At 49.7% G+C, this 57,671-nt stretch carries 52 protein-coding genes (1 of these 52 running past the window's edge); 25 read left to right on the forward strand and 27 right to left on the reverse strand.

From position 1 onward, the window contains the following. Nucleotides 1-221: 221 nt before the first annotated feature. Nucleotides 222-1,523, reverse strand: a complete 1,302-nt coding sequence (gene tyrS, locus AB4875_RS00005; protein WP_368373973.1) for a tyrosine--tRNA ligase — start codon at nt 1,521-1,523, stop codon at nt 222-224. 244 nt (nt 1,524-1,767) lie between these two features. Here tyrS and AB4875_RS00010 point away from each other — a divergent pair, with 244 nt between their 5' ends. Together AB4875_RS00010 and AB4875_RS00015 are read left to right on the forward strand one after the other, a co-directional pair. Then, nucleotides 1,768-3,111, forward strand: coding sequence for a peptidoglycan DD-metalloendopeptidase family protein (locus AB4875_RS00010; protein WP_368373974.1), 1,344 nt, complete (start codon nt 1,768-1,770; stop codon nt 3,109-3,111). Beyond that, nucleotides 3,111-4,232: an anhydro-N-acetylmuramic acid kinase gene (locus AB4875_RS00015; protein ID WP_368373975.1), complete on the forward strand. Its 1,122-nt coding sequence runs from the start codon at nt 3,111-3,113 to the stop codon at nt 4,230-4,232. Before AB4875_RS00010 ends, AB4875_RS00015 begins: the two co-directional genes overlap by 1 nt. Nucleotides 4,233-4,235: 3 nt before the next feature. Here AB4875_RS00015 and AB4875_RS00020 read toward each other — a convergent pair whose 3' ends face one another. From AB4875_RS00020 to AB4875_RS00035, 4 genes are all read right to left on the reverse strand, one after another. Further along, nucleotides 4,236-4,940 carry an OmpW/AlkL family protein gene (locus AB4875_RS00020; RefSeq protein WP_368373976.1) on the reverse strand — a complete coding sequence of 235 codons (705 nt, stop codon included), beginning with the start codon at nt 4,938-4,940 and terminating at the stop codon, nt 4,236-4,238. A 141-nt stretch (nt 4,941-5,081) separates the two neighbouring features. Next, nucleotides 5,082-5,435, reverse strand: a complete 354-nt coding sequence (gene erpA, locus AB4875_RS00025) for an iron-sulfur cluster insertion protein ErpA (protein ID WP_368373977.1) — start codon at nt 5,433-5,435, stop codon at nt 5,082-5,084. 111 nt (nt 5,436-5,546) lie between these two features. Beyond that, complete coding sequence (argC, locus tag AB4875_RS00030) at nt 5,547-6,587, reverse strand: N-acetyl-gamma-glutamyl-phosphate reductase (protein WP_368373978.1); 1,041 nt, start codon at nt 6,585-6,587, stop codon at nt 5,547-5,549. 25 nt (nt 6,588-6,612) lie between these two features. Beyond that, complete coding sequence (locus AB4875_RS00035; protein WP_368373979.1) at nt 6,613-8,025, reverse strand: chloride channel protein; 1,413 nt, start codon at nt 8,023-8,025, stop codon at nt 6,613-6,615. A gap of 239 nt (nt 8,026-8,264) precedes the next feature. Between AB4875_RS00035 and hemJ the strand changes: the two genes are divergently transcribed. The 5 genes from hemJ to AB4875_RS00060 all read left to right on the forward strand — a co-directional run bounded on the left by hemJ (nt 8,265) and on the right by AB4875_RS00060 (nt 12,712). After that, entirely contained in the window at nt 8,265-8,684 is a 420-nt protein-coding gene (gene hemJ, locus AB4875_RS00040; RefSeq protein ID WP_438273511.1) for a protoporphyrinogen oxidase HemJ, read from the forward strand. Nucleotides 8,685-8,768: 84 nt separating this feature from the next. Further along, entirely contained in the window at nt 8,769-10,052 is a 1,284-nt protein-coding gene (gene hemL, locus AB4875_RS00045; RefSeq protein ID WP_368373980.1) for a glutamate-1-semialdehyde 2,1-aminomutase, read from the forward strand. 9 nt (nt 10,053-10,061) lie between these two features. Then, the gene (hemB, locus tag AB4875_RS00050) at nt 10,062-11,072 is read left to right on the forward strand and encodes a porphobilinogen synthase (RefSeq protein ID WP_368373981.1); all 1,011 of its coding nucleotides are present in this window, start codon (nt 10,062-10,064) and stop codon (nt 11,070-11,072) included. A 67-nt stretch (nt 11,073-11,139) separates the two neighbouring features. Further along, nucleotides 11,140-11,877, forward strand: a complete 738-nt coding sequence (locus AB4875_RS00055) for a TIGR04219 family outer membrane beta-barrel protein (RefSeq protein ID WP_368373982.1) — start codon at nt 11,140-11,142, stop codon at nt 11,875-11,877. A 112-nt stretch (nt 11,878-11,989) separates the two neighbouring features. Continuing rightward, nucleotides 11,990-12,712, forward strand: a complete 723-nt coding sequence (locus tag AB4875_RS00060; RefSeq protein ID WP_368373983.1) for a hypothetical protein — start codon at nt 11,990-11,992, stop codon at nt 12,710-12,712. Here the strand turns inward: AB4875_RS00060 and AB4875_RS00065 are convergent. Next, a complete protein-coding gene (locus AB4875_RS00065) occupies nt 12,695-13,291 on the reverse strand; it encodes an NUDIX hydrolase (RefSeq protein ID WP_368373984.1) in 597 nt (198 codons plus the stop codon). The genes AB4875_RS00060 and AB4875_RS00065 overlap by 18 nt on opposite strands. Before the next feature lie 137 nt (nt 13,292-13,428). On the opposite strand from AB4875_RS00065, the gene AB4875_RS00070 reads away from it, so the two are divergent. Then, on the forward strand, nt 13,429-13,857 hold the full coding sequence (locus AB4875_RS00070) for a group III truncated hemoglobin (protein ID WP_368373985.1): 429 nt from the start codon (nt 13,429-13,431) through the stop codon (nt 13,855-13,857). Nucleotides 13,858-13,892: 35 nt separating this feature from the next. Here the strand turns inward: AB4875_RS00070 and AB4875_RS00075 are convergent, their stop codons facing one another. Next, nucleotides 13,893-15,050, reverse strand: a complete 1,158-nt coding sequence (locus tag AB4875_RS00075; RefSeq protein WP_368377035.1) for a pyridoxal phosphate-dependent aminotransferase — start codon at nt 15,048-15,050, stop codon at nt 13,893-13,895. Between the two features lie 208 nt (nt 15,051-15,258). Between AB4875_RS00075 and dksA the strand changes: the two genes are divergently transcribed. From dksA to acs, 11 genes are all read left to right on the forward strand, one after another. Then, entirely contained in the window at nt 15,259-15,696 is a 438-nt protein-coding gene (gene dksA / locus AB4875_RS00080; RefSeq protein ID WP_368373986.1) for an RNA polymerase-binding protein DksA, read from the forward strand. Nucleotides 15,697-15,737: 41 nt separating this feature from the next. Continuing rightward, nucleotides 15,738-16,607 carry a tRNA glutamyl-Q(34) synthetase GluQRS gene (gluQRS, locus tag AB4875_RS00085; protein WP_368373987.1) on the forward strand — a complete coding sequence of 290 codons (870 nt, stop codon included), beginning with the start codon at nt 15,738-15,740 and terminating at the stop codon, nt 16,605-16,607. 287 nt (nt 16,608-16,894) lie between these two features. Continuing rightward, nucleotides 16,895-19,807: an ATP-binding protein gene (locus AB4875_RS00090; protein ID WP_368373988.1), complete on the forward strand. Its 2,913-nt coding sequence runs from the start codon at nt 16,895-16,897 to the stop codon at nt 19,805-19,807. A gap of 78 nt (nt 19,808-19,885) precedes the next feature. Further along, complete coding sequence (locus AB4875_RS00095) at nt 19,886-21,322, forward strand: sigma-54-dependent transcriptional regulator (RefSeq protein WP_368373989.1); 1,437 nt, start codon at nt 19,886-19,888, stop codon at nt 21,320-21,322. 414 nt (nt 21,323-21,736) lie between these two features. Then, nucleotides 21,737-23,128, forward strand: coding sequence for a polynucleotide adenylyltransferase PcnB (gene pcnB, locus AB4875_RS00100; RefSeq protein ID WP_368373990.1), 1,392 nt, complete (start codon nt 21,737-21,739; stop codon nt 23,126-23,128). Next, a complete protein-coding gene (gene folK, locus AB4875_RS00105) occupies nt 23,125-23,640 on the forward strand; it encodes a 2-amino-4-hydroxy-6-hydroxymethyldihydropteridine diphosphokinase (protein WP_368373991.1) in 516 nt (171 codons plus the stop codon). Before pcnB ends, folK begins: the two co-directional genes overlap by 4 nt. Beyond that, the gene (locus AB4875_RS00110) at nt 23,618-24,298 is read left to right on the forward strand and encodes a deoxynucleoside kinase (RefSeq protein ID WP_368373992.1); all 681 of its coding nucleotides are present in this window, start codon (nt 23,618-23,620) and stop codon (nt 24,296-24,298) included. The genes folK and AB4875_RS00110 overlap by 23 nt, the downstream gene beginning before the upstream one ends. An 18-nt stretch (nt 24,299-24,316) precedes the next feature. Next, the gene (gene panB, locus AB4875_RS00115; RefSeq protein WP_368373993.1) at nt 24,317-25,108 is read left to right on the forward strand and encodes a 3-methyl-2-oxobutanoate hydroxymethyltransferase; all 792 of its coding nucleotides are present in this window, start codon (nt 24,317-24,319) and stop codon (nt 25,106-25,108) included. 264 nt (nt 25,109-25,372) lie between these two features. Continuing rightward, the gene (panC, locus tag AB4875_RS00120; RefSeq protein ID WP_368373994.1) at nt 25,373-26,257 is read left to right on the forward strand and encodes a pantoate--beta-alanine ligase; all 885 of its coding nucleotides are present in this window, start codon (nt 25,373-25,375) and stop codon (nt 26,255-26,257) included. A 32-nt stretch (nt 26,258-26,289) separates the two neighbouring features. Continuing rightward, nucleotides 26,290-26,670, forward strand: coding sequence for an aspartate 1-decarboxylase (gene panD, locus AB4875_RS00125; protein ID WP_103684416.1), 381 nt, complete (start codon nt 26,290-26,292; stop codon nt 26,668-26,670). 238 nt (nt 26,671-26,908) lie between these two features. Then, a complete protein-coding gene (gene acs / locus AB4875_RS00130) occupies nt 26,909-28,846 on the forward strand; it encodes an acetate--CoA ligase (protein ID WP_368373995.1) in 1,938 nt (645 codons plus the stop codon). A gap of 189 nt (nt 28,847-29,035) precedes the next feature. Here the strand turns inward: acs and AB4875_RS00135 are convergent, their stop codons facing one another. The 8 genes from AB4875_RS00135 to AB4875_RS00170 form a co-directional block, all read right to left on the reverse strand. Continuing rightward, nucleotides 29,036-29,797, reverse strand: coding sequence for a pteridine reductase (locus AB4875_RS00135; RefSeq protein ID WP_368373996.1), 762 nt, complete (start codon nt 29,795-29,797; stop codon nt 29,036-29,038). Beyond that, nucleotides 29,794-30,048, reverse strand: coding sequence for a hypothetical protein (locus tag AB4875_RS00140; protein ID WP_368373997.1), 255 nt, complete (start codon nt 30,046-30,048; stop codon nt 29,794-29,796). Before AB4875_RS00140 ends, AB4875_RS00135 begins: the two co-directional genes overlap by 4 nt. Nucleotides 30,049-30,192: 144 nt before the next feature. Next, nucleotides 30,193-30,963 (reverse strand): glucose 1-dehydrogenase, encoded by a 771-nt coding sequence (locus AB4875_RS00145; RefSeq protein ID WP_368373998.1) that lies wholly within the window; start codon nt 30,961-30,963, stop codon nt 30,193-30,195. A 12-nt stretch (nt 30,964-30,975) separates the two neighbouring features. Next, on the reverse strand, nt 30,976-31,797 hold the full coding sequence (locus AB4875_RS00150; protein ID WP_368373999.1) for an SDR family NAD(P)-dependent oxidoreductase: 822 nt from the start codon (nt 31,795-31,797) through the stop codon (nt 30,976-30,978). A gap of 46 nt (nt 31,798-31,843) precedes the next feature. Further along, entirely contained in the window at nt 31,844-32,836 is a 993-nt protein-coding gene (locus AB4875_RS00155) for an MDR family oxidoreductase (protein WP_368374000.1), read from the reverse strand. A 208-nt stretch (nt 32,837-33,044) separates the two neighbouring features. Beyond that, nucleotides 33,045-34,649, reverse strand: coding sequence for an AMP-binding protein (locus tag AB4875_RS00160; protein WP_368374001.1), 1,605 nt, complete (start codon nt 34,647-34,649; stop codon nt 33,045-33,047). 13 nt (nt 34,650-34,662) lie between these two features. Continuing rightward, the gene (locus AB4875_RS00165; protein WP_368374002.1) at nt 34,663-35,898 is read right to left on the reverse strand and encodes a thiolase family protein; all 1,236 of its coding nucleotides are present in this window, start codon (nt 35,896-35,898) and stop codon (nt 34,663-34,665) included. 15 nt (nt 35,899-35,913) lie between these two features. Further along, the gene (locus AB4875_RS00170) at nt 35,914-37,242 is read right to left on the reverse strand and encodes an acyl-CoA dehydrogenase family protein (protein WP_368374003.1); all 1,329 of its coding nucleotides are present in this window, start codon (nt 37,240-37,242) and stop codon (nt 35,914-35,916) included. Nucleotides 37,243-37,391: 149 nt separating this feature from the next. Between AB4875_RS00170 and AB4875_RS00175 the strand changes: the two genes are divergently transcribed. Next, entirely contained in the window at nt 37,392-38,477 is a 1,086-nt protein-coding gene (locus AB4875_RS00175) for an AraC family transcriptional regulator (protein ID WP_368374004.1), read from the forward strand. Here the strand turns inward: AB4875_RS00175 and AB4875_RS00180 are convergent. Continuing rightward, nucleotides 38,414-39,421, reverse strand: a complete 1,008-nt coding sequence (locus tag AB4875_RS00180) for an AraC family transcriptional regulator (protein ID WP_368374005.1) — start codon at nt 39,419-39,421, stop codon at nt 38,414-38,416. The genes AB4875_RS00175 and AB4875_RS00180 overlap by 64 nt on opposite strands. Nucleotides 39,422-39,588: 167 nt before the next feature. Here AB4875_RS00180 and AB4875_RS00185 point away from each other — a divergent pair, with 167 nt between their 5' ends. Beyond that, nucleotides 39,589-40,704 (forward strand): saccharopine dehydrogenase family protein, encoded by a 1,116-nt coding sequence (locus AB4875_RS00185; protein ID WP_368374006.1) that lies wholly within the window; start codon nt 39,589-39,591, stop codon nt 40,702-40,704. Between the two features lie 115 nt (nt 40,705-40,819). On the opposite strand, the gene AB4875_RS00190 is transcribed toward AB4875_RS00185, so the two are convergent. Continuing rightward, complete coding sequence (locus AB4875_RS00190) at nt 40,820-41,203, reverse strand: hypothetical protein (RefSeq protein WP_368374007.1); 384 nt, start codon at nt 41,201-41,203, stop codon at nt 40,820-40,822. 567 nt (nt 41,204-41,770) lie between these two features. Between AB4875_RS00190 and AB4875_RS00195 the strand changes: the two genes are divergently transcribed. From AB4875_RS00195 to AB4875_RS00205, 3 genes are all read left to right on the forward strand, one after another. Then, complete coding sequence (locus AB4875_RS00195; RefSeq protein ID WP_368374008.1) at nt 41,771-43,366, forward strand: ABC-F family ATPase; 1,596 nt, start codon at nt 41,771-41,773, stop codon at nt 43,364-43,366. 126 nt (nt 43,367-43,492) lie between these two features. Beyond that, nucleotides 43,493-44,362 carry an HDOD domain-containing protein gene (locus tag AB4875_RS00200; RefSeq protein WP_368374009.1) on the forward strand — a complete coding sequence of 290 codons (870 nt, stop codon included), beginning with the start codon at nt 43,493-43,495 and terminating at the stop codon, nt 44,360-44,362. A gap of 92 nt (nt 44,363-44,454) precedes the next feature. Further along, nucleotides 44,455-45,450: a hypothetical protein gene (locus AB4875_RS00205; RefSeq protein WP_368374010.1), complete on the forward strand. Its 996-nt coding sequence runs from the start codon at nt 44,455-44,457 to the stop codon at nt 45,448-45,450. A 159-nt stretch (nt 45,451-45,609) separates the two neighbouring features. Here AB4875_RS00205 and AB4875_RS00210 read toward each other — a convergent pair whose 3' ends face one another. The 10 genes from AB4875_RS00210 to AB4875_RS00255 form a co-directional block, all read right to left on the reverse strand. Then, the gene (locus tag AB4875_RS00210; RefSeq protein WP_368374011.1) at nt 45,610-48,072 is read right to left on the reverse strand and encodes a c-type cytochrome; all 2,463 of its coding nucleotides are present in this window, start codon (nt 48,070-48,072) and stop codon (nt 45,610-45,612) included. A gap of 490 nt (nt 48,073-48,562) precedes the next feature. Next, nucleotides 48,563-48,808 (reverse strand): hypothetical protein, encoded by a 246-nt coding sequence (locus AB4875_RS00215; protein WP_368374012.1) that lies wholly within the window; start codon nt 48,806-48,808, stop codon nt 48,563-48,565. Further along, a complete protein-coding gene (locus tag AB4875_RS00220) occupies nt 48,771-49,307 on the reverse strand; it encodes an excalibur calcium-binding domain-containing protein (protein ID WP_368374013.1) in 537 nt (178 codons plus the stop codon). The genes AB4875_RS00215 and AB4875_RS00220 overlap by 38 nt, the downstream gene beginning before the upstream one ends. A 383-nt stretch (nt 49,308-49,690) precedes the next feature. After that, nucleotides 49,691-50,491: a TIGR02391 family protein gene (locus tag AB4875_RS00225; RefSeq protein ID WP_368374014.1), complete on the reverse strand. Its 801-nt coding sequence runs from the start codon at nt 50,489-50,491 to the stop codon at nt 49,691-49,693. A 102-nt stretch (nt 50,492-50,593) separates the two neighbouring features. Further along, complete coding sequence (locus AB4875_RS00230; RefSeq protein WP_368374015.1) at nt 50,594-51,055, reverse strand: hypothetical protein; 462 nt, start codon at nt 51,053-51,055, stop codon at nt 50,594-50,596. A 535-nt stretch (nt 51,056-51,590) separates the two neighbouring features. After that, on the reverse strand, nt 51,591-52,499 hold the full coding sequence (locus AB4875_RS00235) for an FAD:protein FMN transferase (RefSeq protein WP_368374016.1): 909 nt from the start codon (nt 52,497-52,499) through the stop codon (nt 51,591-51,593). Between the two features lie 63 nt (nt 52,500-52,562). Beyond that, entirely contained in the window at nt 52,563-53,762 is a 1,200-nt protein-coding gene (locus AB4875_RS00240; RefSeq protein ID WP_368374017.1) for a DUF3570 domain-containing protein, read from the reverse strand. 11 nt (nt 53,763-53,773) lie between these two features. Continuing rightward, the gene (locus tag AB4875_RS00245) at nt 53,774-53,986 is read right to left on the reverse strand and encodes a DUF4266 domain-containing protein (protein ID WP_368374018.1); all 213 of its coding nucleotides are present in this window, start codon (nt 53,984-53,986) and stop codon (nt 53,774-53,776) included. 1 nt (nt 53,987) lies between these two features. Beyond that, nucleotides 53,988-54,491 (reverse strand): TlpA family protein disulfide reductase, encoded by a 504-nt coding sequence (locus AB4875_RS00250; protein ID WP_368374019.1) that lies wholly within the window; start codon nt 54,489-54,491, stop codon nt 53,988-53,990. A 227-nt stretch (nt 54,492-54,718) separates the two neighbouring features. Beyond that, on the reverse strand, nt 54,719-54,985 hold the full coding sequence (locus AB4875_RS00255) for an HD-GYP domain-containing protein (protein ID WP_368374020.1): 267 nt from the start codon (nt 54,983-54,985) through the stop codon (nt 54,719-54,721). 301 nt (nt 54,986-55,286) lie between these two features. Here AB4875_RS00255 and AB4875_RS00260 point away from each other — a divergent pair, with 301 nt between their 5' ends. Beyond that, nucleotides 55,287-57,671 carry the 5' portion of a cyclic nucleotide-binding domain-containing protein gene (locus AB4875_RS00260; protein WP_368374021.1) on the forward strand. The gene runs 228 nt beyond the window's last position, so the window shows 2,385 of its 2,613 coding nt (coding positions 1-2,385); the start codon lies at nt 55,287-55,289; the stop codon falls past the right edge of the window.

Raw genomic sequence — 57,671 nt, forward strand, 5'->3', positions numbered from 1 at the left:
AGTAGTTTTTTAAACTTTCTCACCACCTCAACCGCGTTAAATACTTGCTGCCTCCACCTCGGTGAAGTCCGCGTTTGCGGTTGAGGAGGCGCATTATAGAGATACTAGGAGGGGAGTCAACACACTTTCAAAAAGAATTTTCAAAAGCTTTGGCCGCGTACAAAAACCGCTCACTTAGGTTAACTATCAACCACTTAACGGTGATTAATTAAGCATGTTGACTACTTAACAACCACCAGCTGATATTTCTTTTTACCCACCTTTACCAAGTAGTACTCGCCAAACAATGCCCTCGCTGCAGAAAACACCTCCGGCACGCTCATATTCTCAGCAATACCTATTGAAACACCGTTTATAAGAACCGCATTACGGCCCAGAGCATCCTTTATTTGCTTGCCAACACCCATCCCCATGTCAGCAAGCAGCTGGGTTAATGGCTTGTCGTTTAATTCCTCGCGATTCAAATTTGCCGTCGGCAAGCCATCCAACTGCAATTGCTGAAGATCACCTGCCGATAACTCCGCCAATTCACCAGAGAATAATGCATCGGTTATACGGCGCGCCCCTGCCAACTGATCGACCCCGTGAATCAGCCGCGTCATCTCCTCCGCAAGAATACGCTGAGCAGCGGGACGCCCCACCTCACGATCTTCAACCTCTATGGCATCGATATCGGCAAGCGATAAAAACGTAAAGTAACGAAGAAACTTATACGCATCGGCATCGGCGGTACCCAGCCAGAACTGATAAAAGGCATAGGGAGAGGTTTTGGTCGGATCAAGCCAAATGGTGCCCGACTCAGTTTTACCAAACTTGGTGCCATCCGCCTTAGTGACCAGCGGCATGGTTAAGCCGTGAACCGCAGCACCGTGCTGGCGACGGGTTAGATCCACCCCCGCAATGATATTGCCCCACTGGTCAGAACCACCCAACTGCAGCGTACAGTCATACCTTTTATACAGCTCGGAAAAATCCAAGCCCTGCAACAAGGAATAGCTAAACTCGGTAAACGAAATACCTGCCCCCTCTCTATTAATGCGCTGCTTCACCGATTCCTTGGCAACCATGGTATTAACAGAGAAGTGCTTACCAACATCCCGCAAGAACTCCAGCGCCGACATAGGGCCAAACCAGTCCAGATTATTGGCAACCTCAGCAGAGTTCTCGCCACAGTCAAAATCAATAAACCGTGACACTTGCAGCTTTAAACGATCAACCCAGTCAGCAACAACATCAGGCGTATTTAATTGGCGCTCCTGCGCTTTGAAGCTTGGGTCACCAATAAGCCCCGTCGCACCGCCAACCAGCGCTATAGGTTTGTGCCCTGCCTGTTGAAAACGACGCAGCGCTAACAGCGGGACAAGATGGCCAATATGAAGACTGTCAGCAGTGGGATCAAAACCACAATACAGCGTGCGCGACCGCTCAGAGAGATACTCGGCCAAGCCGTGCTCGCCGGTCATTTGCGCAACAAGCCCTCTCGCCTCTAATTCAGGGAGTAAATCTGAGTTTACAGCTGTCATAAATCGACCTTCATACTATATAAGACGCGCAAACCATTCCGCGAACATGATTTGCATAATTAGGAAAATACTGAAGAGCCGGCAAGATACAACAACCAACAACAAATGCAAACTGCGAAAAGCTGACAGACGGCCGCACTCAAACTAGAATCTACTTTAAGTTTCGGTTTTTACGGGCTTCAAGCGCGCAACACATTTGCTATACTGCACAAAAAACTCTCCACAGGCATGTAGTACTAGACCTATGCAAAACTGGATTCCCAAAAGACACGCCGTTACCAAGTCCGACAACGGCAAGTTCCCGCGACGCCATTTAGCGCTTGCCGCTTCGACACTTATCGCCCTGGGATTATCTCTATTACTACTTCCCGGTGAAAACGCTGAAGCCAAGCGCACCGCCATCCCGCTGAACTTGGAGCTTAGTCCAACTCGAGCGGCAAGTATTCCAGCGGATTCAGTGGCGATAGAAGAAACAGAAAAACCTTGGATAGAGGTACAAGTAAAATCAGGCGACTCACTGTCCACTATATTTAGTCGCGCCAATCTCACGCCACAAGATCTACACGAACTACTGACCACCGCCCCCAAAGCTAAAGCACTCAACAAAATTCGACCCGGGCAAAAACTTGCATTTCAAATAGACGATAGCGGCGAGCTCGAAGCAATGAGCTATCAACTAGACAAACTCAATAGCCTCGTTTTTGAACGCGGCGTAACCGGCTTCGGCACCACCGAACTCGCCGAGACGCCAGAAATTCGCCAACGCGTCGCCAGCGCGACTATCACCTCATCACTATATAAAGCAGCGCAAGACGCAGGCGTAAACCAAAGTATCATCATGGAGCTTGCGAATATTTTTGGTGGGGTATTAGACTTTGTATACGACGTCCGCAAAGACGACTACTTCATTGTTATATATGAAGAGCTTTACCTACATGGCGAGAACTTAGGCAGCGGACAAATACTCGCGGCGCAATATTTCAATCAAGGTCGCTCCTTTGAGGCCTATCGCTACGTCAATACTCGCGGCGAAATCGACTATTTCTCGGAAAGTGGCGAAAGTATGCGCAAGGCTTTTTTACGAGCACCACTGGACTTCACCCGCATAAGCTCTGGCTTTAATCCGCGCCGCCTGCATCCCGTCTTTAAAACCGTGCGGCCGCATCGCGGCATCGACTACGCCGCACCTCGAGGCACACCTGTCTACGCCGCCGGCGATGGCCGTGTGGCAGCGGCCGGCTACTCAAAAGCCAATGGCAACTATGTCTTCATCAAACACGGTGAAGCCTATATGACCAAGTACCTGCATTTACATAAACGCGCAGTATCCAAGGGCGAGCGAGTTCGCCAGCGTGAAACTATTGGCTGGGTAGGATCGACCGGCTATGCTACCGGACCACATCTTCACTATGAGTTTTTGGTCAATGGCGTGCACCGCAATCCTGCGACAATCGTGACCAAATTACCGCCACCAACCAAGGTGAATAGCGGCGAAATGCCAACCTTCGAAAACCAAATATCTGGGATGCAACTACAGCTTAGAACCTACGCTGCGCAACGAAATTACACCAATATTGACGCGGGCTAATGGAATCACGCTATATAGGCTTGATGTCAGGCACTAGCCTCGATGGTATCGACGCAGCACTCATTCGCGTCGATGCCGATAACACCGTCCATTTCGAACACAGTATTTCAGCACCGCTTTCCCCAAAACTAAGAAGCGACATCCTTCAGCTTTGCGGAACAAGTCACGAAGAAATAGAACTGCTGGGCAGGACTGATAGGGAGATTGGCCGCGTTTTTGCCAACGCTGCGCTTCAATTGTGCGAAAGCGCCAAACTCAAGCCCGCCGATATAACCGCAATAGGCAGCCACGGCCAAACCGTGCGCCATCGCCCACCAAATACCGACCGCCATCACGAGCACGCATTCACCCTGCAAATTGGTGACCCCAACACCATCTCAGAGCTTAGCGGCATTACCACGATTGCGGACTTTCGACGTCGCGACATCGCGGCGGCGGGACAGGGCGCACCTCTGGTACCCGCATTTCATGCAGCGGCATTTAGAAGCGAAGCCGAGGACCGGGTTATTCTCAACATTGGCGGTATGGCGAATATTAGCCTAGTTAAACAAAATGGCGGCGTAGAAGGTTTTGATACTGGGCCAGGCAATGTCCTAATGGATAGCTGGATAAACGCCCGTATGCAGCGCGACTTTGATCGCGATGGCGACTGGGCGGCCAGCGGAAGGATCAACACCGCACTTTTGCAGCATTTTTTACAGGCACCGTACTACAGCCAGACTGGGCCCAAAAGCACCGGCCGCGAGCAATTTAATATGCTCACCATTGAGGAGTCATTAGCGTATTTCCCGCCAATAGCGCCTGCGGACGTGCAAGCGACATTGCTAGAACTTACCGCTCGCACAATTTGTGACGCAATAGAAAATGCCAGCACAGATCTGGCGCCCGTTTTTATCTGCGGCGGCGGTAGCGCCAATCTAGCCCTTCGCTCACGCATCTCCACCCTGCTCAGCAAGCGGGTGGTGTCGGACACCAACCAACTTGGTATTCCGCCAGATTGGGTTGAAGCCGTTGCCTTCGCATGGCTTGCCAAGCAAACCCTAAATCACTTGCCAGGCAATGTCCCCGCCGTCACCGGCGCGAACGGACCACGCATACTCGGCGCCATTTATTTAGCTTAGCACTCAGAACTTCATACCGACGCTGACGGTATACACCCATGGGTCGACCTCAATACTGCTAGTCAGCCTGTCACCACTGTCGAAGCGAATTTCCGCATCCGTATCAATATCTATCCAGCGCGCCGATGCATTTATCAACCAGCTTTCATCGATGTGATAATCCACCCCCGCTTGAAACGAGAGACCAATCGAGTCTTCTAGGTCTATTTTCCCACCGGTCAAACCCAGACCTGCAAAGGTAGTTTTAGCTTGGGGCGTTAACTCTTCATCAAAGATAAGCGTGTAATTTAAGCCAGCACCAACATAAGGCTGAAAACCGGAGATCGGAGTGAAGTGGTAAATACCGCTAAGTGTCGGCGGCAAGTGCTTAAAATCAGCAACATCAACGCCCTGAATCGCGCCCTTACCGGTAGCCGTATGCTCAAAAGGCGTTGCCGCAAGCAGCTCTATTCCCCAGTGACTATCCAGCAAATACTCTACTGTTATACCAAGCTGGGTATCGTTGGTAATACCCAGCGAGGAAGTTTGTCCGCCCAACACGAGCACTGAGCCATTCAGCTTAATATTGTCGCCATCTTCCCTAGGCTCTGTTGTGCTTGCACCCAAACGCACTACCCACTGACCCGGCTGATAAGCCATTTCGGATGCAGATAAAGAAGGGGCAATAACAGCAGCGGCAATGGCCGCGACCAAATAGATTTTTTTCATTTTTGAAGCCTCCACAGTAAAATTCTGTGGAGGCATTAAAACGGAAGATACAGCCGGGACATTTGATTTGAATCAGAAAATAACGGGGCAGGCGGACCAATCAAATAAAAACTGATCCAGCGCAATAAACCAAACTAAAAATTAAACCGAAAAAGATGAGCCACAGCCGCAGGTAGTGCTGGCATTGGGATTGCTGACCACAAAGCGCGAACCCTCAAGACCTTCAGTGTAATCGACCTGAGCACCGTCAATATATTGATAACTCAGAGGGTCAACTAGCACCGTGACGCCATCGCGCTGGACTAATGTGTCATCTTCCTCCGCAATTTCATCAAAGGTAAATCCATACTGAAACCCCGAGCAGCCGCCACCAGTGACAAACACACGCAATTTCAGATCGTCATTGGCCTCAGACTCAACGAGATTTTTAACCTTGGTCACGGCCTTATCAGTCAACGTAAGTACTGACGGCGTGAATTGTTCAACCGCAGACATATATCACCTCATTACTACATAGATGCAAACTTGCATCGCAATTGATGCAATTATCGGCTTTTCCGACTAAAACAGTCAAGTATTTCCCGAGCAGCCATTAAGGCCCGATCCTTAAGGCAGCAACGGCAAGCCTTGCAAACCCATCGTTTCTGGCAAACCAAACATCAGGTTCATATTTTGGATGGCCTGACCAGACGCCCCTTTCACCAAATTATCGATCACCGACAATACCACCACGGTGTCTCTATTCTGCGGCCGATAAATCGCCAAGCGACACGTATTCGCACCGCGTACTGAGCGAGTTTGCGGCAAACTTCCCAAGGGCATAACATCGACAAATGGTGCGTCGGCGTAGCGTTTTTCAAACATAAACTGCAGCTCATCTAAGGGTACCGCGGGATCCAGCAACTCTGAATACATCGTCGCGTGAATACCCCGCACCTGCGGCAATAAATGTGGCGTAAACGTCAGATTGACCGGACCACCAGCCGCTAAAGCCAATTCCTGTTCAATCTCTGGCAGATGACGATGCCCTGCAACACCGTAGGCCTTGAAGCTCTCAGACAATTCGGCATACAAGTTGTCAATCTTTGCCTGCCGACCCGCACCACTAACTCCTGAGGCGCCACTGGCGATCAAGCGTTTTGGGTCGATCAGCTTTTGTTCGAGCAGCGGAATCAAGCCAAGCTCAATGGCCGTGGGGTAGCACCCCGGACACGCTATCAACTTAGCGTCGCGAATCTTATCGGCATTGCGCTCGGGCAGGCCATATACTGCCGTGGCAAGCACATCAGGACAAACGTGTTCTTCGTTGTACCACTTAGACCATAGCTTCGCATCGCTAATTCTAAAATCCGCTGACAAATCTATAATCCGGGTTCCCGCCGCCAATAACTCTGGCACCATATTCATGGCAACATTATGCGGGGTAGCAAAAAACACCACATCACAACTTGCCAACGCCTTCACATCTGGCGAGGTAAAACGTAAATCCACCGCCCCGCGCAAACTCGGAAACAACTCATCAACCGCAACGCCATCCTCAGCGCGCGACGTAATCATTGCCACCTCCGCCTCGGCATGGGTAGACAATAACCGTAGCAATTCTGCGCCGGTATAACCGGTACCACCTACTATTCCAACTTTTAACACCCGAATATTCCTCCCTTAACGCTGTTCATTTTTTCTGCTCGACGACGGCGCCATCTGTTGCAGCCGCCGACGCTAACTCTTCTTTTTCACGGAGCAAGTGATCCCAACCCCGAACTAAATCTCTGGCTAACACATGGTATACAGGCTCAGCCATCACCAATTTCGATACCGCCGCCCCGACAAGCGCGCTAACCATAAGCGCGGGCAGTATATCGTGATTATTGCCCGTCAACTCCAGCACAATAACAAATGCCGTTATCGGCCGCTGAACCACGCCGGCAAAATAACTCGCCATACCCACCAAAATTAAGGATACCGCGGGCACTTGGGGAAACACCGGCCCCATCGCCGAGCCCAACTCGGCACCTGCCGCCAAACTCGGCGAGAAAATACCGCCAGGAATACCACTAAAATAGGTTAGCAGAGTCGCCAATATTTTACCCCCGGCTGTCAGCCAACTGCCCTCAGACTCACCAGCCAGCAATGCCCTTGCTTCCCCATAACCGCTACCCATGGTCAAACCGTCAGACAGTATTGCCATACAAGCCAAAAAGATCCCAATAATAAACGCGACTCGCAGGGGCCTCTTCGATACCAGCGGCGCAACGGCTCGATTGCCTTGAACCAAAAACAAACTAAACAGGCCGCCCAGTAAGCCACAGGCCGCGCTCACGCCTATTATATAAGGGTAATCTGCAAGCGGCATTGCGGTCACATCTGGAACACCAAAGTAACTGTAGTGCCCAGCGAATGCCAATACGACCACCCCCGAGAGGATAATCGCCATAATAAATGTCCCGGTGGTTCGCGCTTCCATCGATTGCTGCAACTCTTCGATAGCAAACACAATACCCGCAAGAGGGGCGTTAAAGGCCGCAGACACACCGGCAGCACCACCCGCCACAATCAAACTACTTTCCACTTGGCGCTGCTTCAACTTGGCCCATGTGCCAAATTTATACATGATCGCAGCCCCAACATGAACGCTGGGCCCCTCTCGCCCGACTGTTGCGCCAACTAGCAAACCTGCACAGGTTAGCAGCACTTTCAACACCGCCACCCGCAAAGACAAAAATGGCGCGCGCAACCAATGATAACTCTGCTTATGCGCCAACAACACCTGCGGAATACCGCTGCCTCGGGCGGCTTTACCCCCAAAATTCATCACCCATACAATGGCCATCAGTCCAAAAGGAGTAATCAATAGAAAGGCATAGGGGTAGCGATCGAAGACATGCTCGGTTACCGAAAAGCTTTCTTCAGACAGCCATGCAAAGCCCTGAATAACCAAACCAACCGTCAATGCACCGAACCAGAAAACGCCACGTGTCTTCCAGTCTTCGACTGTACCTAGCTGGCGGCGTGTATGGCGATTACCCAATACCCACCAAAGACGAAGTCTTCGGGCAGTCTGGGTGCGCTTTGTCTTGGGGATCATGTAATAAAGGGCCTGTGTGCAGGCGGCAGAACTTAATAAGAATGCGCCAAATAAAAATTAGTACGGCGGGCCGCAATTGACCGGTAGATATTGTATGCTAATTCACCGACAACACCCAGTGTCCCGGAATGTGACTCCGCCCAAATACGGCAAAATGCAGCCCCAACATTGGGCTTAAGCAAGGGTATTGAATCTATTATTGCCGCAATGCCCAGTATCACCAATTTAGGAACATCATCATGCTCTGGCTAAAAGCCTTTCATCTCATCACAATTATTTGCTGGTTTGCCGGTATTTTTTATCTACCTAGGCTATTTGTCTACCATGCAATGGCCGAAGACCAAGCCACACGCAATCACCTTAAAATCATGGAGCGTAAACTTTATCGCTTTGTAAGCCCATTTGCCGTGCTAACGATCGTATTTGGTATTTTGCTAATTGCACAAAACCCCAGCTACTATATCCACGCAGGCTGGCTGCAGCTCAAATTGCTTTTTGTTATCGCCCTAATTGCATACCATCTGCATTGCGGCCATTTAGTCAAAAAATTTGCCAATGACCAAAATCAACGTGGCCATGTATTTTATCGCTGGTTCAACGAGGCTCCTGTCATCGCCTTATTTGCAATTGTACTATTAGCCGTACTCAAACCCTTTTAAATGCCAAGCGACACCCGCACTGGCGATATTTAACCCAGCACGCAATAATACCCCCTTACCTTTTTGACTATTAAGATGCCTTCTATGACTAGCTCCGAGCAATTATTTGAAACCGCCCGCCACCGCATCCCGGGCGGGGTCAACAGCCCAGTGCGCGCCTTCAAAGCCGTCGGTGGCACGCCAATATTTATCGACCGCGCATCTGGGCCCTACCTCTATGATGTAGAGGGCAAGAGATACATTGATTACGTATTGTCTTGGGGACCAATGTTGCTAGGACACGCCCACCCGGACGTTATTGCCACCGTCACTGCGCAACTGCAAAAGGGCCTCAGCTTTGGCGCGCCAACAGAAATTGAAACTCAGCTAGCCGAGAAGATCTGCAGCATCATGCCCGGAATGGACATGGTTCGTATGGTTAACTCCGGCACAGAAGCCACCATGAGCGCCATTCGCCTTGCCCGCGGATATACAAAACGCGATAAAATTATTAAGTTTGAAGGTTGCTACCACGGTCACTCAGACTCACTACTCATTAAGGCCGGCTCAGGAGCGCTCACTATGGGCGTACCAAGCTCGCCCGGTGTACCCGCAGCACTTGCCGAGCACACCGTTACCCTAAATTACAACGACATTGAAGGCGTGCGCGCCGCCTTTGCCGAATACGGTGAACAGGTTGCCTGTATTATTGTGGAACCCGTCGCTGGCAATATGAATTGCGTACCGCCAATACCCGGCTTTCTTGAATGCTTAAGAGAGTGCTGTGACCAAAGCGGTGCGGTATTAATTATTGACGAAGTCATGACCGGCTTCCGCCTAGGCCTGCAAGGTGCACAAGGCTATTACGGCGTTACTGCAGATCTTACCTGTCTTGGCAAAGTAATCGGTGGCGGCATGCCGGTAGCTGCATTCGGCGGCAAACGCGACATTATGGAATACATCGCGCCAAGCGGGCCGGTTTATCAAGCAGGTACGCTTTCTGGTAACCCCATTGCCATGGCTGCCGGCCTATGCATGATGAAACACATTGAAAAAGACGGCTTTTACGACCCAGTTTTCCGCGCCACCGACATGTTGGTAAAAGGTTTAGTGGAGAGAGCAACGGCGGCTGGCATTCCCATGACCAGCAACCACGTTGGCAGCATGTTTGGGGTGTTTTTTACCGAAGCAAAACACATTACCAACTACCAGCAAGTCATGGCCTGCGACACAGAACGCTTCAATCGCTTTTTCCACGGCATGTTAAAGGGCGGCGTCTATCTTGCCCCCGCATCCTATGAGGCCGGCTTTATGTCTGCCGCGCATAGCGACGCCGTTATTGAAGAAACACTGGATATTGCGGAACACGTTTTTAAGACTTTGGGCTGAGAAAACACCATGACAATATCACTAACACGGGGCGCGTTCCCCAACACCCGACTGCGGCGTATGCGGGCACAAGACTTTTCAAGACGTTTAATGCGTGAAAATCAACTCAGCGTCAATGATCTGATCTATCCCATGTTTGTCTGCGAAGGCCACAACCAGCGCGAAAGAATCGGCTCTATGCCAGGTATCGAGCGCTTGAGCATTGACCTGCTGGCAAAGGAGGCAAAATTACTTGCGTCCCTGGGCATCCCCGCCATCGCATTATTTCCCGTAGTTGGCGCAGAGAAAAAATCGCTGCTCGCCGAAGAAGCTTACAACCCCAATGGCCTTGCTCAAAATGCAATCAAAGCCATTAAAGATGCCGCCCCCGAGCTTGGCGTCATTACTGATGTGGCACTAGACCCTTACACCACGCATGGCCAAGACGGCATCATTGACGATAAGGGCTATGTGTTAAATGATCGCACTAGCGAAATACTGTGCCTACAAGCCAAGGCCCAAGCCGATGCTGGCGCTGACATTGTGGCTCCCTCAGACATGATGGACGGCCGCATTGGCGCAATACGCCAAACCTTGGAAAGCGCAGGTCATATCAATACCTGTATTCTTAGTTACGCCGCTAAATATGCCTCGGCGTATTACGGTCCCTTTCGCGACGCCGTTGGCTCAGCGGGAAATTTAGGCGGCGGCAACAAATACACTTATCAGATGGATCCCGCCAATAGCAACGAAGCGCTGCACGAGTGCGCGCTGGACCTTGCTGAAGGCGCCGATATGATTATGGTCAAGCCCGGCATGCCTTACCTTGATATTGTGCGCCGCGTAAAAGACGAGCTTGCCGTGCCCACCTATGCCTATCAGGTGAGCGGGGAATACGCTATGCACTGCGCGGCATTTGAAAATGGCTGGCTGGACAAAGATGCCGTAATGGCTGAATCTTTAATGGCCTTTAAACGAGCTGGAGCCGATGGCATCCTGAGCTACTTTGCCAAAGACATGGCAATATTACTGAATAACTAGTATTTACGCTGTCATAGAGACCGCTTATTGTTACGTTAAATAAAATTTAATACACAGGGAACCTAACATGCAAAAACGACTAATAGCCTTGGCCATACTTGCAGCAAGCGCGTCTGTTGCCACTCAGGCTGATATTGTCGGTGCCACCGCCGGTGCCTATATCTGGAAGCAAAGCTGGGATGGCAATGTTAAAGCAGGCTCAGACAGCATCGATATGAATGATGATCTTGGCTATGACGATGAAACCGGCAAGAGCTTTTTCGTCGCCCTAGAACACCCTGTACCGCTACTGCCGAATATTCGCCTACAGCGCACCGATCTCGACATCTCCGAGACAAACCAGCTGTCGCGTACCTTCACATTTGACGGTACCGTCTACACCTCAACTGACACCGTAGACTCAACCACAGACCTAAGCCACACTGACGCCACCCTGTACTACGAAATTTTGGATAACTGGGTAAACCTAGACGTGGGCATAACAGTACGAGCTTTCGACGGCGAAGTTCGCTTATCAACCACAGGGCGCGAAGGTTCCGTCGACATTGATGTCCCTGTTCCTATGGCCTACGTCAACGCACGTTTTGACCTTCCGCTGACAGGCTTGTATGCCTCAGCACTGGCTAACGTGATCTCCTATGGTGACAATAGCATCAGCGATATCACCTTAGGGCTAGGCTACGAGTTCGGCATTGTTGGCCTTGAATTGGGCTACCGCAACTTCGATGTCGATCTTGAAGATGACGACGAAGAAGCGAAAGTCACTGTAGATGGTTACTTTTTAGGTGTAGTAATAGACATTTAAGACCCGCCAAAAAGAAGATCTCAAAAAAAGGCGCAATTTATTGCGCCTTTTTTGTTTAAAATTGGTCTACTCATTTACTACTAGTATTATTGCCCAGAAAGCACTCACGAACATGACAAGCACTATTTTAAAAACGCTCCCCCTCATTGGCGGTCTCATGCTTAGCCCCATCGCCTCGGCCTGCGAATGCCTGTGGGAAGGCCCGTTTAAATCGGTCTACGCGAATACAGACCTCGTTGTGTATGGCGAAGTACGCGCCAGCCAAGGCAATGGCTTCGACTTAGTCGTTGATACTATTTTTCAGGGCAGCGAATATCGGGAAGAAATTCGAATCTGGGGCAAAAAAGATGATTTATGTCGCCCGGAGGTAAGCGAATTTACCCCGGGCAGTCAGTGGATTATGGCACTTAAACGCATCGACAATCCCCCCGCGGATGCCTTCAACCCTTTTAAAGCAAATATCAGCTTTGGCCGCCAAGATGACTTCAGCCTCTCCAGCTGCGGTGTTTATTGGCTTCCGGTAAAACAACAGCGAGTTTCAGGAAACATTCTCGATGGCTCGCGCTGGCAATACCTCGACACCAAAAAGACGCCGGTCATCATACCGGTGTTTGAAGCGTGGATTAAAAACATACTGCCTGACGAAGCCATCGCAGAAGCAGTAAAACCGCAAACTCGCGCGCGCCAATTGCTAAACCAAACAAAAATTCATCTTTGGGAGGAGCGGCGCAATCCCCTGCCCAGCGCCGATACCATGGACTTTCGCCCGCCAAGCAGGCTAGAAAACATCAAGCTACCGACTAACGCAGATAATGATTCAAACGAGGCTGAGTAACTCGTCCAACATCTTTAACGACATTCCCCATATACGGCGTTTTCCGAAAAAATAGCATGGCAGTGTTATTGTCAGCTTGCCACTGCCCCACTCCATCGTCTGACGCTCCTCTGGATCCATTAAAAAGCTTAATGGGATCCACACTGCCTCAGCGACCTCATGATTTGCCTCAATACTTACCGCCGTATGCAATCTGAACGCATAGGGTGTCACTACCATGGGCTGTCGACCAGAATGGGGGCGACTCACAATGTCCGACAAGCGACCAATACAATGGCCGGCCTTTTCTAAATAGATACCGGTTTCTTCCTCGGTCTCACGTATTGCCGTGCGCAGGCCAGTAATATCCCCTCTATCCATTCTGCCGCCGGGAAATGCCATGTGGCCAGACCAAGGATCACCCTCTCGATCAGCTCTTTTTATCATTAGAACTTCAATTTGGTCATTCAGCTCGCGCAGAATGATTGCAACCGCGGAGCGCTTCACCCAGCGCCGCCACCATCGTTGCCGAGGCTTAAATTTACCTAGGCGCTCAATAATATGCAGGAGCGCCACCTCTTCTACCGTTTTACCTCTCAATACCAACCCCTTCAGCCCACGCTAACACCGTATCGACACGCTAGTGCTAACATAAACACGCTAAAAATTATTAATATACTAGCACCGCAAGTCATTAGCTTGACGACAATCCCACCCAAACGGCAAAAAGGAAGTTTATGCAGCCAACAAAAACCGATATTGCAAATCGCCACGACCTTGAACTATTACTCAGAGGTTTTTACCAAGATGTCTTAACAGACCCTATCATCGGTTTTTACTTTAGTGACGTCATACCCTTTTCGCTGGAACATCACCTGCCGCATGTTATAGATTTTTGGGAGCAACTACTTTTTGGCCGAGCCACCTATCAAGGCCAGCTGTTTGAACGCCACCAAAATATCCACCGGCAAGCCAAGCTTAGCCCTCATCATTTCCTCCGCTGGCTGCACTTACTAAACACTAATATCGATCGCTATTTTGAAGGCCCATACTGTACAAAAATGAAGGGCCGAGCCAAGCGCATCGCAGACGCTATGGCCTCGGCTCTGGAACAAAAAACACCCAGCAATACCGCGCTATACGGTGTCCAGTTTTTTACACCCTAAGGCCTAGGCGCTAAGCCTATAGAACCCCAAGCCAGCTAGCCCAAAACGCTACGCAGCCGCGCCACCCCCTCCTCTAAACGCGCAAGCCCAGTGGTATAAGCAAAGCGAACGTGCTGATCCGCCTGATAGCGGCCAAAGTCCTCGCCGGGCGTAATGGCAATGCCATGATTTTCCAGCAGGTCTAAACAAAACTGCTGACTATTAGTCTTAAACCGCTGAATTCCCGCATACAAATACAAGGCGCCATCCGGGCAGTGCGGTATCTCAAACCCTAGGTCCCGCAGCGCCGGCAGCAGATAATCACGCCGCGCCGCAAATTCATCTCGACGCCGATTTAACTCCACGCGAGTTTCCGGCTCAAACGCGGCCAATGCCGCGTATTGCCCCATGGTAGACATAGATATAAAGAAATTCTGAGCGAGCTTTTCTAAATGCGGCACGGCCTCTTCCGGAGCAACCAACCAACCTAGACGCCAACCCGTCATACCAAAATATTTTGAAAAACTGTTAATCACAAATGCCTTGTCGGTGATCGATAAAATACTGGGCGCGTCTACGCCGTAATTTAAACCGTGATAAATTTCATCCACCACCAAATAACCCTGCTTGCGTTCACACAAGGCGTGAAGGTCTCGCAGCTGCTCTGCACTCAATATTTCACCGGTCGGGTTTGCTGGCGACGCCACCATAATTCCCCTGGTATTTGGCTGCCAATATTGTTCCGCTTTCTCGGCATTGAGCTGAAACCGATCCTCTGGCCCCACGGGCACCAGCTGACCTTCGCCCTCAACCAAACGTAGAAAATGACGATTGCAGGGATAGCCCGGGTCGGTCATCAACATGCCATCACCAGGATTAATTAGTAAGCCCGCCAACAATAGCAAAGCGCCAGATGCACCCGGCGTAATCATTATTCGTTCAGGCGCAATATCCAGGCCGTGCTCGGTTCGATAAAATCGAGAAATGGCCTGTCGCAACTCAGGGATGCCCGCGGCGGGGGTATAATAGGTTTCTCCTCGGTCTAATGACGCCTTCGCGGCACTAACAACGGACGCCACCGTGCTAAAGTCTGGCTCGCCCGCTTCCATATGCACAATATCGCGGCCAGCCGCCGCAAGCTGCTTGGCCCGCGTCAATACTTCAACCACTCGAAATGGCTCTATATCTGCCAGCCGCCGCGCAAAAGAATTCATCACCTATACTGTACCTGTTAGTCAAAAATGGCAGTGTAGCCGTATCTGCAAGGCCTTAACATCGCCGCAACTGGTTACTAGAGGCATTTAAGGTGAATTTCGTGTAGCACAAGAGGGACATATCTGGTAGTTTTGCCGATTTGGCGACACAGCGTCGTCGCGCATGTCCGCAGTTTGCGGTTAACGGCTTGTACAGAAGGGGCCAGCCATGCCTGCACAGCAGAGTACAACTGACAATTTAAAGACCTTCGTTCCTTATAAAGAAAAAAAGGGCGAAGAATATATGAACGAGAAACAGAAGGAGCACTTTCGCCAGATTTTGCTTAGCTGGAAAGCTGAGTTAATGGAAGAAGTTGACCGTACTGTAAGTCACATGAAGGACGAAGCCGCTAACTTCCCTGATCCCGCAGACCGCGCGACCCAGGAAGAGGAGTTTAGTCTTGAGTTGCGCACCCGTGATCGCGAGCGCAAGTTGATTAAGAAGATTGATTCAACCCTCAATCTGATTGACGAAGACGACTATGGTTTCTGCGACACCTGTGGTGTAGATATCGGCATTAAGCGTCTTGAAGCTAGACCGACTGCCACTTTGTGTATCGACTGCAAGACGCTAGACGAAATCAAAGAGCGCCAGGAACGCGGTTAATTTACATGGGCTGCCCTTAGGCCCATGCAAATAGGTTTGCTATGCCAGATCCTCATACCGGCTATATTGGCCGGTTTGCCCCCTCTCCCAGCGGACCATTACATCTAGGCTCCCTGCTTACTGCTGTAGCCAGCTATCTAGACGCACGCGCTAATTGCGGGCGATGGTTGTTACGCATCGAAGATATAGACCCACCCCGCGAGCAAACCGGTGCAGCCAAACTTATTATCGACAGCTTAATCGCCCATGGCCTGCACTGGGACGGCGATATTCTATGGCAAAGCCAGCACAGCGAAAGCTACGAAGCCGCCCTGACTAGTTTACTGAACCAGCAGCATGCCTACTATTGCAGCTGTTCACGAGCGCAGCTCGCCAAGAGTGATGGCATACACCCAAGTAGCTGCATTACGCCTTTTGTTGCCGGCGACGCCGCCATTCGCCTAAAGATTCCGCAAACAGATGCGGTATTTTCAGACCGAGTGCAGGGCAGCCAGCGCTACCTGAGCGATCAAATAGGCGATCCTGTGCTCAAACGCCGCGATGGTCTCTATGCCTATCAACTAGCCGTCGTGGTGGATGACGCAAGCCAAGATATTAGCGACATCGTGCGCGGCGTAGATCTCATAGATGCAACCGCGTGGCAAATACACCTTCAGCACGCCCTATCGCTAGCACCGATTCGCTATCTGCATTTACCGCTTATTGTTGGCGACGACGGCCACAAACTGAGCAAACAAAGCTTTGCCCCCGCCATCGACGACCAACTTGCCAAGGACAACCTCCGCCGGGTCCTGCGTTATTTACAGCAAGCCCCGCCAGCACCGGAGCTTGATATTGCCGGCATACTGCAATGGGCGACCCAGCATTGGCGCGCCGATCACATCCCCACTCAGACCGCACTACCCCTGTAAGCTCGGCTTGCAATATTTTGCAGTTTTGCAGCCGCTCCAGTAACATCACTCCGACATTGCACACCTCGCGGCCACCATGCAAATTCACTCGTCACTGCTGCTCCTGGCAACTTTTGGCTTTATCTATGCTCCGACCTTAAGTCGCTGGCTAAATGACGCCAGCCCCCTTTGGTATCGCCATCATCTGGTTTGGCTAGTGATCATTATTTTTATCTTCATCAGTCACTATAAACAGCGCCGCAATGACCCTTAGCCTCAACACACTCTTTTTCCTCGGCATAGGCTACATGTCTCTGCTGTTTGCCATTGCCTACGCCACCGAGCGTCAATTATTGCCGTCGCGCCTAGTCAATCACCCCAGTATCTTCGTTTTATCGCTAGGGGTTTACGCCAGCGGCTTCGCTGTTTATGGCGCCGTTGGCTTCGCGGAGCGCTACGGTTATAGCTTCCTCAACTACTACATCGGCATTTCAGCCGCACTGATACTATTACCCATACTACTGGCGCCATTGCATCAGATATGCAGAAGCTACCGCCTAAACTCATTGGCCGACCTATTGAGCTTCCGTTTTCGCAGTTCTTGGGTAGGCTCACTAGCCACCTTATTCTTAGCACTTTCAGTTTGGCCTCTACTCGCCATCCAAATAAAAATAGTCTCTGAATCCACCCTAATTTTGAGCGCCGGCGAAGCCTTGGTCGGTGATAGCGCCAACTTCAAAAACCTAATCGCATTGCTGTTTTGTGTTGTGATAACGGTTTTTACGATTTTATTCGGATCGCGGAACCTACCATCCAAAGACAGCCACCGAGGCCTAGTTGTCGCCCTGGCATTTGAATCCATTATTAAAATATTCGCCCTCGTCTCAGTCGGCCTTGTCGCCATATATTCGGTATTTGGAGGTTTCGGCGGCCTGCAGCAATGGCTAGTCGCCCACCCGGAAATATTGAAAGACCTGAGCACACCGCAATCCGGCGACACCAAAAGACTCATGTTGATCATGTTCTTCGCTGGGTCTGTTTGTATGCCCCATGTGTTTCATATGCTATTTGCCGAGAACTCCAGTCGCAAAAACCTCGCTACCGCCAGCTGGGGGCTGCCATTATTTTTGCTGGTTATGAGCCTACCCGTGCTACCCATACTTTGGGCAGGTAAGGCCTCTGGGCTGACCATAACAACAGACTACTTCCCACTCGGCCTGTCATTAAACATCGACAACATTTGGCTCACTATATTGATCTATCTGGCCGGCTTGTCGGCAGCAGGCGGCGCCATCATTGTCACCACCCTCGCCTTGGCCTCAATGAGCCTGAACCATTTGGTTTTACCGCTATTTCGCCCCAAAGACCACAATGTAGATATCTATCGCTGGCTATTAACAGCGCGCCAGCTACTTATCTGCGCGATTATTTTAGTCGGTTTCATTTTTTATGATCTGATTGGCGACGTGCAAAGCCTCACCAATCTCACCATCGCATCGGCCACCGGCTGCCTACAATTTCTACCCGGCGTTCTCGCGGTACTGTATTGGCCTCGCGCCAATCGCAACGGCTTTATAAGCGGTCTCACCGCCGGGTTTATCGTATGGGGGATAGGTTTACTCATCCCCATGTTCAGCGACTACTACCCAGCCTACCTAGAAAGCCTATATATCAACAAGATAAGTAACGATGAGTTCTGGGTTGTGGTAGCCAGTTTATCGATAGGCATCAATAGCGCACTTTTTATTCTCGTTTCGATGTTTAGCGAAACTTCAGCGGAAGAGCGCAGCGCCGCGGAAGCCTGCACCCTAGACGACCTCAACCGCCCCAGCCGCCACGTCCTAAATTTACAAACTGCGGTAGAAATAAAGCAGCGCCTTCAAGATGCATTGGGAGATCACGCCGCCGAGCAAGAATTTAAGCGTGCACTGGAAGAACTCCACCTTGACGAGCAGGAAACTCGGCCCTATGCCTTACGCCGCATACGCGACAGAATAGAAATCAACCTATCGTCGCTACTTGGGCCATCCAGTGCTCGACGCGTCATTGATCGCGTGCTGCCTTACACCGACAGTGTTTTAGGTAGCGGTGAAGACATCACTTATATTGAAGAGCGCCTAGAGCGATATCAAACAAATCTTACCGGTCTAGCGGCCGACCTAGACAGCCTCCGCCGCTACCATCGCCAAACATTAGAGGACCTCCCCATCGGCGTATGCGCCCTCGGTGGCGACCAAGAAATATTACTGTGGAATATGTCCATGGCCGACATTACCGACATCCAATCCAGCACGGTGACCGGCTCAAGCCTCAACGGTTTACCCGAGCCATGGGCAAACTGCCTAATTAATTTCTTAGAAAGCAGTGATCTGCATCGCAGCAAATTTTGCGTTGAAACCGAGCAAGGTTTACGTTGGCTCAACCTACACCGGACCGAGTCACAGATGTGGGGAAGAGACGAGCTAATTATCGTTGTTGAAGATATCACCGATACCCAGCTACTGGAGCATGAACTCACTCACCAGGAACGCCTCGCGTCTATTGGTCGACTCGCCGCCGGTGTTGCCCACGAGATAGGCAACCCTGTCACTGGCATCGCCTGCCTTGCTCAAAACCTGCGCTATGAGACAGAAAACCCAGACACTCTCGAAACTGCATCACAAATCGTGAAGCAGACGCAACGAATCAGCAGTATTGTTGGCAGCTTAGTGAACTTTGCCCACACCGGCAGGGAAGACCGCGCCCAAGCGAGGGAGGCCGTCAACGTAAGAAATTGTGTCTCTGAGGCCATCCAGTTACTCAGCCTCGATAATGAAGCTCAACAGATTCACTACAATAACAACTGCCCCACTGACATTGTCGTGAATGGCGACAATCAAAGACTAATGCAGGTCTTTATCAATCTGCTATCGAATGCCAGGGATGCCAGCAGCGACAGCGCAATGATCACCATAGAAGCCGAAGAGGATAATGCTGAAGCCCATATTACAGTGACGGATCATGGCACCGGCATCGATCAAAAGCTTCAGAACAGAATATTTGAGCCGTTTTTTACCACTAAAGACCCAGGTAAAGGCACCGGCTTAGGGCTTGCTCTGGCGTACAACATTATTACTGATCTAGGCGGCGATATTAGTATTGAAAGCCCCGTGCCTGAATTCAGCACCCACGGCACCCGGATTCATATCCACCTAGTTTTAAGCCAGCCCCAGCCAAACTAGAATTATTTCGCTGATCGCGTTATGTTGTTCGGCTACGCGCCTGTTCGCTAGTGGCCGCAAGAAACCACGGAGAGAATTATGCCCAAAATCCTCATAGTCGAAGACGAAGATGTCATCCGTCTGGCCCTGCGGCGCCTACTCGAACGACATAACTATCAGGTTGATGAAGCCGACTCCGTACAAAAAGCGCTGAGTAGCTATAACGTCAACGACTATGCATTAATTATCAGTGACTTACGCCTGCCCGGGGCCGCGGGAACCGATCTGATCAGTAAAACTGATGCACCCGTGCTAATTATGACTAGCTACGCGAGTTTGAAATCTGCGGTCGATTCAATGAAGAAGGGCGCTATCGACTATATCGCCAAGCCCTTCGATCACGACGAAATGATCGAGACCGTCGAGCGCATTATCAGCGCCGCACGCGCAGAGCACCAACCCAACACACCTGAGCCGAATAGCAATCAACGCAAGCAAATAGCCGACTTCAACGGCATGATCGGCAGCTGCAAGGCAATGCAGCAACTTTACGATCATATACGCAGAGCGGCACCCACCGACGCCACCATTCTGATCCACGGCGAAACCGGTACGGGTAAAGAGTTAGTCGCGCGCGCCATTCACAACCAAAGTACACGCAGCGGCAAGCCAGTTATCTGTGTCAATTGCGCAGCTATTCCAGAAACGCTCATAGAATCAGAGCTGTTTGGCTATGAAAAAGGCGCATTTACCGGCGCGAACGCCAACCGCACGGGTCTGATAGAGGCCGCGGATGGCGGCACATTATTCCTCGACGAGATTGGCGAGCTGCCGCTGGAAGCTCAAGCCCGCCTGTTACGCTTTATTCAGGAAAATGAGATCCGCCGCATAGGGTCTGTAGAATCCATCAAGGTTAACGTTAGACTGATCTGTGCAACCCACCGCGACTTAAAGGACATGGCTCACTCAGGGCGCTTTCGAGAAGATTTATACTACCGAATCAATGTCATGAAGCTGGAATTACCGCCCTTGCGCGAGCGTGGCAAAGACATTCTTGAGCTCGCCGAGGCGCTACTTAAAAACCGCTGCGAGAAGATGAGAAAACCGCTAATGCACTTCAGCCCCAAGGCCATTCAGGCCATTACCACCTACATTTGGCCGGGTAATATCCGAGAGCTGGAAAATGCCATCGAGCGAGCAGTAATCTTGTGCGACCGCAAAGAGATCGACAATGAGTTACTCGATATTGATCTAGAGCTGGTTGATATCAGCCAGATTCGCGGCCGCCGCAACGAGCAACCACCTCGGCCTGCAAGCAATACCGCTGCGCCAGAGCGTCGTAAACCCCTTCATGCCGATCCGAGCGAAGACCTGTCTTTGGAAGACTATTTCCAACGATTTGTTCTTGAACACCAAGACTCTATGAGCGAAACAGAGCTCGCACAGAAACTTGGCGTAAGTAGAAAGTGCCTATGGGAACGCCGCCAGCGCTTGGGCATTCCGCGCAAGAAAGTAAGCTCGCGCTCGGGAACATAAGGTATATCCGAGCGTTACCCCAGACCGATAAGCGTAACAAAGAGCGTTTACTAAGGTAACAAACCACTTATTTTTAACGCCAGCTAAAATCACGAAATATCAGCAAGCCATTGATAACAAAAGAAAAATAAAAGATGGCACGGCATATGCTCTATGTTGGGAGCGAAGAATAATAAAAAAACAAAATAATAATAAGAAAACAGATAAAAAATAATAATAATACAAAAGCAAAGAGACCTGGGTGGGGAAGACATTGTTTTCCCCTTCTTCCTTTTAAGACCCCCAAATTATCCTCCAAGCACTTCTTTGAACTCAGTTAAGCCATAAAATTCCATCACGCCTTTAACAACACTCCAAATAAGGCTGTGCTAGAATACCGGCTTTATACTATTTATTGGCTACCCATAGAACTCCATGACATCTAGCTCCGTTACCGGGCTCTGGAAAAAACTCTCTAACAAGTTTTCCAAACCCACCCAATACGCGCCACCCTCCGCGACAATTATCCCGCGAGACGAGCATTGCGTCTCCCGCAAACATATCAACGACGCCGCCATAAAAGTGATACGGCGACTCAATGAGGAAGGCTTCGACGCCTACCTCGTTGGCGGAGGGGTAAGAGACTTGCTATTAGGTGGCCAACCCAAAGATTTCGACATAGCCACTAATGCAACACCGGAGCAAGTTCGCGGTGCGTTCCGCAATAGCCGCATCATTGGTCGCCGGTTCCGTATTGTCCACGTCCGCTTTGGCAGCGAAATTATCGAAGTCACCACTTTTAGAGGTGGTCACGATGCGCCCAGCACTAGCGCCAGCAACAATGTACAACGCAATAAGCATTCCGCTCGCACCGAATCAGGCATGCTTACGCGAGACAATGTCTACGGCTCAGTCAACGAGGACGCCGCTCGCCGCGACCTCACTATCAACGCACTTTACTACTCTAGCCGCGATTTCTGTGTCTACGACTATGTCGGCGGTATGCGCGACCTAGAACAAAAACTGATACGCATTATAGGTGACCCGGAAACTCGCTACCGCGAAGATCCCGTTCGCATGCTGCGCGTTGTCCGCTTTGCAGCGAAACTCAACTTCGATATAGAGCAACATACCGAAGAACCACTAAAGCGTTTAGCGCCGCTACTGACAGACATATCTGCCGCACGCATGTTTGACGAAGTTATCAAACTGCTTATGTCCGGCCAGGGACTGCAGACCTATGCGCTAATGCAGCGTTACGGCTTGTTCAGCCCATTATTCCCAAGCACGCAAAAAATGCTCAACCAACACGAACCCGCGGCCGAGACCATCATCCAACAAGGTCTCATTAATACCGACGCCAGAATCGCCGAAAACAAGCCCGTTACACCCGCATTTATCTATGCCGTAATCTTGTGGCCAGTGGTAAAACGCATTCACAAAGAAATCCTTGATAGTGGCGTGCCAGAAATTCCCGCACTTCACCAAGCCGCTGAACGCGTGTTACGCAAACAGCAGCTTACCGTCGCCATACCAAAGCGCTTCTCTTTGCCAATGCGCGATATATGGGAGCTGCAGAGCCGCCTAACTCGCCGCTCCGGCAAGCGCGCCGAGCTGCTACTAGATCACCGTTATTTTAGAGCGGGCTTCGACTTTCTTTTACTGCGCGAACAAGCAGGCGAAATTGAGCCTGGACTGGGGCAGTGGTGGCTAGCGTTCCAAGAAGCCCATATCGATACCCGCGGCGCCATGCTCACGCAAATCCCAGCCAGTGATGACAAACCACGCACATCCAGACGCCGCCGCAGCCCTCGCAAACCGAGATGATCCGCAGTTATATTGCCTTGGGCAGCAACTTAAACCTGCCCAAGCAGCAAGTCTTAAGAGCCATAAAGACAATCGCCGCGACACCTGGTTGCGAACTGTTTGCGCAGTCCCACCTTTACGGTTCGGTAGCCGTCGGTCCCGGAACGCAAGACAATTACGTTAATGCCGTCATCGCCATTGACACAACACTGAGTGCAACCAGCCTGCTAAATACCCTGCAAGCCATAGAAACCCAACATCAGCGCGAACGCACTGTGCGGTGGGCAGCACGCACCCTAGATCTAGATTTACTGCTTTACGGCAACGCAAACATTCATACACCCGAGCTTACAGTTCCGCATCCACGTATGTTTGATAGAGATTTTGTACTTCGCCCACTCGCAGATATTGCACCCAAAGCATTACTTCGCCACTATCTTCGCGATAAGCTGGGTGACCATGCCGAACTAGATTATTCCGACAACGACAATTTATGGGTTTTAGAATCAGATGATAAAGCGATCACTAGTTAACGAACCCATCATCAACACCGGAAAACCGCCATGCTTTATCGCAGTAGAGGGGCCAATCGGCGTCGGTAAAAGCACCTTAGTCCGACGTCTAGCCGAGTCACTTAACTACCAAATGCTACTTGAGAAGGCCGAAGACAACCCCTTTCTAGAGCGCTTTTACGCCAACCAACGCCATGCGGCGCTGTCAGCCCAGCTCTTCTTCTTATTTCAACGCGCACAGCAGCTCAGCGACTTACGCCAAAGTGATATGTTTAATCAAACTCATATCGCTGATTTTCTCTTTCAAAAAGACCCTTTATTCGCTCAAATCACCCTAGATGCCAACGAGCTAGAATTGTACAAAAAAGTCTACCAACAAGTTCAGGTTGATATACCCACGCCAGACTTGGTTGTTTACCTTCAAGCACCGGTAAAAGTGCTTAAAGAGCGAATACAGAATCGCGGAGTGAAATTTGAACAGAGTATAAGCGGTGACTATCTAGCGAGCGTAAACGCCGCCTACAGTGAATTCTTTCTATCGTATAATGATTCTCCGCTGCTCATCATTAACGCCAGCGACATCGATTTTGCGAATAATGACAGTCAATATGAGCAATTATTACAATATCTGCTGGAAATACGCAGCGGCCGCCATTATTTTAACCCGACATTTTTCTAAGCACCGCCGAGGCACTCCATGAGCAAGGTTAATATCCTCAAACTGCTGACAAAAAAGCAACAGCATGAAAAATTTGCCGTGGTCACGTGCTACGACGCCAGCTTTGCCAGGCTTGTGCAAAAAGCGGGCATAGATGCCATTCTGGTCGGCGACTCATTGGGCATGGTGCTGCAGGGCCGAGACTCTACCCTCCCCGTCACTATTGACGATATGGCATATCACACCGCCTGCGTAACGCGCGGCTGCGATCAACCACTGATCATCAGCGATATGCCCTTTGGCAGCTACAACAGCGCTCAACAATGTGCCGATAATGCGGCCACATTGATGCGTGCGGGCGCACACATGGTCAAAATTGAGGGTGGTGGCTGGCTAGCGGAGAGCATCACTCGGCTAAATCAGGCGGGCATTCCTGTCTGCGGCCATCTCGGACTCACACCGCAATCTGTCAACGTATTAGGCGGCTATCGCGTGCAGGGCCGTGACAACGACCAAGCCAAGGCCATTCTCGCCGATGCCTTAAGCCTAGAAGCCGCTGGCGCAGCGATGCTGGTGCTTGAATGCGTGCCTCGCAAGCTTGCCGCTGAAATCACTAACTCGCTTAAAATCCCGGTCATCGGAATCGGTGCGGGAAGCAACACCGACGCCCAAGTACTGGTGTTACACGACCTCCTCGGTATAACCGAGAAAACGGCACGCTTCGTACGCAACTTTGCGGATGGCGCCACTAGTGTCGAAGATGCGCTAAAACGCTATAATACCGCCGTCGCCGACGGTAGCTTTCCCGCAGACGAGCATAGTTTTGACTAAGGGTTTATAATCTCGAACTGTTACCTCGGGAAACGTTTTAGCAGGTAACAAAGTCGTGAATTTTTTGTTACCAAAGCATTGAACGGCCATTGCGATTGGGGCATACTTGCCCGCCACTGGCCAAACTGATCAGATTATGAACAGTCTTTTCAGCTTTTGAGGCCGTATTGCCAGTGTCTTGGTCGCCAGCCCGCGATGTGCGCGGATTGACTTCACAGCAAACTACCTTCGCTTTGCGAAGTATGAGATTGGGAAGTTAGTGGTATGAAAACTTACAGCACAGCCGCATCACTACGGGCAGCTCTCAATGCGGGTAAACGCGCCGGTAAAACCGTCGCCTTTGTACCGACTATGGGCAATCTCCACGAGGGGCATTTGCGCCTCGTTCAGCGTGCCCGTCAGCACGCCGACATCGTGGTTGTGAGCATCTTTGTTAACCCGCTGCAGTTTGGCGCCAACGAAGATCTCAGCAGCTACCCGCGCACCCTAGCCGCAGACAAAGAAAAGTTGTTTGCCGCCGGAGCGCAATGCTTATTCCTTCCGCAGGTAAATGAAATTTACCCAGAAGGCATGGACAGCCACAGCAAAATCGCTGTGCCAGAGTTGTCCGACGAACACTGTGGAGCAAGTCGACCCGGTCATTTTACCGGTGTTGCAACAGTCGTCGCGAAGCTTTTTAATATTGTACAGCCAGATACTGCGGTATTTGGTGAGAAGGATTTTCAGCAACTTAGCGTTATCCGTAAAATGGTACGCGACCTGTGCATGCCGATTAACATTATTGGCGTTGCGACTGCCCGTGCTGAAGACGGTTTAGCGCTGAGTTCTCGCAATGGCTATCTCAATGCCGAACAGCGCAGAATTGCACCGATTTTGCACCAAGTATTACAGGAAACTCGCGAGGCTATCGCCTGCGGTTACGACAGCTATAGCAAATTAGAACAGCACGCTAAGATCAGCCTTATAAAGGCTGGCTTGGAATCTGACTATTTTGCTATTTGCGATGCTCGTACACTGCGCTCGGTAACTCCGGATACCGAAGAAGTGGTCATACTCGCTGCTGCCAAGCTTGGCAGCACGCGTTTGATCGACAACGTCACCCTGAATGTTAACCCCAGCGCCGACTGGGGAATGTTGGCTGCCAATTAAGCCAGTAGAGACTGAGAAAAAGGAACAGCGTTATGCAGTCAGTTATGCTGAAAGCTAAACTTCACAAAGCCCGAGTTACTCATGCAGTGCTTGATTACGAAGGCTCTTGCGCCATTGACGGGAAATTACTCGACATGTCGAGTATCCGTGAATTTGAGCAGATTCAAATTTACAACGTCACCAATGGCGAACGCTTCACCACTTATGCAATTCGTGGCGAAGATAATAGCGGCATCATTTCTATAAACGGTGCTGCGGCGCATAAAGCCAACGTCGATGACGTCATAATCATCTGTGCTTATGCAACATATTCTGAGGCCGAGCTAATAAACTTTAAGCCGCGTCTTATTTATATGAATGCTGACAATACCGTCAGCCATGCCAGTAACGCCATTCCTGTTCAGGTCGCCTGATTCAATGGCAGAGGCGCCCGTCTCTGCCATTTTCCCACTACCGATACAAGCCGCTGGCGATTGCAGCTTAGCCACAGCGTGCCCTATTCGTTTATGACAACTTAAATTTGTCCAGTTTGGGCTTCAATCCTCGCCGCCAAGCCGTTATCCTGCCATTAACAACTACAGCCCTTTCTGGTCGTTTCTGCATTTACTGCAGATCAAAAAATCATAACAACCATACAAAGAGAGCAATACCATGAGCAAGCCGAACGTACATCCCGTGCCCCCGACTTTTGCGGCAAGTGCGCATATCAATAAAGCGCAATATGATGAGATGTACCACCAATCACTCTATGACGCCGATAATTTTTGGGCAGCCCAAGCCGATACCTTTTTAAGTTGGGACAAGCGCTGGCACACCGTAAACAGCTATGACTTTACGAAGGGCGAAGCCAGTTGGTTTGACGGCGGTAAACTCAACGTCGCTTATAACTGCATAGACCGGCATCTCGAAACCCGCGGCGAGCAAACCGCCATTATTTGGGAGGGCGACAACCCCAGCGAATCACTCCATATCACCTACCGAGAGCTTCATACTGCGGTCTGTAAACTGGCGAACGTGATGCTCGCCCAAGGGGTGACCAAGGGCGATCGCGTCTGTATTTACATGCCGATGATTCCCGAAGCGGCATACGCGATGCTAGCCTGCGCCCGTATTGGCGCCGTTCACTCGGTTGTGTTTGGCGGTTTCTCACCGGAAGCACTCAAAGACCGCATCCAAAATGCCGATTGTAAAATGCTGATCACGGCCGATGAGGGTTTACGCAGTGGCAAAAAGATTCCCCTCAAGTCCAATGCAGACCGCGCTCTTAGCAACTGCCCTAGCATAGAGTCCTGCCTAGTAGTAAAACGCACCGGCGGCGAAATCGATTGGCAAGATGATCGCGACATCTGGTATCACGATGCCGTCGCCAATGCCTCGGCTGATTGTCCTGCGATAGCCGTCGAAAGCGAGGCGCCCCTATTTATCCTCTACACCTCTGGCTCTACTGGCAAACCCAAGGGTGTAATGCATACCAGTGCCGGCTACCTACTACAATCAGCAATGAGCCACAAATACGTTTTTGACTATAAAGACGGCGAGATTTTCTGGTGTACCGCCGACGTTGGCTGGATAACCGGCCACAGCTACATTGTTTATGGCCCGCTAGCCAACGGCGCAACCACACTACTATTTGAGGGCGTACCCACTTACCCAGATGCATCGCGCTTCTGGCAGGTCGTAGACAAACACAAGGTCAACATTTTTTATACTGCGCCAACCGCCTTACGCTCCCTTATGGGCGCGGGTGACGAGTTCGTTGAGAAAACAGATCGCAGCAGCTTACGCTTACTCGGCACAGTCGGCGAACCCATTAACCCAGAAGCATGGGAATGGTATCACCGCGTAATCGGTGACAGTCGCTGCCCAATAGTAGACACCTGGTGGCAAACAGAAACAGGGGCACATATGCTCACGCCGCTGCCCGGCGCCATCGACATGAAACCCGGCTCCGCAACCAGACCTTTCTTTGGCGTTGAACCCGCCCTGCTAGACAGCGACGACAAAGAAATAGTAGGTCCAGGCGAGGGCTTATTAGTGATTAAACGCTCATGGCCAGGCCAAATTCGCAGTGTATACGGTGACCATCAACGCCTAATAGAAACCTACTTCAGCACCCATCCCGGCTACTACTTCACCGGTGATGGCGCCCGTCGCGATGCCGATGGTGACTACTGGATTACTGGTCGCGTAGATGACGTGCTCAATATATCCGGCCACCGCATGGGCACCGCCGAAGTCGAGAGTGCGCTAGTGTTACATGAAGACGTCGCCGAGGCAGCTGTTGTTGGCTACCCCCACGACATTAAAGGACAGGGAATTTACGCCTATGTCACCCTGATGCACGACATAGAGGGCAGCGACGAACTCAGCCGTGAACTCATCGCCCTTTGCGTAAAAGAAATAGGGCCCATCGCCAAACCGGATTTAATCCAATGGGCACCCGGCCTACCAAAAACACGCTCAGGCAAGATAATGCGCCGTATTTTACGGAAGATCTCCGCCAATGAATTAGACACTCTGGGCGACATATCAACCTTAGCTGACCCTGCGGTGGTAGAAGAGCTTATCGACCATCGTATGAATCGTTAAAACATTGCGATGCCTCGTGGGGTAGGTGGTAACGCCACCATCTGCCCCATGACCCATCTTGTCACCTTCAATTATCCAAACCAAAACGGTCATGATATTCACGGTAGCGAGCCGGGGTAACTTAAATGCTCGCCTCGCAATCAAACTGTATGCGCCAAATAAATCGAACTCTAGGACGCATCAACAAAACTATGTAGATACTGAACGACCGCCATCAACTGCGATTATTTGCCCGGTAATATAAGGGGCATCTGCCACCAAAAAAGTCACCGTTTGAGCGATATCAGTCGCGTCTCCCTGGCGCTGAAGTGGAACCCGCTGCTTGAGGTGCTGCTTTTCTTTGATGCTGTAATCGGTCTCTTCTTCTGGCCATAAAATCGCACCCGGAGAAACACCGTTCACGCGAACATCTGGGGCAAGCTCAAGCGCCAATGATTGCGTCATCATCGCCACACCCGCTTTAGCCATGGAGTAAATAGGGAAGCCACTCAAGGGCTTCTGAGCATAAATATCAACGAGATTAACGATACAACCTGTACTTGCTTTTAAGGCTGGCGCCACCGCCTGCGACAGAAAAAATGGCCCCTTCAGATTACTATTGAACAGCGCGTCCCAATCGTTTTCATCCGCGCTCACCACAGGCGTTGGGTAAAAACCCGACGCATTATTAATCAATACGTCCAAGCGCTGCCACTGGGATATCGCCTTGGCAGCCAAATTCTTAAGCTCAGTCAAAGAATTCATATCGGCTGCAAGTATCACCGCAGAATCATCACGCAGGGAATTTAACTCGTCCCGCAACTCTTCAGCGGCGACATGGGAGTGTCGATAATGAATAATAATACGGTAACCGCGGGCGTGAAGACTGCGGCAAATTTCCGCACCCAAGCGCTGCGCGGCTCCCGTCACTAAGGCAACGGGAGCACTGCCATTGCCCGCCACAACGTTCACGCCAAACCACTATCAACGGGGCCAATTAAACAGTCTATACCCTCTTCACGCACGGTCGCTTCTATTTCGAACAAAGCGTCTTGATCAGACTCAAAAGCATCCTCCCAAGCGGTAGAGTTATTAAACTCATCATAGACTTCGAGCAACCAATTGCCGTCGACATCTTGATAGATCTCCACCCGGATTATCTTTCCGTCCTGCTCAATTGTGCGGCAGAGGGGCGACAATTTCTTTTCAGTATTCTCGGTCATGAAAAACAGCTCATTATAGATGCGATGGCAGATCGCACTATCATACCCAAGGCATCCGACCATGTGTCCATTAGACTAACTAGAAACTGCCCCCTGACAGTTGCTTAATCGCCGCGCCAGTGGACTTATTGATCTTTCTATTTACTATCGCGCAGTGTAACCACCATCCATAATCAATTCTGAACCCGTCATATAGCTGGCATCATCAGATGCTAAAAATACTATGCCTTTGGCAATTTCTTCCGGCTCCGCCATTCGACCCATCGGAATACTCGCCAAAACGCGCTGCGCGAATGCTTCTGCATCACCACTACTTAATCGCGCCAAGGCACCACTCACTAAAGGCGTAACAACGTAGCCCGGATGAACGGAATTGACTCTAATAGAGTAATCCTTATCCGCACAATACAAGGCTACAGATTTTGTAAATGCGCGCACCGCCCCTTTACTCGCATTGTAAGCAGGTAACATCGGGTCACCGACAATACCTTCTATAGAGGAAATATTAACAATACTTCCACCTGAAGCTTTCATCACTCGAATCGCCTCGCGAGTACCCAAGAACACCGCATCACTATTGATGGCATTGGTTTTGCGCCAACCCGCTAAGGTCTCGTCTTCAATCCCGCAGATATTGGCAATACCCGCATTATTAACCAGAATTTGTAAGCCACCGTAACGTGCCACAACATCAGTTATCACGGAGTGCCACTGCGCTTCGTCACAGACATCAAGGCTCAAGAAAATAGCTTGGTGCCCCGCCGAATTAATTTCAGCAGCCACTTGAGCACCGGATGCTTGGTCGATATCGGTCACCACAACAACGGCACCCGCAGCAGCCAAGCCCTTACTTGTTGCTGCCCCTATCCCTACGCCGGCACCAGTCACCAATGCCACTTTTCCCTGACAAGACATAAACAATCTCCTTTAAGCTGCGCAAAAACCGCCATCAACTGTCAGCTCAATTCCGGTTACATAGGAACTGGCATCCGAAGCCAAAAATAATGCCGCATAAGCAATATCCTTCACATTACCTAAGCGCCCCATTGGTATCATGGCTGACTTCAGCAAGGCAGCCGCCTCATCAACATTCGCAACGACGCCAATATCAACAAATTCCTGTAAGGCCTGATCCCCCATTGAGGTTTCAATCAAACCAGGGTGCAGGGAATTAACACGAACGCCGTAGCCAAACTTGGCAAACTCAACCGCACTATGCTTGCTTAAGGAGCGCACAGCGCCCTTCGTTGCACCGTAAATACTGTGGCCAGGAACACCAACCAAGCCCGCAATTGATGACAGATTAATAATGGAACCTCCCCGTCCGAATGTTGATCCCGGCTTCATACTCTCAGCCGCGGTGCGGGTACCTAAAAAGACTGACTCAATATTGATCTGATTAATTTTACTTACCTGCGCAATCGTGTTGTCTTCAAGCATGCCCCCGATGTAGATTCCCGCATTATTAAGCAATACATCCCAGCGATTCTTCCATCCTTGCAGCGCTGTCTTTAACTCAGCCCAATCCGCCTCACTTGTCACATCCAGGCGCATCGCTCTGGCCTGCAATCCCTGCTCATTTAAATCAGCGGCAATACGCTCACAGGCCTCACGATTAATATCGCTAAGCATCACTGCAGCGCCGGCTTTAGCAAACAACCGCGCGCAGGCCTCACCAATCCCTGTGCCGGCGCCAGTTACAACCGCAACCTTGCCTTCCAAGCCAAATACGCTCAGTTCTTTATTCATAACCATGTCCTTACTATTATTATTCTTAGTAATCTTCTCGCCATAATTAGTCAGTAATTTCGACTACGGCGCGCCCGCGTATTTGGCCCTGCAAAATTTTACCTGGGGCAACGGGTAGATCATCGAAAGGGATATTTACCGTCAAGGCTTCCAATTTCGCCATATCTAAATCCTTCGCTAACCTGCCCCACGCTTCTTCTCTTAATGACATAGGTGCGTGTACAGAATCGACACCAAGCAAAGATACATTGCGCAGTGCAAAGGGCATCATATTAGCTGGGAGGTCCAGACCTTGAGCCAAGCCACAGGCGGTCACTACACCGCTGTAATGAAGCTGCGCTATGACGTTTGCCAAGGTATGACTGCCGCAAGAATCGACAGCAGCAGCCCAACGCGGTGCTTGCATCATCTCACCCGGCTCAGAGAGCTCGGCGCGGTTTATCACGTCGCTAGCACCAAGACCTTTTAGAAAGTCTGCTTCTTGCAAGCGACCTGTTGACGCCGTAACCCGGTAGCCCAGCGCAGACAGCAATGAAATTGCCACGGTGCCTACGCCACCTGATGCGCCGGTGACTAGGACAACACCTGATTCAGGTCTAACATCCATTTTTTCTAAGCGCATCACCGATAACATCGCGGTGTATCCCGCCGTGCCAATTGCCATCGCCTGACGAGTGTTAATACCTGCAGGCAGTTTTACTAGGTAGTCGGCATTGGTACGAAGCCGCTGAGTGTATCCACCATGATGGGTTTCCGACGCGCCGTAGCCATTCATCACCACTTTATCTCCAACAATAAAGCGAGGGTTATCCGAGCTAGCAACCGTACCGGCCATATCAATACCCAAAATCAAGCGGTCTTGCTGAACGATGGGAATGGCATCACTCATTGCCAAACCGTCCTTATAGTTCAAAGTAGAATACTCAACGGCAATTTCCACATCGCCGTCACCAATATCTGATGCCGCCAGCTGCTCAAAACCCACTGATAGTTTTCCGTCTTGGCGTGTCGCCACCAAGGCCTTATACGTCTGTTCCATATCATCTACCTCACAATAAAATCATTAGCTGCCAAAGCGGCGCAACGCTAGGCAAATAGTAGTTATCAATACCCTATGAATTCACCATTATGTTATGACCAAATCTCGAGGGCCTAATGCGCACCTTTGAACATGGTTTAAATCAGGGGTATAGTCGGAAAAATCATTTTTCTTGTTATTTAAAAAATAGAAAACTTTAGTATTTTATTTATGACGCCACATCGTAGATATGATTCTTTTGCTCCATAAACAATTCATAGCAAAATCTGGACTGCGGTTTTTCCGACGCCGTTTTTGGAATTTCCGCCATCACCTGAATATAACTCGGCAAATCATTTCGACCCAAAGCATCTCTACAATGGTTAACTAACACATCAGGATCAAATAGCTTCGCTTCAACAGGAACAACTGCAGCAATAATGTCTTTTTCCCCGGGAGCGCCATTTAGCGATGGAATACCGTAGACAAACACATCCTCAATATCATCGAATTCAGCGATGATTTTTTCTATTTTTGCAATATCAACAAACTCGCCATTACGTCTAACTTCATCACCTTTGCGGCTGTCAAAGTAAAACCAGCCGTCTTCGTCTTGATGGCCAATATCACCCATGTACAGAACACCGTTACGGGTCTTTTTATTCGATGATTCCGGATTTTTATAATATTCAACCGCCAACTTCGGCCCCGCAGCAGCCTCAAATACAATTTCGCCACGCTGACCTGGCGGGCAGGCAGCACCTTCTTCATTAACAATCCGCGCTATTAAGCTTTCCGGTGGTTTGCCGATACTGCCGACTGGACCGGCCCCAGGCGGATTAAACATCATGCCACCCTCGGCAGCGCCGTAGAATTCAAAAAGCTCGACATTAAATCGCTTGCTGAAGTCACTCCATATAGCAGCAGGCATACCGGCACTTAGAATAAACCGCACGGGGTTGTTTCTGTCACTCGCGCGAACTGCTTCACTATAAATAGCAGTGGTCATACCGCCAAGTAAGTTAAAGGTAGTGCAGTCATAGGCTCGGCAGATATCCCACAATCTAGACTTAGTGAATTTTCTACTAATAACACCGCGCAAACCCATTTTTAAAATATTGCCCAAACTAATGAGCTGAGCATTGGCGTGAGTAAGTGACAAACCGGTATATGGCCGATCATGTTCTGTCAGGCCAATCATTGGCCCTATCGATGAAACCGTATCGTAACGAGTGTAAGGCGCACGAATAGCCTTAGGATCCCCGGTAGTACCTGATGTATAGAGCATTTGCATCGTCTCATCGGCACTGCGCACTCGTCCCTGATTTTCTGTCAGTGATGCCAAGGAGATATCACTCCATCTTTTAAGACGTAAATCATTGATCGGCAACTTAACTAACTCACCACTGGAGACCACCCAAATCCAGCGTATCTGCGGCAAACTCTTACACGCGGCCAAAACGTTATGAAGACAATAATCTGCACAGACGACACCCTTACAATCTGCCCAGCTAAGCATATACTCCAAACGCTCACCATTTGTACGCGGATCTATCGGCACAAATACTGTCGCGGCAAGCGAGCTACCGACCATGCAGTCGACAAACTCAGGATGGTTCTGCATCACAATACCAAAGCTTTCACCCGGCGCCATATCTTCGTTTTTCAATGCTGAAAAGACCCGCTGCCCCTGGTCCCATAAATTACGGTAGGTTCTTATTTCATGTTCAAGATCACCACAGGGTAGTAGGTTGACGAAAGTCAGTACATCTAGGTTGGGACTGGCATTTTTCTTATCTTCAATCAAGTTCGAAAATATTCTAAGGTCCTTCATCTTCGATCCCCTATTATTCTTTTGTTAAAATACTGAGCACCAAAGCAGCGGCATCTGTGCCGATATAACCACCACCGTTTTCAGCTAGCGCAACCCTAGCACCACTTACTTGGCGCGCGCCCGCCTCCCCGCGCAGCTGCATCACCAACTCCACTATCTGGGCCGCGCCGGTAGCTCCTATCGGATGCCCCTTTCTCATAAGACCCCCAGAGGTATTCACTGGGACCCTGCCACCAAGTGACGACGCACCACTTTCTACATACTCTCCACCGGCGCCGGCTTCACACAAACCCAAGTATTCGTAGTATTTTATTTCTGAAATAGCAGATGCATCGTGAAGCTCGACACAATTAAGATCTTGAGGCCCCAAACTAGCATCCTCGTACAGCTCTGAAACCGCACTAGACACCATAGGTAGCTCACCCTCCTCGACATCCCAGCCGCTATGCAGACTAGATGCGTTGACCCGGATGCAGCGTTTTTTACCTATCTTTTTCGCAAAGCGATCACTGACAACGACGACTGCCGCAGCCCCATCGCCTATGGGCGCGCACATAGGCAAGGTAAGCGGAGCGACAATTTCCCTCGCTGAGAGCACCTCGGCAATCGTGACAATACTACGAAATTGAGATTTTGGATTTAAGCTACCGTGAAGCGAGTTTTTTGCAGAAACTGCCGCCAATTGTCTTTGTGTTGTGCCGTAGCGATGCATGTGTTCGCGGGCCCAGGTCGCGTAAATATCAATAAATATTGATCGACTACTGCCAGCCCCCGACATATCTAAAGGCTGACCGATAGCGTCGTTTCGCGCCTTCAAGCGCGCCTTGATTGCATCCGTTTGGGTAACATCGATAGCGCCAGTAAAAACCGAGAATGTTTTATTTTTATCTTCGTGATAGAGCTTTTCATAACCACACACCAACACCACATCATAGACACCTAACGTCACCATAGTGCACGCTTGCTGAAAAGCAGTTGCCGACGTTGCGCAAGCATTTTCTATGTTAACGACGGGAATCTTTCCAATACCCATGCTTCGCAATGCTACTTGGCCAGACACACAGACCTGGCCAGTGATGACGCTCGCCGCAGCATTACCCATGTAAGCGGCATTGAGATCCCCCTTGCTGATACCGGCATCTTTTAATGCATCCGCAATGGACGCACACGCCAACTCATTAAGGGTTTTATCTATGGCGTTGCCAAACGGAGTCATACCGACACCGGCAACGTAAGCAACTTGCCTCACGGTTAAACCCTCTTATTAAAATTTGGCGCTATCGATGAGGTAGCTACCACCCTTGAGAGCCAGCACCTCGTTGCATCCGTCTTCGATTAGCGAAGCCCTGGCGTCTCTCAGCATTTTTTCTAGAGGATATTCTTTAGTCAGACCATTACCGCCAAAAATTTGCAAAGCGTCGCTGGTGACTTCGTATGAGTGCTGTGTGCCCGTCGTCTTAGAGAACATCGCAGCGCACAAGGACGGCGTACCCAGCTCAGGATCATTATTAAAATTTAATCCACGACGAGTAAGAGATCGTGATATCTCGACCTTTCTGAACATATGAAACAAACGACTGCGCACTGACTGATGATGGATAATTGGGACCCCGCCAGCGATTCTTTGGTGAGCATAGTCTAGCGCCAAATCTGCGGCAGCCTGCGCCAGGCCAGTAAACGTCGCCCCCATCAAGGCATTAGCCTCGGCGTGAATACAATATACGGCGCGCTGATAATCTTCAGGTCCGGCAAGTAAGTACTTACGTGGGATACGCACATTGTCGAAAAATATTTCACCTTGATTTAGTGCTCGCTGGCCAAGCTTATCTAGCGGCTTACCACGGCTTATACCTGGAAGATCCATTGGAAATACTAAAGCACAACCTTCAGTGGCGGACGCTCCATTACCAGAATCTGCAGCACAGTAAATAATGCAAACGTCTGCAATAACGCCATTAGATACCCATGCTGATTTTTGTCCATGCAAAACAATGTCGTCGCCCGTTAAATCAGCTACCAGATTAGGCCGACCATATGAGCTTCCCGGATAGACAACACTACGACTTGGATCGAGCATATCGGAGCCGTGGTCTGGCTCAGTGATACCCCAACAACCCAACATTGAATCGGGAAATTCCTCGAGTAGATCTGTACGACCAAACTTTGCGCAAAGCCACTGGGGCAGGATTCCCGCGCCAACTGATATCGCAAGACCTGCATCTCCATAACCTAGCTCTTCAAACAAAATAGAAAATAACAGTGCGGCTTCCTGAGGCTCCATCTCACCGAGAGCTTCAATAGTTACGCCCAGCTCCAAGTATTTTTCTCGAAACTCCCAAAACGGAGAATCTTTCGCAATGGCCTCTTCTGGCGTCATACGATCTAGTTTTATGCCTATGGGTCTGGCGACATTTAGCGCGAAATTACGGAGAGTTTGCTGAAAATCGGCAATATGTTCAGGCAAGCTGGCTTCGGCACCAGATAAGGTGAACTTCCCTCGCGGGCTTGCATCCCAAGAGTATATCGGCGCGTCCAAATTCCTGTAATCCACAGCTGATTGCACGTTAATTTTTTTTGCTGTTTGAGTAGACATGTGCTCACCTCGATTTTTATGTTTTTTATAAAATCTCTATGTTTGGGTAACCATACTAGCGAGGTGAATTGAAAAGTTAGATGTTTACAGAAGACAATATGATTGTTAATTTACGACAGCGTACAAAAACAAAATAAGAGAGCCCGCTCATGGAGCTAAGGTCGTCATTAAGCACGCCTCCTGCCAGACACCTGAGTTATGGGCTCAACCCCCTAATTTCCTTACTCAAAGAATACAAATTAGATCCTGCGCCTATGCTAGCCGCGGCAGGTATACCACCCAAGGCACTTGAAGATCCAAGCTATGAATTAACACCTCATCAGGAATTAAGCTTCACTACCGACGTTATTCGCGGCATTGATATTCCTGAAATCGGCTTAATTGTCGGAAGACGCTACCATCTGTCGGCCTACGGACTACTGGGCCTAGCTATTATGACCAGTGAAAATCTGCTGGCAGGTATGACTGTTCTGTACAAGAATATTTTGATGACATGGACTTACATGCTCTGGAATACCACGGTGCGTGGAGATCGGGCCTATGTCAGTCTTGAAGCACTTAGAGATCTCGGCGGAAGCCAACAATATATGATTGATAGAGGCCTAGTTGCTTCACACACAATTTTTAAAGAAGCGCTCGGGCAGGAACTTCCCGTGCTCGAAGTGCACCTTAAACAAGCTAAGCCCAGTTATGCAGAAGTGTATAGGGAGTATTTTAACTGCCCTGTACACTTTGATTCTGCAGAGAACTACTACGCTTTCGAGAGTAAGCTGCTGTATCAGCCACTTGCCCAATCGGAACCAGAGACGGCAAGAATATACGGTAGTCAATGCGAGAATATCTGCCTAAAATTAGCAAAAAATAGCACCTTTTCAGATATTATCCGCAATCAGATTTTATCGTCACCCAGAGAGATATTTACGCTAGAAACAGTGGCTAACCGTATTAATATGACCGCCCGTACAGTGCAGCGCAAACTGAGTGCGGAGAATAGCAGCTACAAGGGAATTCTCGAAGACGTACGCCAGAATCTCGCCATCGAATATTTGCAAAGTACTAAGTTTACGATTGAAGAAATCGCTGTAAGACTGGGGTACTCGGATTCATCGAGTTTTTGTCATGCCTATAAACGCTGGACGGGGGTCAATCCCAGCGATCTACGTCAACGAGGCTATACGGCGAAGGTCCCGCGGAACTCTGATGGCGCAAGCCCTGCCCATCGCCGAAAAGCATGAGAGAAATGAGCGGGGTCACTATAGCCTAGTAATATCGATATTTGATCTACGCTGATGTTTGTAGAACACAAATACTCCCGCGACAATTGAAAGCGTAAATCATCTAGTATTTTTTGATAACCAATCCCGTTAGCCGTTAATTTTCGTCTTAATGTTCGACCAGACATATTTAATTTAGCGGCTAACTCATCAATAGTCGGAAAATACCCCGGCCGCAGGAGTATCAACTCTCGCACCTCGTACTCAATATTATATTCTTCGCTTAATCGTGCTTTCAATCGCTCGCATCGATCGATGCACAAACTGGCAGTGTCACTGTCGCATTGCAAGATTGGAGTTTTTAATAGATCAGCAGAAAAACTAAGGGCGTTCTCTGGTGCACTAAAGGTTACAGGGCACTGAAAATATTTCTCATACTCAGACATTGATGTTTGCGGCGCACTGCATAGGCTAGCCGAGTACAAACGAAAACTATCGCCCATCAAACCGCGCAGAATCATCAAGGTGGCAATCATCTCGCGCTCATTAAGCATGGCAGAGTCATCTGCGCAGTAATCATTTGAGCTCATAGACATCACAACGTTATCGCCGCGAAAGGACATACTGTGATCGTAAAACGCAAAACTCAGCTCGACAAACTCATACGCGAGTTTTAAAGCGTCCATCACCGTCGCGGCACTCATTAGTGCATAGCCATATATACCAAACAAAGTTAAGGGATAGCATGCCCCCACCTTAAGTCCGACAGCGGGATCAGCACTCGCCTTGCGCAAATTTCTAAGAAACATCAACTCCTGGCTTAAGCTGACATGCTGCTCTGGTGTGTTGAGAATAGATAATGATAGGCCAGTACCGGTTAATGCCTGACCAACCGACACACCGTCTTCTCGCAATCGTGCCAAAGGGGAAAGAATAGTTTTTGCGGAGTGATATTTTGGTTTCATGGAAACTCATTTTTATTTAAAGCTAACATCGGTGTCCGATTTTCGCAAGTGAATGTCCGCATTTCGCATTCTTAGTTCCTAATGCTTTAGATACCTTGAGTCATCACTAATTAAAGGTGGTCACCACTTAAAATAATTTTTATAAATTAAAGTATCGGAGTATTACTATGTCTAACTCACCGCGCATACTCATCTATGGTGCAAGCGGCTACACAGGAAAATTAGTCGCCGAGTGCTTGGCACGACGAAATATGCCCTTTTATTTTGCAGGCAGAAACAAGGCGAAACTAGAAGCGTCCTTAGCCATTGTTGAGGAGCGACTTGGCCGCAAAGCGCCAGCCACAATCGCGCAAGCGGCAAACACTCGCGAAGAACTGCTGCCCTTGCTCGGGAAAGTAGAAGTTGTCATCAATGTTGCTGGGCCATTTATGCAACTCGCGTGGCCAATAGTTGAGGCCTGCCTGGAAACCAATTGCCACTACCTGGACACTACTGGCGAGCAGGACTTTGTTATTGCGGTCCGCGACCAATACGGCAAAGCCTTCGCAGAAAGAAACTTACTACTGAGTCCGGCCAATAGCTATATGTGGTGCGCTGGCGCACTGGCTGCCGAAGTCGTCCTTGAAACCGACGGCGTCGACAGCCTAGACCTAAGCTACCAAGTTAACGATGCCCTGCCTTCGCAAGCGTCAACAAAATCATTCTTGCGCATGGTTAATAATTCCCAGTATCTGCTCAAGAATAATGAAATGGTCGAATGGCAGGGCGATCGTCATTTCACCATTAGCGTTCCCCATATGTCCCAACCCGCGCTTGCCCTACCTTGGAGTGGCGGCTGCGAACCGGTCTGGTATGAGCACGATGATCGAGTTATGAACTGCAAAGTACTTACTGCCTTCGGTGACGAGATCATTGAGAACGTCGTTGCACTGATCCACCGCTTCAACAAAGAGTCACTTGGCATGAATCAGGAGCAGAAAGAAATACTGACCAACCAGTTTGGCGATGAAATGACACCCGAGGAGCCACCAAAAGACAGCCCCGATATTCACCGGACCGTGATCACCTGTATTGGTCAGGGCCGCCAAGTCACTACAGTTTTGTCGCTGTCATTAAACGCCCCCTATACTTTTACCGGCGAAATCTGCACCGAGGCAGCAGAGCGATTATTAAATGGCGAACTTAAAGCAGTTGGCTTTCAGTCAGCCGCAGGCGCATTTGGTCATCGGGAGCTTATCGAGAAGTTCCACAAGTTGGGATACATGAATAATCCATGGCAATAGGCTAAAGCCCCCCGCGCGTTGCAATACAGGGTTAGCTTAGCGGCTCAACCCTGTAGTTTGGACGTTCAAACCTGTCAGATTATCAATATCACACAAAGGCGGCGCGCCCAAAACACTACTCGCTGGCCCGCCATACTATTGCAAAGAAGATCGCAAAAATGAGATCAGCCACCACCAAAATACCAAAGCCGATAGGCGCGTTAAACAGCGCTATATCTATCCAAGCGATAGTAAAAACCACCACCTTTCCTAAGCATCCCATCCATACAATATCTTTATGTAGCATAGGATTGGTCGAGATAACCCAATAGCCGATACCAAATACCAACACCAAACCACCAAACTGGTGGAGCCAGGGTAAAGCTTCGCTAGTTAGAGCGTCACCCATCATCAAGATGTTAAACAGCAGCTCCGGTGCAAACAAAAGACCAAAGGCTGCCACAAAATTAAAAATTGCTGAAAACTGGAAAAATCTCTGCCACGCCTGACTATTTTTCATAAAGATCCGACCTCGTCACTTTCTTGTTATTTTTACTAATTCGATCAATCAAAGCGCGTCCATTAGTAAGCTCCCATGCGCCAACACTAAAATTACTGCAGTAGTTCCTAATCCCACAGTATTCTCAACAGTCCGCTTTTTATGGCTTTATTATCGGTCTATAAACTACGCTGGGGCGCAGAAATGGAAAATAGGCGTGCGCGACGACTTTGCTGTTAATTGACGACAGATCTCAGCAATCAACGCGGTAACGTTGGGATGAACACACCAAGAAACGACCACGCTAGATGCCCAGTTATCTCCGATAAGCAGCAACGGACCTAAGCCGACTCGAGTCTTTCATCCTGATTAGCCACCCGCTCTCGGAAAAGGACTATCGTTTTATCCAGCAACAAGGTGTCTACAACGCATCAATAAGGTGCGACGGTGCGCGGGACACCCAAATGGGTACAATTCCCCAAATCCCCGCCGGTCATCGACCTGAGAGCGATAAACCCGTATAATACGCGCCCCGCAAGTAGTCCACATTTCGCTATTTCCATTTCATCACTCATTGGGTATACAACATTGATCTCCGCCGCAAATATCACCATGCAGTTTGGTGCCAAGCCGCTTTTTGAAAACATCTCTGTCAAATTTGGGGGAGGTAATCGCTACGGCCTTATCGGCGCAAACGGCAGCGGCAAAACTACCTTCATGAAGATTCTGGATGGCAGCCTAAGCCCCAGCGCTGGCAATGTGTCCACCGATCCCAATGTGCGGGTCGGCAAGTTGCACCAAGACCAGTTCGCCTTTGAAAAATACTCGGTGATCGACACCGTGATCATGGGCCACACCGAGCTGTGGGAATTAAAGGAGGAGCGCGAGCGCATTTATTCGCTGCCGGAGATGTCAGAAGAAGACGGCATGAAGGTTGCGGATCTGGAAACCCAGTTTATGGAATTGGACGGCTATAGCGCCGAGAGCCGTGCGGGCGAGATCTTACTGGGTGCGGGCATTGAACTAGCACTGCACACTGGCCCAATGAGCGAAGTGGCGCCGGGTTGGAAACTAAGGGTATTGCTAGCTCAAGCCTTATTTTCTGACCCAGATCTTTTGCTGCTCGACGAGCCGACCAACAACTTGGATATCAACACCATTCGCTGGCTGGAAGGTGTGCTCAACGACCGCAAGAGCACCATGGTCATCATTTCTCACGATCGTCACTTCTTAAACGAAGTGTGTACTCACATGGCCGACATCGACTACGGTGAGCTGCGTGTTTACCCCGGCAACTACGACGACTTTATGATGGCCGCCACCGCAGCTCGCGAACGCATGCAGTCACAGAATGCCAAGAAAAGTGCGCAAATTGCCGATCTACAAGCCTTCGTTAGTCGCTTTTCTGCCAACGCATCTAAAGCCAAACAGGCCACTTCGCGCGCCAAAAAGATTGATAAGATTCAGCTGGATGAAATTAAAGCCTCCAGTCGCCAGTCACCGTATATCCGCTTTAAACAAGACAAAAAACTCCACCGCCAAGCGCTGATACTAGACAAGATCGGTCACGGTTTTGACGAAGTTCTGTTTAAAGACGGCAGCATGATTATCGACGCCGGCACTCGTTTGGCCGTATTAGGTGAAAACGGCGCCGGTAAAACCACATTTTTGCGCTGCTTAATGAATGACTTGAGCGCCAAAGAAGGCGTTGTTAAATGGTCAGAAAATGCCACCCTCGGCTACTGCCCTCAGGACAGCACCGATGATTTCGACAATAACCTCAATCTATTCGATTGGATGAGCCAGTGGCGCAAGCCCGAGCATGACGATCAAATAGTACGTGCCACCCTAGGCCGCCTGCTATTTTCATCTGACGACTTTAATAAACGCGCTACCGTATGCTCCGGTGGTGAAAAGAACCGCTTGTTATTCGGCAAGCTAATGATGCAAGACACCAACGTCTTGATCATGGATGAGCCCACCAACCACTTGGATATGGAAGCCATCGAGGCCTTAAACCTCGCATTAGAGCATTACGACGGCACCCTAATATTTGCCAGCCATGACCGCGAGTTTGTGTCGTCATTAGCCACCCGTATTGTCGAAATAAAAGATCAGGAACTGGTTGATTTCCAAGGCAACTACGATGAATTCCTGTCTCATCGAGAGGCGCTGAGTAGATAATCTACAGGACTTGGACTCGGCCGGTATATCTGTACCGGCCACACCCCGCACTACGGCAAGCCCCTATTGAGTAAAACCGACGTAACAGCGACAGTATAATGTCGTTCATCCACAATAGACTTAGTAATGCCGGCACCTTCAAGCACTTCTGCAACGACACCCAAGACGCAGCTACTAAAGCTAGTAACGGACTCCTTGCGCGCCGGCACCCTAGAACTACCGAGCCTCCCAGATATCGCAATTGACGTCCGCGTTGCCATAAGCCAAACCGACCTCGACATTGATGACCTTGTAAAACTGATCCAACAAGACCCTGGCCTAAGCACCTACCTATTGAAGGTCTCCCACAGCGTTCACTACAGCCGCGGTAATCCAGTGCGAAACTTAGCCGCCGCCATCCGCCGGCTAGGGCTTAACGCCGCCCGAGATCTCACCGCTAGCTACGCCCTAAAAACACTATTTTTAATTCAAGATCCGATGGTCAAACAGAGTATGCGGGACATTTGGCGGCGCAGTGTATACACCGCATCACTCGCCCATGTTATGGCCCGTCACTGCGGCTTTGATCCCGACCGCGCGCTGCTGGCGGGCTTAATTCAAGACATTGGTGCGTTGCCGCTACTAGCCAATTTAAAAGATTTCCCCAGCCTGTGTGCAGACAAAAACACCGTAACGGAATTACTTAATGACTTTACCGGCAAGATCAGCGGCCTAGTGCTACACAATTGGCGCTTTGACGAAGAACTCATACTCGTTGGCCTCAACCGCGAGAACTGGATGCGAGACAAGGGGCCCGAGGCAGATCTAACGGATCTCATCCTCGTCGCGCGCTATCACACCTATTTAGACGAAAGCAGTCATAAGAAGCTACCACAGCTATCGCGACTACCCGCATTTAGTAAATTAGGCCTTGAAGAAATGGGACCAGAACAAGGTTTGGCATTTTTAATAGAAGCCAAACAAGAAATTAGTGAGCTGCGAAATACCCTGCTGTAATTAACACTCCCGCCTACCCCGTATTTAGGGGGTTATGCAATGACTAGCGCCATTCTATGATTGCCAACCCCAGATTAAATACGAGCAGCCACATGAAAAAAATCATATTCTCAGCAGTGATTCTCACCCTAATCACCGCCTGCGCAGGCATCGGTGGTGGCGGCAGCGCGAAAGTCGTTGAGCCCACTGCAATTACCAACGCCAAAACATTCACCGGACAAAACACCGTGTTAATGGGTGAGTTCAGCGTGACCTTCGTCACCTTTGACAAAACCTCCGCCACGGCAAAAAGCTCAATGTTTAGCAGCGACACCGGCTACGCAAGCAGCGCTATTCGCGCCAAATTGGAAGGCGTATCCGACGAGGTTATGCAAAGCATCACGGACGCCGCTTACAAAGACTTTACAGCAGGACTGCGAGCCAACGGCTATACCATTGGCGATGAAAGCGCGCTAGCGGGTAATCCTACATGGCAAAAAATCAAATACGACGATAGCCCAAGAAAAACCACCTCGTCATTTAAAGTGATAACTGGCGGTAGTCGCGAAGACGCCACGTTTGCGCCAACGGGGAAAAAACTGATCAGCAAAAACATTGGCGGTATGCTGCCATATCAAGCCTATGACGCCGCAGGTCAATTACAGGTGCCGATTATTAATGCCAACTACGTAGTGCACTTTGTCTACTTTGGCAGCGAAACAGAATACCGCTCAAATGCCTACTCTGACATCAAAGGCGCCGAATACTCTGCAGAAGTCAGTGTTGGCCAAGGCATTCAGGTTGTCCCAGGTTCTGGCATTAACTGGATGCGCGGTGTGACCAGCACCTTCAACGACCCCAACGGCCAATTACTCATACAAGCACCCGTTGTTATTCCCGGCGCATACGGCAAGAGCGAAGACTCAACCAGCGGGCTACAAAAAGCGGCTAATGTTTTCTCCTCCGCATTGGGCGCACTCAGCGGTGGCTCTTCTAGCGCCAAAGATATCAACATCACCGCCAATCCAAACGACTATAAAGCTAGAGCTAGCGCAGCGTTAACTGAGGCCAATAAACGTTTGTTAAGTGCACTAGCCGCAGCGCGTTAATCTCTAAGAATAACGCTTGTAGCAAAAACAAAAAAAGCCACTTAGTTGATCGCTAAGTGGCTTTTTCACATTTCATCTTTTTATACCGCGGTACTATTTCAAATCATTCATTCACTGGCCAAAGTGCACTGTCACAATCCAGCCCCTTTTGCAGACACCTTAGAGTGTTTTCAAGTATTCAATAATGGCTTTGCGCTCGGCGTCATTTAACACATCGCTGAACGCATGCCCGCCATTACCTTGGCTAAACATAGCGGTATTATAAATTTTTCGGTTCTCGACTTCTTGATTGCTCAGTATTGGCGGGTTGGTGATATTCCATGCCATTAAAATATTGGAAAACAGTGCATTTAGCGGTATCTGTAAAATAGTGTCGACCAAGGGATCAAGTGGTGTGCAATCTAAATACGGCAAGGTGTTGTCACCACCGCAATCTAAGGCTTCGTAATCCCAACCTACATTTTGCTGGTCGTAAGCACGGGCAAAATTATAATCAAAACCCATCACCACTTGACCCTGCTGGTCGGCCCTAGCGGAATTAGACACTCTGCGCCAAATTGCTGGGCGTGCCGATGAATTCAGCACCGCAGCAATATTTGGAACCGAGCCATTATGCAAATAAGGTGCAGTTGCCCAAACGCCGTAAAGTGGTGGCGCGACATAGCCTTTGGGGCGACCATTACGTAATGATTCCATATTCTGAACGCGGCAATCCTGAGCGGTGTTTGCGGTTTCGGGATAGCCCACAAAGGTTTCCGACAAACCTTGATTCGTACCCTCGTTAAAGGTGTCCAAACGAACGCGGTCAGTAGCAATAATATCGATGGGCGTTATATAACTAGCCATCCCCTCTAATGCTGGACTAGCCAAAAAGCTTATGTCATTTACATAGCGTGGCGAGTAAGCGCCGTGGCATCCCGCGCAGCTACCATTGCCCTGAGCCGGTTGCGGCACTGGATTATTGACGTTTGCAGCCCATAGGTTTTTAGTGTGAAACAACACGGCGCCCTGCTCGGCCAAGGGCTCATCAATTACTCCCGGATACTCGGGCGATTTCTGCGCCATAATCCAGTGGTCGCCGTACTGCACATTGTCACTCATCCATCGATCGACACGATCCATATCGAAAATACCGGGCGCCTCGCCGTCGATCAGAGGGTTTTTATCAAGCAAGGGATAATAGAGTGCGAAATCCACCCGCACCGCGTCGCCAGAAAACATTGCATCAACAAACTTTACCGGCCGATGCCCCACATTCCACCACGCGGGCGTATCTCCGGTAGCCGTCGAACCATTATTAAGAATCTGCCCAAAGGTGATTGGATCTGGGTTTTCAAAACTCCCAAACAATGCCAGCACATTGGCAAACTGCGCATTGTTGGTACCGCGAACTCGACCACCAAAACCAGCGCGATCAATGAGCAAGGTTCCCGCGCCACCCAAGGCGCCAAAATCGCGCGCAGAAGTGCTGGCATCCAGCAAGCCTCCACCTGCACCATAGTGGTATTCAATCCCATCAGCGGTTTCCACCGGCGTGCTGTGACAGCCTTGGCAGTTGGCCGCAATATAGCCGCTGTATGTACCGTCATTATTACGTGTTTGCGTTAAACCCTGGGGCAGAGTGCCAGAACCGCCGTTGCTTAAATTTGGATCCTCGCCCTGCAAGGGGTAGGGGTTGCGAGGCGCGTCTGGGCCGCTCAAAACTGGACCGAAACCGTGGCGCTCCGCCACCAATTGGTCGAAATTATCTGGCCGACCTGGCAGCCCCCAAAGTAACCACATCATATTGTATTGATCAGCACTAATAGCCGCCAAACCATGAGGCTGCTGACCGGCAAAGGTAGTGGCTGCACCCTCCTGGCCATTGCCTTCCATAATCGGTGCGCCCTTGGCGTAGCTCGCGCGCAATTCGCCGCAGGTTTCAGGATGAGGCTTTTCACCCACTAGCTCGGGATCAATATGGCAATCTTTCCAAAAGGCATTAAAGGCTACCGCTTTACCATTACTTATGCCCGGCTGCACCATCGAACGCGGATCAGAGGGCAGCAACGCACTGTCGGCGCGCGGATTGCCGTTGCCATCGGCACCACAGTAATCAAACCAAAGGTGACCACCGCGAGCGCTGCCCAGCAAGGGTTCTAAGTCGGGTGCTGGATCACTGCCACCGCCACTCAAGCTGCAGGTATTAGGACTCGCCCAACAAGCCAGCAAGGTTCGCATCGCATCGTAGGGCTGACTGCCCACCGGCCATGGCTTACCGCCGCTGTGCGGTTCGCTGGGATCACTGGGTTCAATCAACAGCGGACTGGTTTCCACGCCGCCACCGAGGGTCCCCCAAGAGGCGCGCAGCAAACGGTAATCATCCGCGGCATTGCTAGACAGCATTAAACCGTCGCCCTCGGCGGTATCTGCCACGCCACCGGGAATATGGCAGGTCCGACAAAAGCCCGACGAGGTTTGCAAACGGCTTTGAAAGAACTCTTCGGCTGAACCGCTATTACCCGCACTAGGTGTGCCACCGCTTCCGCCCTGCGGACTGCCGCTACTGTTTCCGCCGCCGCAAGCGGCAAGGGATAACAGCCCTGAGATAAGTAAACTATTTGCTAAACAAAAACGGCGCATTCCGCACTCCTAAGGCCCCAATCACCGACAAAGCGGTTAAGAATGGAGCGAACTGGCTTTATTTTATTATTCAGTATGAGCCATACAGCAATCGCCCATATTGCTAAGAGGTGCCATCCATCTTCCGGTCCAGCCAGGACAAATTATGGCAAGATGGAATAACTGTCGCGCTTTAGCACGCCCAGTCCACAGGACGATTCTACCTTTACTTGTTAAGTATTAGCTGTATAAAAACATATTTTATTATTATCTATATCTCTTATATAGGCCGAATGCATACTGGAACGTATTCTAGGCTCCCCCTCACTCAAGTCTCCTAAATCAAAAGCCTTCTTATGTAATCGATTAACCTCCTCAATAGAGTCAACAAGAAGGCCAAGCATAGTACCATTGCCATTAGATGCTGGGGTTTCGTCGAACGGCTCTGCTATGGAAAACATAAAGTCTTCGTTACCCCATAGTGTCATCCGCCCTTCTGCGGGAATTTTGTTTAATCCACACCCATCAAAAATTCATCATAAAACGCGATTGCTTTTTCTTTATTATTAGTTCCAAATACAAAATAATTCATCTTCATGGCAAATTCTCTATGTAGATAAAAAGCTAAACGCAGTGTTCTGTTGAAATTTTTGAGTGGATACTTTTGTGTTACCAAACCCAAAATGGGCAACGGAAAAAATTTCAACAGCAAAACATTGTTAGAACCTCGAATCATTTTCGCACGGAGTTCCATCATGATCTCCATCCATTTTGGTATTAGGGCAATTTTTAATAAAGTATTCTGCTTCAGCTCTTGATGTCATTTGACTGCAATGCTTCCGGCCATCGCATTCGAATTTTCGGCTAGCGGACATTGGCGCTGTAATGGCCTGCTTTAGCATTAACAGCTCGGAACTTTGCTGGGAAATATAAAAATTGAAGCCAAAATAGCCTAAAGCCAAGACCAATACGAATGTAATGCCAAGCTTTAACGCAACAGCATCGCCTTTAGATCTGTGACTCGCTCCTTTTCTCTTCCGGACTGTCGAACCTGGCCGGAGGACATGCACTGCCCGCTTCTTACCATTTTTTTCAATCTCAACTTCGAACGAGATCAATTCACCAATTTTTGGTCTTATCCCATCTCGCGGAAACGCAGAAATATGTACAAATATTTCACCTGCATTTTGGGGCGACGATACAAAGCCAAACCCTCGATCATCATTCCATTTTATTAAATTGCCGTGAACTCTCATTGTCTCATTCTAACGCCAAGCGAACCGGCGGCGTGGCCGTCGGGTTGCGCGCCGCGTTAAGTATATGAACTCTAATTTACACACTAAACTTTGCTATTGCGTATTCTTTAGTGACTTTATTTAATAGTGGCTCGCCACCACCATGACACTCAGATTTTGGGTAAGTTTTTAACCAGTGCTCTTAACTAAATAGAGCATTTCCCAGCCAGACTCATCGATTGCGACTTTAACGCAATTCTTATTGATGGATTCTTCTGCTTCACTTCCTTGCACTGACCTCTGATCCTGCAGACATTTAACGCTAAGCTATGCCGCTGCCTTGGAATTATTTTTTTTCTAGCGGAGCGAATAAGCACGAACCCTTAACCCTTAACCCTTAACCCTTAACCCTTAATAACATTGTCCAGCTTCCGATGAATAAATGATACAGTTGATAATATATCCAGAGCATCTTGCTCGCTCATGAGCCACGATGTTTTTGGCGCATGAGCTACAGGGTTTCTAACTGCACCAAATAAGCCCACAAGCATATTGCTAAAGCCTTTCTGTTCACTGATTTCAGTATCTGTATTCAGGGCGTTTATCTTTAAAACAGGCTGTTTAACAGAAAATGTGGTATTAAATAGATCAGCGCCATCTGTTGTTAAAGATGACATATTACGAATTCGCTCTGCAATGCCCTTTACCGCTTCAAGAACTGCATGGAAATAATTTTCATCGACAAGCTCAGCTCGACAATAATTAAAAACTTCTTCATGCGCTCCCCTGTCTTCGAGCTTTGCCCTTAGTGCGCCAGCTCGCTCTCTTGCTCCCTTCAGTGTTGTTTCTTTCCTGGTTTTAGAAACCTTCCCATCTTCCCTTACTGTAAATCCTGAAAATGATAATACAATGTTTAGTTCAGAACGGCGCCACTCAAATTTCTCTTTGTCCCTAGCGTAACCAACAGGATCAAGTGCACGATTAATAAACATAATTAGATGGTTACCCACTTGATACTTATTTTGGGCTTCTCCTAGAGCATTAAAGAGACGCTTCCACTTTGTCATTGTTGGAGTGACGTCTTCAATTTTGCAGTCTTGAATTAGATAGCCTATTTCAGAGGCAGTTAACCCTCTCTCTGTATCGCCGAGCACCCTGCAAGCGGCTTTAAGTTTCTGAGAGTTAAATAGTTCGATTCTTTGCATAATTTATAGTGTGAACTCCCTAATAATTTGCCGTGGCGAAGTGGCGGTCTTTTTGCCTCGCAAAAAATGTGACACTTTGCGGAGTGTCAAATTGATTAGATGTTATGTCTCAACTGTGCTCATTCTCTCAATTAGCTTATATGACTTTGAGTTAGGATCTTTGAGAATAGAAATTGTGTCAGTCATGATGTATTGATCCCATGATTTTGCATTCGTTTTAAAGTCTGAGTAATACACTACATCTTTGATTCTGCGAAAGTGCCTGAACCAGACACCAATTTTTGGTTCGGTTCTTCTGATGTAATTGTATTCACTATCAACTGTAACCAAGGCCAATGGGAAGTGATGAGAGATAACGAGCACTTTATCCCCGACCTCCATTTTCTGTGCAAAATCTACGTAATCCTTTTGGCTCGAAAGAATTTCACTATGATCCTCTGCAAGAAGATCACCAGTATCGGTAGCGAAATCCAATCCAATAAATCCCGCCGCAACACTTTGGTGAGAATAGAACCCCGAACTCTTCCCTTCATCAGGGTGTAACTGCATTCTCCAATACTTCATTTATTTTGTCCTTAAGACATAGCAGCTAGTTATAGTGACTCGCGCCCCTTTATCAAAGTCGAGACTTCAGCATGGATTAAAAAACATAAGGGAATTCAATAAGATGTGTGTCTCGCGAATAGCTAGCGCTGATCAAACGAAGAATACTTCCCTTTAGTTCTGCCAAACATTCCTTTCCCCTTGATCATATCGCATATTTTTTAAACTTCAATGCGTAACGTGATTCGCCAATATGTTAATTGGACGCACGCTCTTTTTCACTTGCCTCGACGACTCGGAAACAGCGGCTGCCCGCTAATATGGCACTAGACCCGTCATATAAGTCGGTGCTCTAATTTCGACATGAGCCTACAACAGCCCTGAAAGCCCCTATACTTGAATTATCAGTCTTGTTTTACTGCTTGAATGTGCAGTGATGTCTCACTGGATAAAGATGGCTAGCACTAAAAATACAGCATTTTTATTACCGTTTCGCGTTCTTACCATTCGCTCGCACTCGCCACCACAAATGCCCCTAAACTCTTAAACTATAACCTTAGCTCTGAACTTGCGGCACAAGGTCGCCCCCCAATACTCCCGTTTGATCAATCCACAAATGCGGGAGCCCCATTTCTTTCAACCAAGTTGGTGCGCCGTTTTCACCCTGCAACATTGCGACGGTCGCTGCTGTGCCTGCAAGTAAACACAGCGGCGCGACAACGGTAACACCGGCCATCGGTTGATCTACGGGTCTACCAGTGCAGGGATTAAGAATATGGCTGTAGCGCTTGCCGTCTATCACCATAAAGCGTTCGTAGTCGCCACTGCTGGCAAGGCCGCCAGACTTTAGCGGTATTACCGCCACGGCCACGTCTGGGTCACGGGGATTGCGAATGCCAATATGCCAAGCGCTGCCGTCGGGGTGCGGGCCAACCACCCGTATATCGCCACCCAATTCGACTAGGCCGTGGCTGATGCCGTTTTCTTCGCAAATAGTTGCGGCGCGGTCGGCGGCGTATTCTTTGCCAAATCCGCCAAAGTCTAGCTCCATGCCCTGCTGCAATGAAATATTGGGGGCGGTCCAATGCACCTTATTCCAACCCACACGCTTTACACAGAATGCCACGGCGGCGGGGCTCGGCAATTGACCGAGTTTAAAATTCCACACTTCGCGCAATACCCCGGAGCTAATATCAAATAGTCCGCCGCTTTCCTTAAATGCGGTGGTGGCGTAATTAATTAAGGCGCTGGTTTCTTCGTCTAGAGCAATAGGATTGCCGCCAGCGGCGGCATTGATTCTGCCGACTACGCTGTCTTCGCGGTAACGGGAGTAGGTTTGCTCAATGCGGATAACTTCTGCTTTGGCGGCATCGGCGGCAGCATCGGCCAGTGCCTGTGACTCAGCGTATAAACGCAGTTCGCAGGGGCTGGCCATTGCAGTGAAAGGGTAGTGGTAAAGCTGCACGCGGTATTTCTCCGTTAGTATGGGCCTGTCGACACTACTGGCCCCAAGGAGCATGCCAACGCACTATAGCCGCCAGTTAAACCCCACCGAGAGAATATCAAATTCTACCAAGGCAGGGTTTTCTACATTGACGGAATCTAAAGAATAATCTGCGCTGGCTTCGTAAGCTTCCCACTCAGCGTGTAGATCCAAACCTTGCCAGCGCTTCTCTAGTCGCAGTTTTACGCTGATAGCGCCATAGGGCGACAAGCGATAATCCGCCGAGCCAAAACCGTCGCTGCGCGCCGAAAAGAAATACGGCGCATAGAAAAACGCCTGAGTTTGGGTGTAGTAACGCAGCGATGGCGTGAACACCCAACCACCCGGCAGGTTTTGATACCACGCCGCTTCTAGCGTGCTAGAGGCTATTTCCCAGTCATCTTCAAAATAGCGGTAATCCAAATGCAGCGCCGCTTTTAAGTCAGGCAGAAAATGTCGCAACCTAGCCTGGGCGACAAACTGATTGCGATCGTCGGGGCGACTATCGTTGATAGTATTGGCTTGATCGTCTATCCATACTTTTTTGTAGGGGTCGGATAGAAATCCCCGCTGCAAACCATAACTAAGACTGGCTTGCACCACGCTAGTTTTACTTAAGATTTGCGACAGTCCCACAAAGGCGGTGCTGCTGTCTCGGGTCGCGCGTTCAATACGGTCTGGCATGATGGCGCCGTCGGTGGGCTCCAGTTCGTCGTCGCTATATCCTAAACCAGCGGTAAACGTGAGCTGGGTATCGGGGATTTCATAGAGCGCCTCCACCCCCGCGCTCACGGCAAAATAGTCTTTCTCGTCCGACACCCCAGCAATGAAAGAAATCACCGTTTTATCGTTCAATAGATGATTAACCGTCGCCTGCAGGTCTTTGCGCTCTTCATGAATGGTGGCACCACTCATCACCTGCACCGGCCCATCTTGTCCCGGCAAAATAAACCACGGCGACGCGCCACTCATGGTTTCATACATGAACTCGATGCTGGCGTCAGTTTTCTTACCCAGCGGCAATTGCGCTCGCACTTGGTGGCTGTCTATTTCATAGCGTTCGCGGGAGCCGCCAGACAATTTACTGCTGTCTAAATCGGCTTCGCGGTAGCTTGAAGCCTTGTACTGGACAACTGTTTCCGTCAATACCGAGGCCGCCTGCACCGAGGCGCTCATGCCGGGAATCGCCAGTGCGGCGCTGGTTAATGCGGTAAGAACGCGCTTATTATTTATCTTCTGACTCATAGCATCGCCCTTTAATTACAACCGCAGCCGCCGCCACCAACGGAGGCGCCGCCATTGCTGGCTTCTTTACTAAAATGCACGTGCTTGCGATAGGAGCTACTCAGTGCGTCTGGCTCCCATGCCATTTCTGGGCGCGCCAGATAACCCCGCTCCCAGGCTTCCACTGGTTCAAGCGCGCAAGCGCTAAGCATCGCCAATGCCATCAGTATTGCTAAGACACGCATATCAGGATTCCTCTTGCAGTAGTGTCAGCACTTCCTTGCGAATAATATCCTCGTCACCCAGACGAAAGCCCTCGTGTACGCGACGCACCTTGCCCTGTTTATCAATTAAAAACGCCGTGGGCATACCTTTAACGCCAAAGGTGGCGGGCAAGCTTCCGCTCTCATTACGGAGTACCGGATAAGAAACCGGGTAAGCTTTAAGGAAGTCCTTGGCATCCTGACTATAGGCGTCAACATTAATAGCCAGCACCATAAAGCCGCGATGACTTAGTTGCCGGTACAGCCTGTCGAGACTCGGTAAGGATTGACGGCACGGGCCACACCAAGACGCCCAAAAATCGACGTAAACCACCTGCCCACCATAATCTGCAAGGCTGTATTTTTGCTTATCATCTAGCGCGGCAAGACTAAAATCAGGGGCTTTTTCGGCAAGCGTCAGCGCCGCCGCACTAGTGATGGGCAGCAGCATACAAACTGTGAAAATGAGCGTTCGAAGAGCAAACATAGTGTTTTGTATCTTTATTATAATTATATGTTCAGCTTAACAGCTGGAGGCACTGACTCAAGTGTTTTCAAAATACGGCTATTATCCGCAGATGCCATAGTGGTCAGCAAAGCATTATATGCGTTTTTTGATGTCAGCAAATTATCTGCGTCTAGCAATAGAAAGTGCAGTTTCAAATACAACTCAAGCAGATGCTTGAGCCATCTCGGGATATTGATCTGCTCCGTTCATTGCACAGGCAGCTCGAACCCATCTTCGCGGAACAGCTTAAGACTGGCATCGGCCACCTCGGTATCATAGGTCCTGCCACGCCCTGCCTCGATTTCCGCCAGCGCCTCCTCAATGCCCCTCGCGGCTCGGTAGGGGCGATGCGATACCATCGACTCGATAACATCCGCGACGGCCAAAATCCGCGCCTCTAGCAGAATCTGTTCGACCTTAAGCCATCGCGGATAACCGCTGCCATCCACACTTTCGTGGCGCTGATGAATCATTTGAGCGGCCGCCACTAATAGCCTCAGGATTTAAATCAAACTCAATCCCCAAATTAACACATCAGCCTCTAAGCACCTTTAAAGTAAAAGCACTAAGCTCTGCTAAGCTATCTTTACAACATAGCAGTGAACAAGACATAGCGCAGGGCTAACAAGCGCGGTAAACTGCCGACATGCCTAACCATATAATTTAGACGCTTCGACTTTAATTGGTCTAAATCAAAAATATAAAAACATCTAAGAAGCGCCGCAGGCACTGCGCCTAGCAAGCTTGGAAGGTAATAAGAATGCTGCAGCAAACGTGATAGAACATTTTGATATCGCCATTATCGGTGCCGGCCCTGCCGGGCTTAGCGCAGCAGCCAAGGCCGCTGAATATGATCTCGACATACGCGCAGCCAATGCCGAACACCAGCCCACGCACATACTCATAGAAGGCTCGCCCCTACACGCCAACACCATACAACGCTACCAAAAAGGTAAGCATGTTATGGATGAGCCCGGCTATTTAGACCTGCGCAGCCCCTTAGAATTTACCGCAAGTAAAAGAGAGCAAATTCTCAGTTCATGGGAACAGGGTATTAGCGATACGGGAATTAATTTTCGCGCCGATTGTGAAGTCACTCAAATTTCTAAATCAGGTGAGCGTTTTGAAATTTGCTGCGGCGATGGCAATACTATTTCTGCCAATAATGTTGTGCTCGCGATTGGTACCCAGGGCAACCCTCGGCGCTTGGGAATCGACGGCGACAATACCCACTTTGTGCAATACCAGCTCGATGACCCGGATGATTACCACAACGAAGATATTATTGTGGTCGGCGCCGGTGATGCCGCCATCGAAAATGCCTTGGCGCTGGCCAAACACAACCGCGTCATTATTGTTAACCGCAAGAGCGAATTTACTCGCGCCAAACAGGGCAATTTAGATAATGTCCTCGAAGCCATTAACGATCGCAATATGGACTTCTCTTGCCGCTACGACGCCTCGGTGAAGTCGCTCAGCATTCCCGAGCCCGGTGCCGCCGGCACGGTCATTCTCAATACCGCAAGGGGTGATGAAACATTGCCCTGCCATCGCATTATCGCTCGGCTTGGCTCTATTCCGCCGCGAAAATTTGTCGAAAGTTGTGGCATCAGTCTTCCCAACGAAGACCCCGAAGCCATTCCCGAACTCGATGGCCAATACCAATCAAATGTTAAAGGCCTGTACATTATTGGCGCGCTGGCTGGCTACCCACTGATTAAGCAGGGTATGAACCAGGGCTTTGATGTAATCGAATACATTAAAGGCAATCCTGTTAAGCCGGTAGACCACCCACTACTCGCGCTGAAGTTTGCCTTGCTACCCTATGTCGCTGATGTCGATGACATTCTGGCGCTATATCAGCAGCGGGTGCCGATGTTTTCACGAATGAATGCACTGGCGTTTCGCGAACTCATTATGGAAAGTGATATTAGCTACTGCGTGGCAGATGACGAACAGCTTAGCAATCTACAACGCCAAGGTATTGAGGTAAGCCAACAGCGCCTGAGCGATGTCGAGTCCGCTCGTAGTGCCGATATCCAGCGCCGAAAATCCGCAGGTCTAGCGACCAAGCAACTCGGCCCTATCAGCCAGCCAATTATTACCAAGGTCGCCAAGAGCGGCGACTTTATCTATCGCCACAATGACTACAGCAATTCCTTCTTCACCATTATTGAAGGTCAGGTCACACTCAGCTCGGCCGAGGGCAGCGACACCATTCTTGGAGCGGGTCAGTTTTTCGGCGAAATGAGCCTACTCTCTGGTCGACCTCGAATCGGCAACGCAGTTGCCAGCAACGACACGATTCTTATCGAGACGCCGCGCCGCACAATGGCAAAACTAATGGCGGCCAACGACGAAGTTGCCAAAGGGATAGAAACCGTATTTTTACAGCGCACCCTGCAACAATTCTTTACCCCTCAGGGCAGCTACACAGAGCTTCGAGATATCGCAAAAAGCGTTAGCACCTCGAACTTTAATACTGGCAAACACATTTATAAAGAAGGCGACGGCGGCGAACATCTCTATTTAATACGCAGCGGCACGATTGCGCTTAGCCGTTTAGAAAACGGCCGAGAGATCGCCATTGGACAATTGCATTCAGGACAAATATTTGGACAAATGGCACTGATGGGTGACGCCACTCGTCGCGAGTCTGCCTACGCTGCAGTTCGCTCCGAGATCATCGAGATTGGCCGACACGCCTTTTTAGCACTTCTTAAAAAATCACCAGAGTCCATTGCCAAATTACAAACCGAAACCTCTAAGCAATTGAAGTCTACGGCTGAAATGGCCGCACTTCCCGAACAAGCCTCTCTAATGTCGTTTCTGCTGGCGCAGGGAACCGGCGAAGGCACCAACGTTTTACTTATCGATGAAAACCTTTGTGTTGGATGCGACAACTGCGAAACCGCATGCGCGGAAACCCACAAAGGAATTAGCCGCCTAGACCGAAAAGCGGGCGTGCGCTTTGCCAACATTAATCTTCCTATTGCCTGCAGACACTGCGAACAACCCCATTGCATGAAGGAGTGCCCGCCAAACGCGATTCATCGCGAAAGCAGCGGCGAAGTCTATATCAACGACACCTGTATTGGCTGCGGCAACTGCGAAACCAACTGCCCCTATAACGTTATTAAACTCAGCTATCAGCTACCA

This window comes from Zhongshania sp. R06B22, assembly GCF_040892595.1.
GTDB classification, from domain to species: domain Bacteria; phylum Pseudomonadota; class Gammaproteobacteria; order Pseudomonadales; family Spongiibacteraceae; genus Spongiibacter; species Spongiibacter arctica.

Coding starts and splice junctions, on each gene's coding strand:
- AB4875_RS00220 (WP_368374013.1), bottom strand. CDS start 49,307: ATGAGAGTTCACGGCAATTTAATAAAATGGAATGATGATCGAGGGTTT.
- AB4875_RS00140 (WP_368373997.1), bottom strand. CDS start 30,048: ATGACCGAGAATACTGAAAAGAAATTGTCGCCCCTCTGCCGCACAATT.
- AB4875_RS00175 (WP_368374004.1), top strand. CDS start 37,392: ATGGAGCTAAGGTCGTCATTAAGCACGCCTCCTGCCAGACACCTGAGT.
- AB4875_RS00200 (WP_368374009.1), top strand. CDS start 43,493: ATGCCGGCACCTTCAAGCACTTCTGCAACGACACCCAAGACGCAGCTA.
- AB4875_RS00225 (WP_368374014.1), bottom strand. CDS start 50,491: ATGCAAAGAATCGAACTATTTAACTCTCAGAAACTTAAAGCCGCTTGC.
- panB (WP_368373993.1), top strand. CDS start 24,317: ATGAGCAAGGTTAATATCCTCAAACTGCTGACAAAAAAGCAACAGCAT.
- AB4875_RS00015 (WP_368373975.1), top strand. CDS start 3,111: ATGGAATCACGCTATATAGGCTTGATGTCAGGCACTAGCCTCGATGGT.
- AB4875_RS00250 (WP_368374019.1), bottom strand. CDS start 54,491: ATGTTTGCTCTTCGAACGCTCATTTTCACAGTTTGTATGCTGCTGCCC.
- panD (WP_103684416.1), top strand. CDS start 26,290: ATGCAGTCAGTTATGCTGAAAGCTAAACTTCACAAAGCCCGAGTTACT.
- AB4875_RS00145 (WP_368373998.1), bottom strand. CDS start 30,963: ATGTCTTGTCAGGGAAAAGTGGCATTGGTGACTGGTGCCGGCGTAGGG.
- AB4875_RS00170 (WP_368374003.1), bottom strand. CDS start 37,242: ATGTCTACTCAAACAGCAAAAAAAATTAACGTGCAATCAGCTGTGGAT.
- tyrS (WP_368373973.1), bottom strand. CDS start 1,523: ATGACAGCTGTAAACTCAGATTTACTCCCTGAATTAGAGGCGAGAGGG.
- AB4875_RS00070 (WP_368373985.1), top strand. CDS start 13,429: ATGCAGCCAACAAAAACCGATATTGCAAATCGCCACGACCTTGAACTA.
- AB4875_RS00180 (WP_368374005.1), bottom strand. CDS start 39,421: ATGAAACCAAAATATCACTCCGCAAAAACTATTCTTTCCCCTTTGGCA.
- AB4875_RS00055 (WP_368373982.1), top strand. CDS start 11,140: ATGCAAAAACGACTAATAGCCTTGGCCATACTTGCAGCAAGCGCGTCT.
- panC (WP_368373994.1), top strand. CDS start 25,373: ATGAAAACTTACAGCACAGCCGCATCACTACGGGCAGCTCTCAATGCG.
- AB4875_RS00240 (WP_368374017.1), bottom strand. CDS start 53,762: ATGAGTCAGAAGATAAATAATAAGCGCGTTCTTACCGCATTAACCAGC.
- AB4875_RS00010 (WP_368373974.1), top strand. CDS start 1,768: ATGCAAAACTGGATTCCCAAAAGACACGCCGTTACCAAGTCCGACAAC.
- AB4875_RS00150 (WP_368373999.1), bottom strand. CDS start 31,797: ATGAATAAAGAACTGAGCGTATTTGGCTTGGAAGGCAAGGTTGCGGTT.
- AB4875_RS00110 (WP_368373992.1), top strand. CDS start 23,618: ATGATAAAGCGATCACTAGTTAACGAACCCATCATCAACACCGGAAAA.
- AB4875_RS00210 (WP_368374011.1), bottom strand. CDS start 48,072: ATGCGCCGTTTTTGTTTAGCAAATAGTTTACTTATCTCAGGGCTGTTA.
- hemJ (WP_438273511.1), top strand. CDS start 8,265: ATGCTCTGGCTAAAAGCCTTTCATCTCATCACAATTATTTGCTGGTTT.
- acs (WP_368373995.1), top strand. CDS start 26,909: ATGAGCAAGCCGAACGTACATCCCGTGCCCCCGACTTTTGCGGCAAGT.
- AB4875_RS00060 (WP_368373983.1), top strand. CDS start 11,990: ATGACAAGCACTATTTTAAAAACGCTCCCCCTCATTGGCGGTCTCATG.
- AB4875_RS00245 (WP_368374018.1), bottom strand. CDS start 53,986: ATGCGTGTCTTAGCAATACTGATGGCATTGGCGATGCTTAGCGCTTGC.
- folK (WP_368373991.1), top strand. CDS start 23,125: ATGATCCGCAGTTATATTGCCTTGGGCAGCAACTTAAACCTGCCCAAG.
- AB4875_RS00020 (WP_368373976.1), bottom strand. CDS start 4,940: ATGAAAAAAATCTATTTGGTCGCGGCCATTGCCGCTGCTGTTATTGCC.
- AB4875_RS00230 (WP_368374015.1), bottom strand. CDS start 51,055: ATGAAGTATTGGAGAATGCAGTTACACCCTGATGAAGGGAAGAGTTCG.
- hemL (WP_368373980.1), top strand. CDS start 8,769: ATGACTAGCTCCGAGCAATTATTTGAAACCGCCCGCCACCGCATCCCG.
- AB4875_RS00155 (WP_368374000.1), bottom strand. CDS start 32,836: ATGGAACAGACGTATAAGGCCTTGGTGGCGACACGCCAAGACGGAAAA.
- hemB (WP_368373981.1), top strand. CDS start 10,062: ATGACAATATCACTAACACGGGGCGCGTTCCCCAACACCCGACTGCGG.
- AB4875_RS00185 (WP_368374006.1), top strand. CDS start 39,589: ATGTCTAACTCACCGCGCATACTCATCTATGGTGCAAGCGGCTACACA.
- AB4875_RS00090 (WP_368373988.1), top strand. CDS start 16,895: ATGTCTCTGCTGTTTGCCATTGCCTACGCCACCGAGCGTCAATTATTG.
- AB4875_RS00035 (WP_368373979.1), bottom strand. CDS start 8,025: ATGATCCCCAAGACAAAGCGCACCCAGACTGCCCGAAGACTTCGTCTT.
- AB4875_RS00190 (WP_368374007.1), bottom strand. CDS start 41,203: ATGAAAAATAGTCAGGCGTGGCAGAGATTTTTCCAGTTTTCAGCAATT.
- AB4875_RS00160 (WP_368374001.1), bottom strand. CDS start 34,649: ATGAAGGACCTTAGAATATTTTCGAACTTGATTGAAGATAAGAAAAAT.
- AB4875_RS00205 (WP_368374010.1), top strand. CDS start 44,455: ATGAAAAAAATCATATTCTCAGCAGTGATTCTCACCCTAATCACCGCC.
- AB4875_RS00075 (WP_368377035.1), bottom strand. CDS start 15,050: ATGAATTCTTTTGCGCGGCGGCTGGCAGATATAGAGCCATTTCGAGTG.
- AB4875_RS00095 (WP_368373989.1), top strand. CDS start 19,886: ATGCCCAAAATCCTCATAGTCGAAGACGAAGATGTCATCCGTCTGGCC.
- pcnB (WP_368373990.1), top strand. CDS start 21,737: ATGACATCTAGCTCCGTTACCGGGCTCTGGAAAAAACTCTCTAACAAG.
- erpA (WP_368373977.1), bottom strand. CDS start 5,435: ATGTCTGCGGTTGAACAATTCACGCCGTCAGTACTTACGTTGACTGAT.
- AB4875_RS00215 (WP_368374012.1), bottom strand. CDS start 48,808: ATGATGGAACTCCGTGCGAAAATGATTCGAGGTTCTAACAATGTTTTG.
- gluQRS (WP_368373987.1), top strand. CDS start 15,738: ATGCCAGATCCTCATACCGGCTATATTGGCCGGTTTGCCCCCTCTCCC.
- AB4875_RS00255 (WP_368374020.1), bottom strand. CDS start 54,985: ATGATTCATCAGCGCCACGAAAGTGTGGATGGCAGCGGTTATCCGCGA.
- dksA (WP_368373986.1), top strand. CDS start 15,259: ATGCCTGCACAGCAGAGTACAACTGACAATTTAAAGACCTTCGTTCCT.